This is a genomic window from Pedobacter nutrimenti (assembly GCF_032678445.1).
Taxonomy (GTDB): Bacteria; Bacteroidota; Bacteroidia; order Sphingobacteriales; family Sphingobacteriaceae; genus Pedobacter; species Pedobacter nutrimenti_A.
The window spans coordinates 1-57671 of record NZ_JAVTSQ010000022.1 but is presented as its reverse complement, the minus strand read 5'-3'; the positions used below and the strand labels follow the sequence as shown (position 1 = coordinate 57671).

The 57671-nt window shown below is 38.8% G+C and carries 55 protein-coding genes (1 of these 55 running past the window's edge); 9 read left to right on the top strand and 46 right to left on the bottom strand.

Features of this window, described 5'->3' with window-relative positions:
• The 9 genes from R2S08_RS27775 to R2S08_RS27735 all read right to left on the bottom strand — a co-directional run.
• Positions 1–529 carry the beginning of a GspE/PulE family protein gene (locus R2S08_RS27775; RefSeq protein ID WP_316838158.1) on the bottom strand. It extends 902 nt beyond the left edge of the window, so 529 of the gene's 1431 nt are visible here — the first part of the coding sequence; the start codon lies at positions 527–529; the stop codon falls past the left edge of the window.
• A gap of 10 nt (positions 530–539) precedes the next feature.
• Entirely contained in the window at positions 540–1073 is a 534-nt protein-coding gene (locus tag R2S08_RS27770; protein WP_316838157.1) for a hypothetical protein, read from the bottom strand.
• Positions 1074–1085: 12 nt separating this feature from the next.
• Positions 1086–1553, bottom strand: a complete 468-nt coding sequence (locus R2S08_RS27765) for a type II secretion system protein (RefSeq protein WP_316838156.1) — start codon at positions 1551–1553, stop codon at positions 1086–1088.
• Between the two features lie 804 nt (positions 1554–2357).
• Positions 2358–5717 (bottom strand): DUF6443 domain-containing protein, encoded by a 3360-nt coding sequence (locus tag R2S08_RS27760; protein ID WP_316838155.1) that lies wholly within the window; start codon positions 5715–5717, stop codon positions 2358–2360.
• A gap of 12 nt (positions 5718–5729) precedes the next feature.
• Positions 5730–8957, bottom strand: coding sequence for a hypothetical protein (locus R2S08_RS27755; RefSeq protein WP_316838154.1), 3228 nt, complete (start codon positions 8955–8957; stop codon positions 5730–5732).
• Positions 8958–9034: 77 nt separating this feature from the next.
• Entirely contained in the window at positions 9035–9943 is a 909-nt protein-coding gene (locus tag R2S08_RS27750; RefSeq protein WP_316838153.1) for a hypothetical protein, read from the bottom strand.
• The gene (locus R2S08_RS27745) at positions 9940–10980 is read right to left on the bottom strand and encodes a hypothetical protein (RefSeq protein WP_316838152.1); all 1041 of its coding nucleotides are present in this window, start codon (positions 10978–10980) and stop codon (positions 9940–9942) included. The genes R2S08_RS27750 and R2S08_RS27745 overlap by 4 nt, the downstream gene beginning before the upstream one ends.
• Position 10981: 1 nt before the next feature.
• Complete coding sequence (locus R2S08_RS27740) at positions 10982–11917, bottom strand: hypothetical protein (RefSeq protein WP_316838151.1); 936 nt, start codon at positions 11915–11917, stop codon at positions 10982–10984.
• Between the two features lie 397 nt (positions 11918–12314).
• Positions 12315–12941: a Uma2 family endonuclease gene (locus R2S08_RS27735; RefSeq protein ID WP_316838150.1), complete on the bottom strand. Its 627-nt coding sequence runs from the start codon at positions 12939–12941 to the stop codon at positions 12315–12317.
• A gap of 205 nt (positions 12942–13146) precedes the next feature.
• Between R2S08_RS27735 and R2S08_RS27730 the strand changes: the two genes are divergently transcribed.
• Entirely contained in the window at positions 13147–13971 is an 825-nt protein-coding gene (locus R2S08_RS27730; protein ID WP_316838149.1) for a hypothetical protein, read from the top strand.
• Between the two features lie 16 nt (positions 13972–13987).
• On the opposite strand, the gene R2S08_RS27725 is transcribed toward R2S08_RS27730, so the two are convergent.
• The 3 genes from R2S08_RS27725 to R2S08_RS27715 form a co-directional block, all read right to left on the bottom strand.
• Complete coding sequence (locus R2S08_RS27725; protein ID WP_316838148.1) at positions 13988–14431, bottom strand: DoxX family protein; 444 nt, start codon at positions 14429–14431, stop codon at positions 13988–13990.
• 70 nt (positions 14432–14501) lie between these two features.
• Entirely contained in the window at positions 14502–14720 is a 219-nt protein-coding gene (locus R2S08_RS27720; protein ID WP_133780794.1) for a hypothetical protein, read from the bottom strand.
• A gap of 159 nt (positions 14721–14879) precedes the next feature.
• A complete protein-coding gene (locus tag R2S08_RS27715; RefSeq protein ID WP_133780792.1) occupies positions 14880–15482 on the bottom strand; it encodes a DUF5025 domain-containing protein in 603 nt (200 codons plus the stop codon).
• A gap of 347 nt (positions 15483–15829) precedes the next feature.
• Here R2S08_RS27715 and R2S08_RS27710 point away from each other — a divergent pair, with 347 nt between their 5' ends.
• On the top strand, positions 15830–16123 hold the full coding sequence (locus R2S08_RS27710; protein WP_133780790.1) for a HigA family addiction module antitoxin: 294 nt from the start codon (positions 15830–15832) through the stop codon (positions 16121–16123).
• Between the two features lie 64 nt (positions 16124–16187).
• Here R2S08_RS27710 and R2S08_RS27705 read toward each other — a convergent pair whose 3' ends face one another.
• From R2S08_RS27705 to R2S08_RS27680, 6 genes are all read right to left on the bottom strand, one after another.
• Positions 16188–17195: a YhcG family protein gene (locus R2S08_RS27705; RefSeq protein WP_133780788.1), complete on the bottom strand. Its 1008-nt coding sequence runs from the start codon at positions 17193–17195 to the stop codon at positions 16188–16190.
• Positions 17192–17350, bottom strand: coding sequence for a hypothetical protein (locus R2S08_RS27700; RefSeq protein ID WP_166644059.1), 159 nt, complete (start codon positions 17348–17350; stop codon positions 17192–17194). The genes R2S08_RS27705 and R2S08_RS27700 overlap by 4 nt, the downstream gene beginning before the upstream one ends.
• Before the next feature lie 413 nt (positions 17351–17763).
• The gene (locus R2S08_RS27695; RefSeq protein ID WP_316838147.1) at positions 17764–19464 is read right to left on the bottom strand and encodes a peptide-N-glycosidase F-related protein; all 1701 of its coding nucleotides are present in this window, start codon (positions 19462–19464) and stop codon (positions 17764–17766) included.
• 377 nt (positions 19465–19841) lie between these two features.
• Positions 19842–20240, bottom strand: coding sequence for a hypothetical protein (locus R2S08_RS27690; protein WP_316838146.1), 399 nt, complete (start codon positions 20238–20240; stop codon positions 19842–19844).
• A gap of 275 nt (positions 20241–20515) precedes the next feature.
• The gene (locus R2S08_RS27685) at positions 20516–20845 is read right to left on the bottom strand and encodes a hypothetical protein (RefSeq protein WP_316838145.1); all 330 of its coding nucleotides are present in this window, start codon (positions 20843–20845) and stop codon (positions 20516–20518) included.
• A 434-nt stretch (positions 20846–21279) separates the two neighbouring features.
• A complete protein-coding gene (locus R2S08_RS27680; RefSeq protein ID WP_316838144.1) occupies positions 21280–21942 on the bottom strand; it encodes a Crp/Fnr family transcriptional regulator in 663 nt (220 codons plus the stop codon).
• A gap of 88 nt (positions 21943–22030) precedes the next feature.
• Between R2S08_RS27680 and R2S08_RS27675 the strand changes: the two genes are divergently transcribed.
• Positions 22031–22399, top strand: coding sequence for a VOC family protein (locus R2S08_RS27675; protein WP_316838143.1), 369 nt, complete (start codon positions 22031–22033; stop codon positions 22397–22399).
• Here the strand turns inward: R2S08_RS27675 and R2S08_RS27670 are convergent.
• The gene (locus tag R2S08_RS27670) at positions 22396–22692 is read right to left on the bottom strand and encodes a hypothetical protein (RefSeq protein WP_316838142.1); all 297 of its coding nucleotides are present in this window, start codon (positions 22690–22692) and stop codon (positions 22396–22398) included. The genes R2S08_RS27675 and R2S08_RS27670 overlap by 4 nt on opposite strands.
• Before the next feature lie 85 nt (positions 22693–22777).
• Here R2S08_RS27670 and R2S08_RS27665 point away from each other — a divergent pair, with 85 nt between their 5' ends.
• Positions 22778–23605, top strand: coding sequence for a KilA-N domain-containing protein (locus R2S08_RS27665; protein ID WP_316838141.1), 828 nt, complete (start codon positions 22778–22780; stop codon positions 23603–23605).
• Between the two features lie 202 nt (positions 23606–23807).
• Here R2S08_RS27665 and R2S08_RS27660 read toward each other — a convergent pair whose 3' ends face one another.
• From R2S08_RS27660 to R2S08_RS27570, 19 genes are all read right to left on the bottom strand, one after another.
• Entirely contained in the window at positions 23808–24107 is a 300-nt protein-coding gene (locus R2S08_RS27660; protein WP_316838140.1) for a hypothetical protein, read from the bottom strand.
• 616 nt (positions 24108–24723) lie between these two features.
• Positions 24724–25113, bottom strand: coding sequence for an AraC family transcriptional regulator (locus R2S08_RS27655; RefSeq protein ID WP_316838139.1), 390 nt, complete (start codon positions 25111–25113; stop codon positions 24724–24726).
• Positions 25114–25124: 11 nt separating this feature from the next.
• On the bottom strand, positions 25125–25427 hold the full coding sequence (gene tnpB / locus R2S08_RS27650; protein ID WP_316838138.1) for an IS66 family insertion sequence element accessory protein TnpB: 303 nt from the start codon (positions 25425–25427) through the stop codon (positions 25125–25127).
• A gap of 180 nt (positions 25428–25607) precedes the next feature.
• Positions 25608–25796 carry a hypothetical protein gene (locus R2S08_RS27645; RefSeq protein ID WP_133784335.1) on the bottom strand — a complete coding sequence of 63 codons (189 nt, stop codon included), beginning with the start codon at positions 25794–25796 and terminating at the stop codon, positions 25608–25610.
• Positions 25793–26212, bottom strand: coding sequence for a hypothetical protein (locus tag R2S08_RS27640; protein WP_316838137.1), 420 nt, complete (start codon positions 26210–26212; stop codon positions 25793–25795). The genes R2S08_RS27645 and R2S08_RS27640 overlap by 4 nt, the downstream gene beginning before the upstream one ends.
• Positions 26213–26432: 220 nt before the next feature.
• On the bottom strand, positions 26433–27293 hold the full coding sequence (locus R2S08_RS27635) for an alpha/beta hydrolase (protein ID WP_316838136.1): 861 nt from the start codon (positions 27291–27293) through the stop codon (positions 26433–26435).
• 12 nt (positions 27294–27305) lie between these two features.
• Positions 27306–28082, bottom strand: a complete 777-nt coding sequence (locus tag R2S08_RS27630) for a hypothetical protein (RefSeq protein WP_316838135.1) — start codon at positions 28080–28082, stop codon at positions 27306–27308.
• A 612-nt stretch (positions 28083–28694) separates the two neighbouring features.
• The gene (locus tag R2S08_RS27625; protein ID WP_316838134.1) at positions 28695–29153 is read right to left on the bottom strand and encodes a MauE/DoxX family redox-associated membrane protein; all 459 of its coding nucleotides are present in this window, start codon (positions 29151–29153) and stop codon (positions 28695–28697) included.
• Between the two features lie 17 nt (positions 29154–29170).
• Positions 29171–29842 carry a hypothetical protein gene (locus R2S08_RS27620; RefSeq protein WP_316838133.1) on the bottom strand — a complete coding sequence of 224 codons (672 nt, stop codon included), beginning with the start codon at positions 29840–29842 and terminating at the stop codon, positions 29171–29173.
• A gap of 12 nt (positions 29843–29854) precedes the next feature.
• Complete coding sequence (locus R2S08_RS27615) at positions 29855–30697, bottom strand: hypothetical protein (protein ID WP_316838132.1); 843 nt, start codon at positions 30695–30697, stop codon at positions 29855–29857.
• A 33-nt stretch (positions 30698–30730) separates the two neighbouring features.
• Positions 30731–33484, bottom strand: coding sequence for an alpha/beta hydrolase family protein (locus tag R2S08_RS27610; RefSeq protein WP_316838131.1), 2754 nt, complete (start codon positions 33482–33484; stop codon positions 30731–30733).
• 11 nt (positions 33485–33495) lie between these two features.
• Positions 33496–34956: a RagB/SusD family nutrient uptake outer membrane protein gene (locus tag R2S08_RS27605; RefSeq protein WP_316838130.1), complete on the bottom strand. Its 1461-nt coding sequence runs from the start codon at positions 34954–34956 to the stop codon at positions 33496–33498.
• Positions 34957–34982: 26 nt separating this feature from the next.
• Positions 34983–38285, bottom strand: coding sequence for a SusC/RagA family TonB-linked outer membrane protein (locus tag R2S08_RS27600; protein WP_316838129.1), 3303 nt, complete (start codon positions 38283–38285; stop codon positions 34983–34985).
• A gap of 289 nt (positions 38286–38574) precedes the next feature.
• Positions 38575–39903: a FecR family protein gene (locus R2S08_RS27595; protein WP_316838128.1), complete on the bottom strand. Its 1329-nt coding sequence runs from the start codon at positions 39901–39903 to the stop codon at positions 38575–38577.
• Positions 39904–40033: 130 nt separating this feature from the next.
• Positions 40034–40714, bottom strand: a complete 681-nt coding sequence (locus R2S08_RS27590; protein ID WP_410479543.1) for an Abi family protein — start codon at positions 40712–40714, stop codon at positions 40034–40036.
• 277 nt (positions 40715–40991) lie between these two features.
• A complete protein-coding gene (locus R2S08_RS27585) occupies positions 40992–41489 on the bottom strand; it encodes a GNAT family N-acetyltransferase (protein WP_316838127.1) in 498 nt (165 codons plus the stop codon).
• A 140-nt stretch (positions 41490–41629) separates the two neighbouring features.
• Positions 41630–42202 carry an RNA polymerase sigma-70 factor gene (locus tag R2S08_RS27580; protein ID WP_316838126.1) on the bottom strand — a complete coding sequence of 191 codons (573 nt, stop codon included), beginning with the start codon at positions 42200–42202 and terminating at the stop codon, positions 41630–41632.
• A gap of 325 nt (positions 42203–42527) precedes the next feature.
• Positions 42528–42689 (bottom strand): hypothetical protein, encoded by a 162-nt coding sequence (locus R2S08_RS27575; protein ID WP_316838125.1) that lies wholly within the window; start codon positions 42687–42689, stop codon positions 42528–42530.
• 249 nt (positions 42690–42938) lie between these two features.
• Positions 42939–43109, bottom strand: coding sequence for a PD-(D/E)XK nuclease family transposase (locus R2S08_RS27570; RefSeq protein ID WP_316838124.1), 171 nt, complete (start codon positions 43107–43109; stop codon positions 42939–42941).
• A 295-nt stretch (positions 43110–43404) separates the two neighbouring features.
• On the opposite strand from R2S08_RS27570, the gene R2S08_RS27565 reads away from it, so the two are divergent.
• Positions 43405–44358, top strand: coding sequence for a hypothetical protein (locus R2S08_RS27565; protein ID WP_316838123.1), 954 nt, complete (start codon positions 43405–43407; stop codon positions 44356–44358).
• 583 nt (positions 44359–44941) lie between these two features.
• On the opposite strand, the gene R2S08_RS28920 is transcribed toward R2S08_RS27565, so the two are convergent.
• The 3 genes from R2S08_RS28920 to R2S08_RS27555 all read right to left on the bottom strand — a co-directional run bounded on the left by R2S08_RS28920 (position 44942) and on the right by R2S08_RS27555 (position 46620).
• Positions 44942–45154 carry a DUF5808 domain-containing protein gene (locus tag R2S08_RS28920; RefSeq protein ID WP_410479542.1) on the bottom strand — a complete coding sequence of 71 codons (213 nt, stop codon included), beginning with the start codon at positions 45152–45154 and terminating at the stop codon, positions 44942–44944.
• A 287-nt stretch (positions 45155–45441) separates the two neighbouring features.
• A complete protein-coding gene (locus R2S08_RS27560) occupies positions 45442–46170 on the bottom strand; it encodes an AAA family ATPase (protein ID WP_316838122.1) in 729 nt (242 codons plus the stop codon).
• Positions 46171–46200: 30 nt separating this feature from the next.
• Complete coding sequence (locus tag R2S08_RS27555) at positions 46201–46620, bottom strand: GNAT family N-acetyltransferase (RefSeq protein ID WP_316838121.1); 420 nt, start codon at positions 46618–46620, stop codon at positions 46201–46203.
• Positions 46621–46919: 299 nt separating this feature from the next.
• Here R2S08_RS27555 and R2S08_RS27550 point away from each other — a divergent pair, with 299 nt between their 5' ends.
• Together R2S08_RS27550 and R2S08_RS27545 are read left to right on the top strand one after the other, a co-directional pair.
• Complete coding sequence (locus R2S08_RS27550) at positions 46920–47726, top strand: Rpn family recombination-promoting nuclease/putative transposase (protein WP_316838120.1); 807 nt, start codon at positions 46920–46922, stop codon at positions 47724–47726.
• A gap of 235 nt (positions 47727–47961) precedes the next feature.
• On the top strand, positions 47962–48507 hold the full coding sequence (locus R2S08_RS27545) for a hypothetical protein (protein ID WP_316838119.1): 546 nt from the start codon (positions 47962–47964) through the stop codon (positions 48505–48507).
• 257 nt (positions 48508–48764) lie between these two features.
• Here R2S08_RS27545 and R2S08_RS27540 read toward each other — a convergent pair whose 3' ends face one another.
• Positions 48765–49397, bottom strand: coding sequence for a hypothetical protein (locus R2S08_RS27540; RefSeq protein ID WP_316838118.1), 633 nt, complete (start codon positions 49395–49397; stop codon positions 48765–48767).
• Positions 49398–49564: 167 nt separating this feature from the next.
• Here R2S08_RS27540 and R2S08_RS27535 point away from each other — a divergent pair, with 167 nt between their 5' ends.
• Both R2S08_RS27535 and R2S08_RS27530 read left to right on the top strand, forming a co-directional pair.
• On the top strand, positions 49565–50674 hold the full coding sequence (locus R2S08_RS27535) for a DUF2339 domain-containing protein (protein ID WP_316838117.1): 1110 nt from the start codon (positions 49565–49567) through the stop codon (positions 50672–50674).
• Positions 50675–50699: 25 nt separating this feature from the next.
• Positions 50700–51899, top strand: a complete 1200-nt coding sequence (locus tag R2S08_RS27530) for a DUF2339 domain-containing protein (RefSeq protein WP_316838116.1) — start codon at positions 50700–50702, stop codon at positions 51897–51899.
• 119 nt (positions 51900–52018) lie between these two features.
• Here the strand turns inward: R2S08_RS27530 and R2S08_RS27525 are convergent, their stop codons facing one another.
• From R2S08_RS27525 to R2S08_RS27510, 4 genes are all read right to left on the bottom strand, one after another.
• Positions 52019–52630, bottom strand: a complete 612-nt coding sequence (locus R2S08_RS27525; protein ID WP_316838115.1) for a GIN domain-containing protein — start codon at positions 52628–52630, stop codon at positions 52019–52021.
• A 389-nt stretch (positions 52631–53019) separates the two neighbouring features.
• Complete coding sequence (locus tag R2S08_RS27520) at positions 53020–53409, bottom strand: hypothetical protein (RefSeq protein ID WP_316838114.1); 390 nt, start codon at positions 53407–53409, stop codon at positions 53020–53022.
• A 14-nt stretch (positions 53410–53423) separates the two neighbouring features.
• Positions 53424–56975, bottom strand: coding sequence for a DUF6443 domain-containing protein (locus R2S08_RS27515; RefSeq protein WP_316838113.1), 3552 nt, complete (start codon positions 56973–56975; stop codon positions 53424–53426).
• Between the two features lie 12 nt (positions 56976–56987).
• The coding region (locus R2S08_RS27510) for an RHS repeat domain-containing protein (protein WP_316838112.1) at positions 56988–57671 on the bottom strand (684 nt) is incomplete at its 5' end.

Below are 57671 nucleotides of genomic sequence, written 5' to 3'. Positions count from 1 at the left end.
CATTTCTGAAATTGATCCTTCCATCCTGGGGCAGGCGCTTTTCTGCAATATCCAGATTGGCCATAATCTTGATCTTATTGATCAGGGCCGGATACTCCGTTTTCTTCAGCACATAACGTTCCACCATCATGCCGTCTATCCGGATTCTCACCCTGCACCGCTCTTCATAAATTTCAATATGAATATCACTGCTTTTTAAATTGCGCGCTTCCCGGATCAGTTCATTCAAAAAACCATCCCCTTCTATAGCCACAACAGATTTTTGAAACTGGTGCTGTCCGTTTTCTTTGAGGTAGTGAAGGTTCAGCCATTCATTGATGGTATCTGAAGGAATTCCTTCCAGGCGGATGCGTTTTCCAAGTACAATTTCCAGTTCATCGGTCAGCATATGCTGCTCCGCGTTCTCATCGCAAAACAAGACCATACTGCCCTCATCACTGTCTTTAGGAATGATCCTGTAATGCCAGGCCTGTTCTCTCGTTACAGAAGAGATAAAAGCCATATCGAGTTCTATAGGTATCGTATTCATATTTCCCGGGTTAAATGCCATTAAATAAATAGGTTTTGTAAATCCAGGAATCCTGGCAGAGTTGTAATTGAGGCTGTACCAAATCCCAAACCAAGAGCGTGGCAAAAAAAGCGGCCTGCAGGCCAGCCAAAGGAATATGGATATGATCCAAGCCTTTGATCCTTTTCGTTACCAGTACATAAACCAATACCAGGATCAGGCTCAGCAGGTAAAACGCCACATAGTTTAGCGGAGAAAGGTAAAAGGCCAGTGTCACCAGGAACAGAATATCCCCAAGGCCAAGGTAACTGTCTACGATGTTGAAGAGTTTCTGGTGTTTAGCACTGAAATACAGCCATACCAGCAGCAACTGGACGACCAGGAAAGTAATGGCATAACCAGCATCCTGCAGGGTATTGACCCAGCCCACCTGTTTAAACTTTAAAAAGAAAAATAAAGCGCTGAGAACCGGAAAAAAGATCCAGTACACACCACGATAGCGCATATCCTGATAACATACAGAAACCAGCGCCAGTAAAGCGAGCAAATTGAGCGTTGCGATCATGATGATAAACCCTTAATCTGCAACTACTTCTTTCAGGTTTTTATCCTGATCGATCTCCCAAATGTTAAAGGTACCATCGCCATCAAAGTCGGCAACTGCAGTAGCCCTGGCCAGGAAACCAGTGTTATTGGCGCGTACAATTTCAATCCTGTAATTCGCTTTTCCATCTTTACCATCGCTAGAGAGTTTTTCCTGGATAAAGCCCAGTTCATTCAGATCCGAACTGTATTTGGATTTTTCATAGAAATAACTTTTCTCGAGCGTAGCAAGATGTTCCAGCTGCACTTTAGCTTCTGTACTCTTTGCTTTGGTGATTAAAGGAAGAAGGTTTGGAAGTGCAAGGAGCACAAGAATTCCTATAATCACCAGAACCACAAGGATTTCGGTTAAGGTATAGGCTTTTACTTTTTTGGTTAGCGCACGTTTGATTGCGCTGGATGGTTGGTTTGTTGTTGATTCTGGCGTTGTTGAGATTTTCATATCTTCCTTTAATTGTTAATTGTTAACGTTGAAAGGACAATGTTAAAGAACTTCAGTGCAGCCAGATTGCACTGAAGTTTTTTTTATCAACAAAATGAAAATATTTTTTTGAGTGGGATTAATCGTGTCAGGTAAAATTCCAAAACACACTGGTAGGATCTAATATAATGTCTTATAATAGAATATTACACTTAAGATATAAAAATTTACATCTTAAACAGTTTAAAAAAAGGATTTAAGTTTACACTTAAATCCTTTAAATCAGGAAACTCAAAACTTTAAATATGTTATTTAATAAATTAATCCAAATGGGTCGACTCCATTTTATTCACAATCGTCATCTTTCTATATTGAGAAAGATAAAATAAAAATAAAAATAGATTTATCAGGTTTATACCAACTATGGAATAATTAGATTCGAGAAATTTTATATTCAATAAGTAATTAATATTTAAAAAATACAGCCCTAAGTTTACCTTTTTAGTTACGTTCTCCAAATTTGTATAAAAAATAAATTCAAAACCCTGATTAAATTTAAATTGAAATCCATTAATAGAAATATTTATTACCTGTGGTACGCATATAAAAAGATTAAGAACAATATTTGTTTTATTTATTTTCGATAAAGAACTTAGAATCTTGTAATTATTAAAAATTGTAGTTAACACAACCGCAATAGAACAAAAGAAGGAAAACCAAGTCAAAAAACTAACAATATCATTTTGAACTAAAACTATAATCAAAAAGTATAAGCTTGCAATTCCACATATAAATAGATAAGTCGCACTTGCGACATTTAAAATTCTAGCTTTTTCCACGTTTCATAGCTTTTTTAATATTTTCGAGTTCAGTATTTATATATTTTTTTGCCCCATCAACAGCATCTAATACAGTTCGTTTAAGTTCCTTTGGATTAATAGTCATATTAACCCCATCCCCACCAGTAGTGAATTCTTCACCCAGTTTAAATTCCTTTTGTTCATTTGATTTACCGAATTGAATATCCCCTGTTACATCTACTTTTGATTTTGTTGTAATTGCATCGCTATAAAGTTGGGCTGATAATTCCACATTTACAACATTTTTAACCTCACCAGAAGCCGATGCAGATGTTACCAATCCTTTATCAGAATTAATGGCCGAAGTTATACTAGCTTCAACTTTGGCTCCTGCTTTCTTATTTTCTGCAGATGCAGAAGCTCCAGCTCTAATAACATCTTTACCTGTAGTTGTTTTCTGCGGTTTCTCCATTTGCAATCCAGTTTTGCCAACATGATTTACTATCTTCTGGTATGTTGCCGACATCTTCACAGCTAATGCCATAAATAAACCATCAAAGGTTACAGGCCAAGGTCCCATCCCGTCAGGATCAATAAACCGTATCGGATTGTTAAAAGCATAATTATATGGAGAATGTCTCCTCATCTTTTCTGCCAACGGATCCACTACATTCCATCTACCTATCTCCGGATCATAAAACCTAGCTCCGTAATCAATTTGTCCATCCTTATTAGGAGCACTAAACTCCGACTGCAACTCCTTGCCGTTGTAAAGATACTTGTTCGGACCTTCTTTTGCAACCAGCATTTTTCCAAATGGGTAATAATTGGTTTGCTGTAAAACTTCCAGAGCAGCGCTTGGGTTCTTGTAGAAACTCAACCGCACATTACCCAAATTGTCCGTCAGGTTATACTCATAACTGTAGGCAGTTCCACTTCTTCTGGCCAAGCCCTCTTCTGTATGGATAATATCAATATTGGCCCCATCATACTCTATTCCATCAACATAATCCCGGGTTGCTCCATTGCTGACTTTTCTCAGCTTAGCACCTGTGGCATCATAGGTATAGGCCATGGTTAAACCTGCTTTAGTTGCCGTAGCTGGTAAGTTCAACTGGTTATAGGTTAAAGTTACTCCTGTTCTTCCATCTACTTTGGCATTTCCATTGGCGTCATAAGTATAAAGTCCTGTAGCCAGTCCACCAGTCACTTGGTTCAACTTATTTCCTGTATAGGCATAAGTCCCTAACGCTCCGTTTCTGTTTAAACTGGCAATGTTACCCATCACATCATAGGTCAGCACTTCACTCATCACAATGCCGGTGCTGGTTCCGCTGAGTAACCTGTTCAGCTTATCATAGCCATAAGTAAAGGTATTGGGATTGGATCCGTTAGCCCCCCAGCTTTGATTGGCGATATTGCCGTTAAACTGGGCTATAGTGCCGTCCTGGTATTTCAGGTCATAACTGAATTGCGGGGAAGTATAAGCTTTTGTCCAGCCTCTTTCATTATAGACATAGGTACCTGATTGAAGGAAGTTCGTGGTATCGTTACTGTGGACTGATTTTTTCAGCAATTGCCCCAGTTCATTGTAAGACATCCTGTTCAGGGCAATCTCTGGCGCGCCATTAATCGATTCCCAGGTGGCCAGTTTTCGGCCCATATGGTCCAGGTCATAGCGAGTAGCTATAGTGGTGGTCGCTCCATTGCCAACATGGGTACGTTTGCTGGCTTTCAGCTGTCCGATGAAATCATAGGTGTTGTCTACCACATCGGTTCCATTTACATGGTTTTGGCTTTTGCTTTGGATCACCCGGCCTTCATCATCGTAGTAATTGACCGTTAACAACATCGTGGCTGTTCCAAGGGTATTCACCTTGGTTCCGGTGAGCAGGGTCTTGGTACGGGCAGCAGGCATTTGGTCTCCGGTAGGTCCATTAAAGCTGTTCCCTGCAAAAGAGTAGTTGTCATAGTAATTGATGATCTGAGCCTCTGTTGCTGCTCTTGGAAAAGCGACATTGGTATAGTCTGAGTTTGGAGCATCCGGTCTACTTTCCCAAAGGCTGTTGCTTAGCCCATCCGTGCTCACTTCAGTTTGCATGGCCGGCCTGGCCTGGGTACGGGTATATAATCCAGTAATTATCACCCTACCGAAAGCATCGTACTTGCTGTAATTCCATTTGCCTGATCCTCTTTGCAGGGAGTCCTGGCTAAGCACCACCTGGTCAAGGGTATTGTACACCATAAAGTCCCAGCCTTTTCCGGGAACCTGTTTTTCTATTAGGCGCTTGCGGCCATCATAATGGTAACCATAAATGAAGTTCTTAAAGGTGGCATCACTTTCTGTAAAGCTGTTGATGTTGGATCCGTTTTCATTCACGGCCGGAGGCAATACATAGCGCAGATTGCCCAGGTCATCATACAGGTAATACGTAGAAAGGCTTTTGGCATCGGTTTCCCATACTCTTTTCAGCACCACATGATCTTCAAAGTCTTTGTATTCATCCACAGTACCCCCGTTTCCACTCACCCAGTTCTCATCTTTGATCTTGGTTTTATACAGTTTGCCATTGGCATAGGCACCTGCCGAAGAAGCTCCAGAAGAGCTCACTGTCCATAGTTTGATGGGTTCTGCGGCAACGTTGGTACCATATTCACTCACTACAGTTCTCCCTGCAGTAGCCGTACGGCTGGCAGCAGGCTGCCAGGCATCACCAGGTGCACCCTGCTGCTCGACCCGGTTTAAAGGGCTGGCTTCAAAGACCGTGACCGAAAAAGGTTTGGTTGTGGTTTTGATTCCCGCCGTACTGGCATAAAAAGCTGCCTGTCCAGCTCCAGTGGTTAAAGCATCGGAGCGGTACGCGCCACCATTGCTCACCGCAGCATAAGGCTGGTATTTCACGGCTTCTCTGCCAAAAGCATCATAGGCTATGGGAGTAACCATATCCCGGAAGCCTGGGCTTCCCTGGACGGTTATTGTTTGAAGAGCTCTGCCCAAACCATCGATATATTGGACGGTCTGGTTGACCTCACAGGTGCTTAGGTTTTGCTGGGTATCGCCATCGGTGAGAATCCCCTTTCGCTTAAAGGTTTTGGTGAGGATGTAATTCTGATTGGCACTTACCGTATTTAAAGTATTAATCGCCGCGACACACTTTTCAAAACTCAGTCCGGTCGTGTAGATCCGTACCGTTTTACCAGATGGGATATAGAAACCTGGCTTTAAGGTGACGCTTGCTTTCCCCGTGATTTCTGTTTCGTTATTATAAATATTTACAATGTTATCCTGCACCTGCGCATGTGTATTCGAAGCCAAGAAAATTGAGGCCACTGCCGCAAAGGAATATTTGATCTGCTTTGCCATGTTCTTTGTTTTTGTTTTCATATGGAGCGCTGGTTAGGGTTTATAGTGATAGATGTTGTTCTTGATGATATTTCCATTCTGGTCCTTCACGTTCTTCAGCCGCTGGAATTCATCGTATTCGTAATAAGTGGTTTGGCCTTTAGCATCAGTTTGACTCGATATTCCAACCATTGGATTATGGATGTAAGTATGGACTTGAATAGTTGAATTATTCCTTAACGGCAACAAAAAGGTCTCGATTTCTGATTTACTTGGAACAGATCTATTAGAAAATGCTTTTACAGCTGCTGCCCCTCCTAACGCTTGTTCTACCGTGTTGTAATCTGCATTTTTAATCTCAGCAATAGGCAATTGATTATTGTAACTCCACAAATAACAAACCTTGATTCCTCCTTCATTATTTAAATTAAGTAAATTACCATAGTAGTCGTAATTGTTAAATCTGATCCGGTTTTCCAACAATTGACTACTTGTCGAAAGCTTTTGAACCAGAGATGGCTTTATTACACCGTTAAAGTTTGCATAGCTGGTAACGTCTTTTGAAATCAGTTGATCATTAGAATAGGATGATTTTTCAATAAGAACATCATTCATAAAATTACTCCGAAGTAAATCCGATCCATAACTACTATCCTGGTAATCGACGGAATATTTATTTAAAGTTTTTGATGTCTTCCCATCACTATTTTGTCTCTTTTCTTGATTCACCAATAAATTGAGCGGATTGTAACTCATCTCTGTACGAACAGTTAAGGGTGATGGCCCGTCGTAATTAGTCTCTTCAATTGCGGAAAGTTTAAATGTTCCCATTGAAATATAATAATCTAATTTCTCCGCATATGCATCAAAAGGACATTTACCGTGCGGAAAGCTTTTAGTACGCCAAACATTAGCAATACGATCTGAACGATTATTAATGCCGCCATATTCATAACTTTTTTCCTTGACTAAGGCAAAATCACTTGTGTTGGGGTTGTAACGATAAATGCCTTCATAAATTGGCTGACTAGCTTTAAACAAACTGTTATCAAAGTACTCTCTACCTCCAGGTAATGTAGGATTATAAATAGAACTTGGGTAATAGCCTGGGTTAGTATCAAAATAAGAAACGATTTTACCGTTTGGAACACCGGCTGCATCATAGCTTGTTTTAGTTACCTGATTGTAGACTATCTTTGCTCCAGAAAAATCAAAAGTACTATACGTTGCTGAACCAACATAAGTAATATAACGAGAAACGAGCGGATTACAGGTACAAGGTGAAGTATAACAAAGATAATCTACCTCCGTTGATTTATAATAATTATCCGATAGCGACTGGTCATTTCGAGTAATCATTCCATTGTCAATTCCTCCCGCATTACTAGAGTACGTATAGGTATCTTTATTTAATAATGCGCCACTATTATCGTAATTGAGTATATCTCTAATTCTTATCCCTGCCCCATAGTTGATTATACTTTCAGAATATCTTCTCTTACTGGTAACTGTTATTTTAATAGATGTAGCAGCAACGTCATCGATTATACTTCTGATCTCATATTGGTGGTCAGCTGTCAACATCATACCATAGTCCGTCACCAACTTTTTTGTAAAGTCACCCGTGTGTTCAAAAACCCATTGGGATCCGTCTGTAAGATCTTTTATCCATACCTTCTGTGCCACATCTGCCGCACTTGGATTAGTATGGGCAGAGAACTCTATACTAAAATTAACATTGTTCGTATAGGCATTTTGGGGCCAGGTAAATGTATTTGTTGCAGTACTTAATTTATTTTTTCCTATTCCAAAGTTACTCAAGTAAGTTACAGTATAAATTGAAATTTTGGATACATCTGATTTGTATCTATTTGATTCAAAATTAAATACAGTATAGCCTTTTGTGGGATATACTATCTTTTCAAGTATCCCGGCTTTAACATGTTCCGGGCTTCCACTCCTGTTTCCTGATCCAATAAGTGAACCATTGTTCTGATAGACACCTAATTCAGAAGCCATAGGCACAGTATTAGGCAATAAGTCGTTAAAGGCTGTTCCATTATAATATCCCCAATAATCCTGGCTATTAGAATTATATTCAGGTAGTGTGGTGGTATTATATTCAAAGCTATGTATTTGTTGATCGGAACTGTTATTGATGTTCTCCTTTTTAAATGCCTTTAAACGCAATCTATAAAAGTCCTTAAATGTCTTATTTGGATCCGAAACAAAATAATCATGATCCAAACTATACTTCTCCACCCGGGAATACCCAACATCATTTTTATTAAAAACAACTATGCTATCCAACATTCTACCCGCGTAGTCTTTCCTACCTGTACCCGCATAGAATTTAACTTTTCCGTTTCTGAACAAAATTTCATCAGGTACCATGTAACTTATAAAATAGCTGGATGTACTTGTTGTTGTACCCTGATCTACCCACATACCACCACCTCCTTCTTCCATTTTATATGAGTGATATTGTGTCCTTGTAAATTCATCATTGTCTACCCCACCAGAAGCCACTGTATTATACGTAAAGGAGATCGAATCCCTTCCGTCAACACTTAAGATTTTTGTTAGGTACCAAGATTGTATATTTGTTTTTAGTCCTGTTGTATTATTGTCACTGCTCATTGTCTGCTTAGCCGTGAAGAAATATTTTTTACCATCTATATCTCTAATGGTATATACGTTATCTGGCGTGATTCGGGTAATTTCAATCCTCTCATCGGGAATGGATTGGAACTTACCTAAGTCTTTTGAATATATAAATCTTCCTGCTGTGCCTGATGGTAGAGAATAGCTAAACATATCAGGATGGGCATCAAGAGAGTTGTCTGCAAAACGACCTAACAAATCAATATCTGTTGATGGAAGGGCCATAATTTGATCGGCGGTATAAGTTGTCTGAAAATATCCATCAACTTCCTCATCCGCTTTCCCTCTTACAGCTCTTGATATAACACCTCCAGAATTTAGAGACCAACCCAGCCCAACCCAAGTTGATCTTTGGTTCACTTGAACACCTGAAGCATTATAACTCAAACTAATTGGAATTTTTATTCCACCGCTATTGATTTCATAAATTGGTAAACTTATGGAGGGCGTACCAGAAACCAGCGATACAGGTACAGAGCCATATTTACTAAATTCTGCTGCCTCTGGAGCCAAAGGCATTACTGGGGTTAATTTCTGTGTCTGCCCATACCCTTCTTCTAAGAAAAAAAGATTGATTAGCAAAAACACTAAAGGAAAAAAAAGATTTTTTATCATCATAAAGTTTATTTGTGTTTGTCTTTATCGTCCTGGAAATCTTCTATTTTCCCGGACAATGAGAGAATTGAATTATTCGTTTATTTATTCTGTTTTTCTTCGCTTCGTTTAACTCGTTTTTCAAGTTCAATCAAATACAAAGTCAGCTCCTCTATCTTCTTGAGCAGCTTCCCATTCATTTCGCTTAAGTTTATCCCTTGTTCTTCCGCCTCTGCTGCAGAAGGAATCCCTGGCAAATGGCCCTTCTCTTTGATATGTTTTTCTGTGGCTTCTAAAGTAGGAAGACTGTAATCTGATTTGAATACATAGTCTGGCCAGTTCTGAGTTTCTACTTTAACCTCTTTTGCACGGATATTACCATTAACAGAAAGCTTTTCAGAGGGAAAACTTATTCCTATACCCACATTCCCATTCTCTATTGCCTTAATCGCCAAATTCGCGCCATCAGGCAGGTAGCTATTCCCAACATACAAGCTCCAATCGTTAGTCATAGGAAGAAAGGTTTTCGCCGTCAAATCCGTACCTGCCACATTTAATGGTATCCATCCGGCATTCAGATTGATCGACCTGACTTTTATATGAACGGGTAGGTCACTTGTGGTCACACCTAATACGTTAACTGCCCGAATCCTAAACCGGGGGTAAGCATATTGCGTATTGCAATCCACAGTAAAACAATAGGAGTTGGATGGATTTGATGAATATCCATTACTATTAATCCTTCCTACTTCCCTCCATATATCAGGATTATAATGTGAAATACTTGCTAGATGAGATGCAGCAGCCGCGACATTTCCTCTGGTATAGGTAATTGAAATCTCATAGTTACCAGAAGCTCCGGCATCCATGGGCTGCACGACTAAAAATTCAATATAATCCCCCACTTTAAAATTTGCGGGAAAAACCACCGTGCCACTCCAATCTATATTGCTTTGAGCAAAGCACAATTGATTAATCAGCAACAGCCCTAAGAGCATTATTTTTTTCATTTTTTATTGTTTTTAAGTTGTCGGATTTGAGCTTCCTGCTCATTAATTTGTATCGTTTGTTCTTTTACTTTAAGCTTTAGATCGGAGACATTTTTATTCATGTCGATCATATACAAAGTCAGCTCCTCGATCTTTTTCAGAAGCTTCCCATTCATATCTCCAACTTCAACCCCATCCGCTTTCACCTCTGCTGCAGAAGGAATTCCCGGCAAATGGCCTTTTTCTTTGATATGTTTTTCTGTTGCTTCTAAAGAAGGAAGTGAGTAATCTGACTTGAACACATAATCTGGCCAGTTCTGAGTTTCCACCTTAACTTCTTTCGCCCGGATATTACCATTAACAGAAAGTTTCTCCCGTGGCGTGGTGGTACCAATTCCCACATTTCCATTTAAAGCATTCTTATTAGAAGCAAGAATTACATCCCCGTTAGATTTAAAGCTCAATGGAGCAAAATAACCTCCGCCTGTGCGAACAGCATAGAACTCCAAAGAAGACTCTCCAATAGGTGTATCTGAAAAGTATCCGTCTTTACGATGACTGATATTCCAGATATGCGGTTTACCTACAGCAACCGAAGCTTTATTGCTCACGGCTAATTGTATATCCGTGTAAGCATCCGCATTTCCATCACCCGTCATTGTAATTCCTCTCCTCGCAGTCCCCAGATTGATTTCTAAAAAATCTGTTGGAGTTGTAGTTCCTATACCAATATTGCCGCTTGGAAGAACCGTCATCCTTGAAGAACTATTCGTCACTAAAGAAAAAGGATGATTACTTAGAGTTCCTAATATACCTCCGCCAGGAGCACCATAATACCCTGTGACATTAGTCCAGAAACCACTTTTAACTGTCTCTGTAGAAACGAGTATTTTTGAATTTAGATTTCCGCGCACTTCAAGTGCCTGTTGCCAACCTTCAGCATTCTCAGGATTTAAGGTTCCAATCCCAACATTTCCATTCGCTGGAAATACATTGGTTTGTGCAATAGAAAGGCTAACAGAGCACGTTAACCCTATAAGAGCGAAATATTTCAGCATATTATTTAATTTTGGATTTTAAGTCTTGAATTTCCTTGTCTTGCCTTTCCATGCTCTTTTTCATGTCAATCAAATGCAAAGTCAACTCCTCAATCTTTTTGAGCAGTTTAGCATTCATATCTTCCAGATCAATTCCATGAGTTTTTGCAGCCTCGGCAGAAGGAATCTCCGGCAGGTGCTTGTTCTTTTTCACAAAAGCTTCGATCTCAGATAAAGGCTGCAGCTTATAATCGTCATCAAAAACATAATCCGCCCAACTCCCCTGCAACTGGACTTTAACAGATTCAGCAATCATGTTTCCCGCAACAGCAAGCTTATAGCCCTTTGTATCCCGGGCTCCAATGCCCACATTACCGGCAAAATAATTAGGTGAAGCCCCATAGAAAAGAGCAGTTCCTTCTTTAGAAATCCCATTAGAATTAACATAGGGATCTCTCCCAGTTTTAAAAGTATATGTGGGGCCATTCATTTCTTGAAAAGGTAAAGGATTGGCAACCCCATCATATACTACAGGAGAGGAAGGATAAAGAGATTTATAAAAATAGGTCGTTCCACCGCCACGCAACCAAATAATGATTTTGGCCGATGAGTTGGCAGAAGATACATCTTTCCACCCTGCAATAAAATCTAATGTTATTGAAGAGTTATGATCTTGAATAATGTTTGCATCAATAAAATTAGCACCATTCCCCCAATTGCTCACATGAAAGTCAAACCTAGCAATCAATGAGCCTCGCCAATTGCTATTTGCATGCACAGACGAACGTCCTATCTCCAATTGAGAAGCAACATTGTCGTTCCAGCCACCATCAGTCCAAAGTGTTGGATAAAACTTATCAAAATCACCACCTACAGTAATGCTACCAGTAGTTTGTGCTTTTAGATTTAAAATAGTGCCCGCAACAAAGAAAAGCAGACAAAAAAGAGTGTTTTTCATAACGCCATTTAATTTTGGCGCTAAGTAAAATAAACTCAGTGCTACCCCACTGCACTAAAGAAAATGTTGATAACTTTTTCAAATGACCGTCGAAATCCAAGATTCAACACCGAAAAAGCTAATGAAAAACCAAGAAGTTCCTGTATCCCAACTTGGTAATGTAAAAGGACAGTTGAAGTTTAAGATATCATATCCTCCTCGCTATCGCCATCACGTCATCCTGAGGAGGCAGTTTTTGTTCAAACACATTGGGGTATTAATGAAGTTTGCTATCACCTCATCGTCATGCTGAATTTATTTCAGCACCTCGGAAGAGAAATTCGATCTTTCAAGTGCGGGATCCTGAACTAAATTCAGGATGACGACCGCACTTTGCAAAGAGCATAAATAAACCGAATTATTTCAATACTCCAAAAACCTCTTCCACATTCAACCTAAACCCAGGCAATATATCAGAAACAAACTCCCCGCCAACATACCGCAAACCAGCCTCATACACCCCATCCAAATTCAACACATACTTAATAAAAGATCGACCGGTTGGGCTAACGAGCCAATATTCTTTTACACCAAACTCCTGGTAAATATTAAATTTATTGATCAGTTCCTTTTTAGAATTCCCGGGAGACAATACCTCCACCACAATATCCGGAGCACCAATACACCCTTTCTCATCCAATTTAGCCTGATCACAAATCACTGCAATATCCGGCTGAAGAACCGTAAAAACTGCCTTATCCTCTAATGAATCATTAGGAAAACGGACATCAAAAGGAGCAATAAAAGCTTCACAACGATGCCCCTTCAAAAACATAAATAACGCCACATAAATCCTTCCGATTATCCTCTGATGTGTTGTGGAAGGCGAGCCCATTTTAAAGATCTTCCCCTTAATCAGTTCTAAACGATCCTCAAATTTCCAATTCAAATAATGCGCATAAGAGTAAGTTCCTGACAAATCAATATCATTAACCTGATGCACAACCGGATATTCAACGTTATATTTTTTTTCCTTCAATTTCATAAATAAATAAAAATATAAATTATTGATTTAATTCATAAATCAAAAGTAATAAAAACTAAAGAAAAAAGCACAACCGAATAAGCTTCCCCGCAAAACTCAACATCAATAAAATATAGTTTCACGACTAAACCATTCAAAATTCCAGCTAAAAATTAAATTAAAAGAATACCGAATAGTTCATTAAATTTGTTTAAACGCCACCTCGATGAAAAAAAACCAATATAAACCCGCAGGTAAAAGAGCAACTATTTTTCTTCTCAAAAAAATACTGACAACACTACCCGAACTATTGCAGGACATTGCTCCGGATGGATTTGAAAACTCCATATACCATCAGATCCTTTACGGCAACCTGGAAAAAGATTACATCAAGTACAGAACCCTGCGCATCACCCAATACAAATGGTCTGCCTTCTGGTCCAGAAAACCAGCCTATACCGCAAAACTTTCCTTTGCCGACTTCAAGAAAACCTATAAAGCCGCCAAGCCCAACCTACCCGCAGAGATCCTCTCATTAACCGCCAAGGTTATGGTGCCCATATTCTCCAAATACCATGTTATCTACGATGAAAAAGGACTTGACCACGGGCTGGTCTTTCAGAATTACTTTAATGAATATTTCCTCAAAGCAGCCAACAGACTATCCATATTTAACAATTATCGGTTCAAGGAAGAAGACCTTTTTGACCGGTACATTTATGATAAAAACATTGACCTTGCCCCTTTCTATTGCTTCGTATTCCGGAAATTCAAAGAACTTCAACTCCGTTTTTACTACGAAAGATCCTGGCCAGAATTTGACAGTTTTATAGAGTGCCTTGAACAAACCATATTAGAGCGGCAAAAAACAGAATCCATTGAAGAATACAATCCCGAAGAAGCACTGCTCAAAGAAATGAGCATAGACCAGCAAACACAAGAACTACAGTACCAAAGAAACCTCCAGTCTGCCGCAGAATGTATGGTACCCTGCGAAATGGTGAGAGCGTACGTAAGCGTACACGGAGAATATCCCGATGGCTATTTATAGAAAAACCAACAAAGCATCACGCAGACGCTTTCTCTTTCTTTCTACCCTCTATGGATAAAGCACCATCTCCTTCTATCAGGAAACAAACAAGCCCCAGAAGCACAGCACATGAAAACCAGAATTCAGAGTAAGGCGCAAAGATATTCTGAGGAAGGTTCACAAAGAAAACAGCAACCAGCAGAACCGGCAAATTAAGCAAACAAAACATTCTGGTGTGCGTACCCAATGCTATAAGAAGCCCTCCAATAATGTGCAGCACAATAATCAAATGTGCCAATAAACTGATACTTAAAGCAGCACCAAGCTGAGTATCTTCCATTAAACGCGTAAATGCATGCAGGTTTACAGCGAAAGACACACCTTTCCAAATCAAGGTAATACCTAAAGCAATTCTGATGTAATCTAACCAGGTTGGGTGATTCCGATCGCCCCAATTCTGAATCTTTTCAAATACGTTCATAGCATCTATTTTTGGTTAGATCAATATACGATTTTTTATTTGAAAAAATAAGGTAACAAACTGAAGATCTTTAGAGTAACTCACATAAATTACGATCAACAATTTTCTTATTGCCTAAGCACGCCATTGCATAAGATTCAATTCCTTCCGTTAACCGCGCTGCATTTTTGGGACTTTGCAATAAATAAAGAGTTTCCTTCCACCCCTTTTTTTCCAGTATTGAGCGCATAGTTATACCATCAATTTTCTTTGCAATTTTAATGTATTTCGAATTCCTATTCTCGTCCATATTGAGCTATTTTATCCACCCTTTGTTATCTAATAAAAGGAAAAACAAAAATAAGCAACTATAGCTGAAATAAACTAAAAATTAAATAATATTAATAATATGAAATAAAATTAGATTACCTCCAAAAAAACGAAAGAAATATCAAAAAATGGAATAGTTCTAAAACCGAACTTTAAACTCCCCGTTCTTAATCACAACAGAATCCGAAGGATTCTTAATATTATACAACACCCCGTTCAGTCTCCCCTCAACAAGAGGCACCAGACTCCCTTTAATGGTTTCATAATTGGTAATCAGCACTTGAAAAGGCTTTTTCTTTATATTAGCCGCGTATATTTTCTGATCTGTCTCCGCCGGCCCAGTTTTCTTTCTCATCGCGATATAAGTACCCGTTACATTATAATAATCGTCTTTACCCGTAATGAAAAAAGTCTTCTTGGAAATATTATAGATCTGAAACTTTAAATCAGAAGCATACCCTTCCTTAAACGCCTCTTTAGGCACCACTACATTTACCTTATACAAATTGATATTGCTGCCCTTTGGCATCCCAATACCAGTCCATTGTCCATTAAAAAGAGCTCTGTTTTTTTCCAGAGAGCTGTGCACAGTTACCGGTTTATCATTAATAAATGCGTAAAAATGCTGCGAAAAAACCTGAGCCTGCTGGTCAACCTCCGGATCTATTTTCTTGTTCTTTTCACAAGAAATTCCAATGATAGCGAAGATAACCAGAAATACAATCGTAGAAGTACATTTCATTGATGATCAGCTTGGTTGTTTCAAACTTACAGAATAATTCGGATTTGACCAAGCTATAAACAAGAAAGCACTCCAACCTTGGATGACATCCAGGAACACACCTCTAGAAAAGCAAAAATTCCTGATAAACAAGAAACACTAACTATAAAAAACACCAGTCGATTCTAGTCAAAAAAATATTCAAAAAATAAATATATTTCATTGTATTACAGTATATTAAAAATTAAATATTCAAATAAAACCATGTGGTTTTCCAGAATAAAAGATAGTACTTTTAGGAGAAAAATACAGGAACTAAATCAACAGTTCCAACAAGTTAATTTGAAAAATTATAGATTATCATTAATATGGAAATGCTACCAAACGTACATCCCGGTGAAATACTACAAGAAGAGTTCTTATCCCCATTGGGAATTACCCCCTACCGTCTGGCTAAAGAAACGGATATACCCCAAACAAGAATCTCTCAAATTATTAAAGGAAACAGACGAATTACAGCTGACACCGCAATAAGGCTAAGTCGTTTTTTCGGTAATTCAGTAAAATTTTGGCTTGGTATACAAGATGATTACGATGTAAGAATTGAATTGGCTGAAAAAAAAGAGGAATTTGATCACATTAAACAATTTGTTTTACACTGATGAACATGACCATTTTGTTAGTCCCAACAAAATGGTCAGAAATCAAATTATAATCGTAATTTATTTAAGCTCTACGATCAAGCTCAAGCCTTATCCTGTCTTGCTCTATCAATTGTTTTAATTCATCTTCTGTAGGTAAATAAGGCATATATTTAGTTGCAAAGAGCCTTGGATTATCGTTAATAACAGAATATTTCACAACAGTCTCACTTTTTTCAGTACAAAGAATAATACCTATGGTGGGGTTATCTCCTTCTGGCATCTTTAAATCATCAAACATTCTGCGGTACATATCCATTTGACCAACATGCTGGTGAGTTAGTTTTTCCGTTTTTAAATCAATTAACACAAAACATTTAAGCAAATAATTATAGAAAACCAGATCAATAAAGAAATGGTCTGTTTCAGTACCAATTCGAAACTGCCTTCCAACAAATGAGAAGCCCTTTCCTAGTTCAAGTAGAAATTGCTGCAGGTTTTCTATTAAGGCCATTTCAATTTCAGACTCATTTGCAGTTAAATGTTGCTGAATATTGAGAAATTCAAAAACATATGGATCTTTGATGAAATCTTCAGGTTGATGCTTATCCGGTTTCCCGGCCTCCATTTGATTCTCATTTTTGTGATCTGAAGATAAGAGCCTGTAGTAGTAAAAAGTATTAATGTTACGTCCTAGTGTTTGGACTGTCCACCCATGTTCTGCAGCTTCGTTTAAATAATATATTCTTGCATCCTCATTTTCAACCCTCATAATGAGTCTATTATGACTCCAAGTCAATTTGCTACACAATGTGTAGCAATTCTCATGATTACGATAGGTGAGATAAAACTGGCGGAAATTGCGCAAATTAGCATAAGAAAAACCTCTGCCAAATTCGGCTGTCAACGCCATGGAAAGTTCTTTTAGAATGCCTTCTCCATACGCAGCTCTTTCTTTTCCCTGCTGTTCTTGCTCAACAATACGCTTTCCAATCAACCAATAAGCTTCGACCATTGCGGCATTAATCGCGGTATAAGCTTTTCGTCTAGCCACGGCTAATATGCTTTTGATTTCTTCTATATAAGTAATCATAGCTTAATATTTACTTGTTTAACACCACCTTTTCCCAAACTGATCATTTTGTTGACGCCAACAAAATGATCAGAAATCACATTTTCAATATTCTTGCATTCATAACGTGCCCCCTCAAACTTTTGAAATAACACCCGGATATACTCTTTTTTCATGATTAGTCAATTAATTATTAGTTATGATTTACTATCGATACCACTACAAAAGTATGCAAACATACAATCATAATAACCATAAAAATTCATATTAATTAATATATTATCACAAAACAATAAAATAAAAACAACTCCAATATTTTGAACATAAAATTCTGCACCCTCACCGGTCTGCACCCAAGAAAATATGTTTTACTGATCAAACCTTAGAACCTGGAAGGTTCAGAGCGATCAGAAAACATATTTTCCCAATACCAGCAGCTGATCTCACAAATGAAAATAGAATTACTGAAACAAAAACAGCTCGCCGGCGATGACGACGCCAACAGACCAGCCATGAAAGAAATCATCCGTAAAATACTGGAATAAATAAGAATATCTATATACCAATATACATAGATATTCTTATCAATTTATTCCGTGATCAAATAAGCCGATACATAATACTTACTATCCGTTTTCTCAAATTCAGCCTCAGGGATGGATACTTTTAAAGTATGCTTCCCTTTAGCCAATGGACCAAGATTAACAACACGCGTAGGCACCGGACCACCCGGGCACCACGAACGACGCTCCTTGCTAATATCGCCAAAATAAATCCCATTAGGCTGAGTATTATACATCTCAAAAGGCGCACAATTTTGGCTCATCTCCAATCGGATATATTCTTTACCATCCAGATCTAAAATATGCTCCCTCCAATTATATTCCTCTCCACCATCAGCAGCCCCATGCCCCGATGAAATAAGATAAAGAACCGTTGTTTTAGTATCCTGAGGAAGTTCAAAATTTACCTGTTTACTGTTTTTTCCAGCAGATTTATCTTTGCCGTCCAAACTATAATAACTTAACAATGAAATCCCTTTTTGCGTAGAAAAATCTTTCGTTTTATCGCTGATTAAATCAACAGACACGTTAAAAGTTAATAACGAACCATCACAACCAATTACCTCCCGTTGCCCGGCACCAGTTGTACCAAACACCTCCGTCAATAAATAAACATCCTTTCCACCTTGCTTTATCGTATTAACCATTTGGTCTATCTGCGCTTCATAAGGAATATGGTCGGGCTGACGAGTAAGATACATAAACGGCGTCATGATCCTTAAAAGTTCAAATTGCTCCCCTTTTTCCAAATTATAGGCTTCACCCTTTGGCATCACAACCAAAGCTACATGGCCAATTCTATCATAGTTATCGCATCCCGATTTGATCGTAACCTTTATCTTTAATGTCTTACCAATCTTATCTATTTCGGCCGGGCTAAGCTGACGCAAATACTCGGCATTACTAATACGAGTTACACCCTTAGCCACTGGTTGAGTAACCTTTTGCGCATAACCATCATAAAAATCAACACCTTTTAAAACATTAATAGTTGATGTTTTATCTGTTAACTTAGATAAAGCCGTTGTAATCTCCTTACCCAGCTTAGTGTTTTTTTGTTTGGCTGGCAGCCGATCAAAGAATTGTTGCGCTTTAACTGCACTCAAAGCAGAACCATCAGTACTGACATACATGAGCAGCGCTTCAGCAGCATAAGGTTTGGCGATATTTTTCGATAAAAATTCCGACAATTGAACAAGTTTCAGGTTTTTCACACTATCTATCTGCGCATCAACATTTTTTGCACCAATAGCATCTCCAGCTTTTACCGACCTCTTTTTCCAACCCAGTAAACGCAATGAAGTATCCAACTTTAAATACGGCTTTTTAAAAGCCATATAATCATCATTCACCACAGATCCAGTGATGATGGACTTACGCAAATAGCCCTTCGCACTAACATTGACCACTCCTTTAGAAAGGTACAAGCTTAACGAATTAGGATCAGCCGCAGCATTTGGCGAAGTATTCGGCTTAGTAAATTGTAACGAAGCCTTAATATCTACATCAGCAGTACTTCTAAAACTAAATTTATTGTCTTTAATTACCGCGCTATCTAAAATCTCCTTTCCGTTCTTTTGATAGCTAAAATAAATTGCCCGATTGGCCGAATCATAACCCGGTAAATTAACCGATCCCTGTAACTGAAAAGGAACATCATTGTTCTTTTGCGCCATTAAACCCGTCGTGGAAATACCTGTTAATAAGAGCAATAAATATTTTTTCATATTTAAAATGTTTTGTTTGTGTGGTTCTAAAATAAGTCGATCCAACTTTCTAGTAGTGGTGGTGGTGGTGGTAATCGTAGCTAAAGATAGCTCAAGGATGATCAAAATCCGAAATTTTATATCAATACCAAGCGATTTAACCCGTCAAAATCATAAAAACAGCCGGAAATACTCCGGCCGTTTCTATTTCAACTGCTCCAAAACCAGATCAAGCTTCAAACCCGTATACTCGCAAAACTCCTCAACCGTAAGCGGCAGGTTATTCTGCTTATCCATAGACTTCTTAATAGCCATAATTAGCCGGCAAGAAGCAGTTCTACCCCTACCCGTCAACACCTGCACGTCCTTTGTATACACAAACAACCTTGCCATAACACTCACCCCTTTCCATCCCCTCTAAACATCCTGACACAACCGGCCATCAAGGTCAAACCCCGCACTGCTTTCCTAAAATCATTCCCACTCCCCACCCAGCTAAACACCTTAACCATCAAGCCAGAAGACCTCCCATCAGGCCTCCACAAACACAAAGACAACACCTCCAAATCAAAACCACACTCAAAAACCAGCTGCACACCCCGGTCATCAACCAACTCATAATAACACTCCTGCATCCCACCAGCAGCAATCCCCTTAGCCAGCAACTCCATCTCCGCCACAAACTCCAGCGCCCTAACCAAGCGGTTCACCCTAAAAAGTATTCCCTCATTCTTAAAAACCAAGCAAGCCCGGTTCCTCTTCATCAAATAAATGTTCAATCGTAAATGGTTATTCATTAATATTTAAGTTTAAAATTGATTAAAAAATAAAAACCCGCAGAACAGAGCATTACTGCCCGCTGCGGGTTTCCTGTACCCAAAATTGTGGTTGCCGTCATCCCGGACCTGATCCGGGATCCTGAAATAAATTCAGGAAGACGGACAGAGAGGTCACCACCCGGAAAAGCTAATACACCAACCAAGTCTGCGCCTAGGAAAAATATGTTTTCATGATCAAGCCTCAGAGCCTGTAAGGCTCAGCGCGATCAGAAAACATATTTTTCAAAAAAAGGTTATTGCTTACTCACTACACCCGGCCCATAAGCCACTTCAGCATCACTACTAAACCCCTGATCACTGATGTAATCCTGCAACGTAGGATACACCGACGAATCAAACACAACCTTACACGGCACCGAACCCGCAGCACCACAACTCGGCGTAGAACCCGTAGCCAGCGTCCAGTTGGCCGCATTCCTCGCACCAGCAGACGTACCCAAATTGTACGTGTAAGCAATTAAACCCGCCTTTTTACCAGACGCTGCTTTGTTAAAAGCAAAAGCCGCGGTCAACCCGCCAGCACACAGCACGACCATTAAAGCCGCTTTAAACGATTTTTTCATGTTAATGAATTTTAATGTAAAAAAATAGATGATTTATATACTCTACCCGCGTTACGTACCGCGAAGAATATTCAAGAAGAAACAAGCGGGTACCAGAAAAACTGGCACCCGCGGGTATTAACCGACAACACCAAAGCCAGGGCTAACCAAGCCAAGAACGGCAGCAGTGTTTACTTTAATTCGAAATATAAATGGGAAACCGAGATGCGTAATATTCATAACAGAGTGCTTTAATTTTGATATATCCAAAGATAAATCACCTCAAAAAAACATCAGCCGTTAAATCGCGGGATTTATCCGCTTTTTTTCATCAGTATATAATTTTGTTTTTTAATGGAGATGAAGCTATCATGAGCATATTTTTCACTAGTGTCTATTGATTTTTGTGTTCAAGAGCTCGCAAGCTCGGTTCATTGCTATTTGTAAGCGTTTGCTCATGATGGTTTCACAGGTAAAATTTTATTTTTCAGCAAAGCAGAACGGATATGCTGAAAATGATCAATAGAAAGATAAAGATGACTCGCTATATACTGATCCTGAATCAACCTCGGCAGCTTCAGCAACATTGGAAATTTGGTATAAAAATCAATCACCCTTTGTTCACCCGTTTTACCCAGCATTTCAACCACCAATAAATCCTCATCGTAAAGATCTTCCTTGGTCACCATAGCCAATTCCTGCATGCCAGGTACTTCCACATAACCCCTTTGCATTTGCTCATAAGTAATTTCCAAAACCAGGCTGTCTTTTAAAATCATCAGGTTATATATTGATTTCTTATGACTCAGAAAACCCTGTCCCGCAGCAATCCAGCCAGGTCCAATAATCTTAACCACCCGCAGAACACCCGCTTCAGTAAAGTAATACACAATGATAAAACCCCTGGCGATAAAGTAGGCACTTTCGGTGATGTCTCCTTCTTTATGGATCACATGAGTTTCCAGGCAACGCTTGGCCACCATGACATCTTTCAGGTAATTGTCAAAGGGCTCACCCAGATCTCTCACCTTTTTAAGGATTTCAAGCAATTTAGCCAGCGTATTAGGGTTCATAGGACAGATTTCCATCAGTTCCCGTTCAGATTTTTTGAGTTTCATTAATTTAACAGATTTAAGTTTTTTTTGAATTTTTTATAATTTTATATTAAAACGTTCGTCATTGATAAATAGATCAAAACCAAGACTTATGAAAGCATTCAGTTCAGCCACAGTGATCCATGTCAGCGATTTTCGTAATTCCCTGGATTATTACACCAAGATCCTCGGTTTCACTTTTGATTTCGAGTTCGGAGAATATGCAGGCCTGTTCATTGACGAAGTCTTCATTCACATCAACGGATCTGGAAACCCCGGCCGAAAAAAACCCGTAGGAAGCGCACACCTCTGCATAGACATAGACCATGTAGACGACTACTACCAACGTCTAACAGCCAACGGAGCCATCATATCCGTAACCCTCGGAGACCGTGTTTACGGAATGCGGGATTTCGCGGTAGATGATCCCGACGGAAACACCCTGGTCTTCGGACAAGCCATAGCCCCCTCCATACTTTAGAACTCCGTTACACTCAGTTCCGCCTTTCCGTTTTTATACAGCAGCATCAGGTTTTCCATGCTGATCTTTTTAACATCCTCAGGATATTGAAGGTTGAATGCCTCAATAAACCTTAATGGCGAATTAAAAGCACATCTCAGCTGAAGCCGCACCTCATTTTCCTCATGATTGCGAAGCATCACACTCACCTCAATAAGTTGATCACCATGAAGCGCGGCCTCAACACCCTCTTTACTGGTAATGAGATTAGCATGAGTCCAGAAGTACTGGACCAGGTCACTAGTTTTAATCATAAAATTTATATTTGGTTAGACATTAATAAATCAATTAATTAGTATTATTTTTAATTATAAAACAATAATTTATTTTAATACTATTATGAAAGAACAAAAACAAAGCATTCCAGTTAAGGGAATAGACGTTTCCATTTTACAAAAAGATCAGTTAGACTATATCTCTTTAAGTAGTATAGCCTTTTATAAAGACAGAGAAAGAACAGACTATATCATACAAAACTGGTTAAGAAACCGCAGCACTATTGATTTTGTAGGCCTATGGGAATTACTTCATAACTCAAATTTTAATTCCATCGAATTCGATGGAATTAAAATGATCTCCGGTACAAATAGTTTTTCTTTAACCCCAAAAAGATGGATAGAAAGAACCAATGCTATTGGGCTCATTGCAAAAGCAGGAAGATATGGTGGAACCTTTGCTCACAAGGATATAGCCTTTGAATTTGCAAGTTGGATTAGTCCTGAATTTAAGCTTTATCTTATCAAAGAATTCCAACGCCTAAAAGATGAAGAAAACAGCAACAAAAATCTGAACTGGAATCTCCAACGCACATTGGCCAAAATTAATTACAAAATACATACCGATGCAATAAAAGAAACGCTCATTCCTTTAACAATTAACAAACAGCAAAAGAACCATATCTACGCTGATGAAGCCGATTTATTAAATGTAGCCATGTTTGGCCAGACAGCTAAACAATGGAGAGATAGTCATTCATCAAACAAAGGTAATATACGAGACATTGCCACAATAGAACAACTGGTTGTTCTATCCAATTTAGAGAGCATAAACGCTGTATTTATTAAACAAGGACTTTCTCAAATAGAACGCTTAGAGCGATTAAATGAAATCGCCATCATTCAGATGCGCTCACTTCTTACAAACCCCACCGTTAAGCAGCTCTCATAATAGTATTAAAATATGTCAAAGAACTATCGCTTAGAAATTCAAGAATTATTTCCAAATAATTCCATTTCTAAGCATTTTTTTGATTTTAACGAAGCTTTAAAAACCGCTGGTAAGCGGCAGTAATTTTTTGTACATCTTGCAGGCTAGACATCCCGCTATCCACCCCCAGCCCCCTCAATGGGGACAATATGGCGCCTTACCTTTATGGTGTGTTAGTTTCCTCCAACCTCTTCTCCTTTCGTTTCTTCTTTTCAAAAAACTTAATACTAGACAGTGCCTTTCTACCTATCTCTTCTTTACTTAACAATCTCAAAAACTCATCAACAGACAGTTCAAAATGCTCCAGCAAACGCATCCCCATTAAAAAGCTCAGTTCCTTTTCATTGCGGATGATGTCAGTTAAAGTGCCTCCACTTATTTTAAGCACCTCTGCAATGTCTTTTCTATACTGCCCCTTTTGCTGTATCAAGTAATCGATGGCTTCGCCAATGGTTTTGTTCATAGTTTAATGTTTTTTATAAATAGCGTTTGTTACGTTTTTTAATAATTGTTTGTGAGAAAGAAATTTCATCCTGAACTTTCAATTTGAACTATCGACAAATTGTCGACAGTTCAATTTTGCAACCCATATTTTCAAAGCGTTACAAATTGTAACACTTTCATTTAGGCCAGGTAGTTTGCACTAATTTATTTTGCCACCCGTATCACTTCAACTGAGGTACAAATTGTACCCTGGTTGATTCCTGTTTTATCTTAATCCCTCTCTGGGCTGCGCCCATCTCTCCCTTTAAAAAGGGCGAGAGGTTGCAGGGAGCATAACCTTTATGGCGCCTTACCTAGCACACTCGTTATAGTACACTAGCTACTTCTCCTCTTGGCCCTTCAGGAGGGGTGCCCAACGGGCGGGGTGGTCTATCGCACTTGCCCTTTCTCCACCTGTGGAGAGAGGTGTCATGGAATGACGGAGAGAGGCCCACAGGGCAGAGAAGAGAATTATTATGAACCCTCACCGGTCTGCACCCAAGAAAATATGATTTCATGATCAAGCCTTAGAACCTAGAAGGTTCAGCGCGATCAGAAAACATATTTTCCCACTTCCCCTTTTGCACCCTGTAAATTCACGTCTTAAACCCCTTTCTATAAACCTTCGCAGTCTGGCCATTCCTCTGTTTAAACCACCTGCTGAAATATGGCAAATCGCTAAACCCCAGCAACTCCGAAATCTCTTTTATAGTATGCTTCGTATACTGCAACAAATACAAAGCCTCCCGGTAAATCCTGTCCTGCAGCAACTCATACACAGACCTACCCAAATAAGCCTTCGCAAATCTGTTCAAAGCATGGATGCTGGTATCCATTTTAACCGCATACACAGAAATATCCCGGTTGAGTCTAAAATCCTTTTCAATCAAAGACTGCAATACCCTTAACCGCTGAAAGTCTGGCGTGTAATAGCCTGAGTCTACCAGCCTAAATCCTTTAGTAGATGATTTCGTTTTTGTTAGCATACGTCCCTACGTCATTGAATCTTCCCATCTATTTGCGCTATTCTCAGCTTACACCTCAATCTTTCGCCTCTCTCTCCGGGAAGTTCATGAATCGTTAGTCCCGTTTCAGTCCAGAACAACACTTTGATATGAAGCTTACCTTTAATATAAAAAATGAAAGCATCACCGAATTTCGGAGCTTGCTTACTTTGCTTTAATACAATAGCACTTAAACCATCAAAGCTTTTCCGGTTATCTACAGGCTCCGGACAAAGAAAATATCTTTGCGCACCTGTAAGCGGATATACGTCCATTTTATCTATATAAATCATCATTCTGAGTTTTTTTTATGTATTGTGTATTGGCTAGACATCTCGCTGTCTCAATTGGAGGAGAATTAAGAAGAGGAAGTATAACCCAAACTCTGAACCCTCCCCGGTCTGCACCCAAGAAAATATGATTTCATGATCAAGCCTCAGAATCTGTAAGATTCAGCTAGATCATAAAACATATTTTCACCCCTTAGGCACCCAGGTACAAGTCACATCAAGGAGCTTATTCTCGATCAAATAGATCAGGATACTCACCGCTATTTCCTCATCTATATCTAAAGCCACTGCAACCTCTGGTAGCGTAAATGGTTTCCCATCCACATGATCAAGGAAAGCTTTGACCAATTCTTCGGGGATAAAATTTTCTTTCATAAACTGCGTTTTAAAATTTTACGGCATACCAGATTCAGCTCCAGGGAGATTTCTTCTAAAGGCTGGTAATTAATAAATTGCAATATGCGATGTAAACCCGCTTTGATTTGCAACAGAACAGACTGGTGTACATTCAACTCCATACCGGATTTCTCAGGCACTGGACCATATTCTTTAAGTAAGGCGAAGGTTCTGAACAGCAAGGACGAAATAAACTTTTTAATGACCGATTGTTTATACTCCAGGTCTTCTTCCTGAGATAAGATCAGCTCAAAGAGATAACCAGATAAGCCTCGGTAAGCAAGTTCAACTCTGGCATTCACCGCAGCAGGAATGTCAAGAGAGTGGTTTTCCAGATCATCCAGGAGCTCAACGAAGAGTTGTATGTTGTATTTTAATCCTTGTTTGTTTTTCATAATTTATATGTTATGCTATAACCACCTCGCTGTCCCCCTTTGGAGGGGGTTGGGGGAGGAATATTATAAATCTCAATGTTAGGCCTCCCCCTGCCCCCTCCAAAGGGGGATAGTATGACGCCTAACCTTTATAACGCCCTACCTTTCACACTCGCTACACTCACTTGCCCTTTCTCCACATGTGGAGAAAGGTGGCACGGAGTGCCGGATAGAGGCTTTTTCAAAACCCTTCCCTCTTCATAAACCCCAGCATCGGATCTAGCCACTCACTCACAGGCAATCGCTGCGTAAACCCATGATTCCCTTTCGGAAACAAATGCAGTTCCGCATCTACCTTGTTCTTCTGTAATGCCTGGTAAAATACAATGCTGTTGTTCACATCTACGATACTGTCATCACCACATTGGGTCAAATACGTTGGAGGAGTTTCCTTAGTTACCTGAAGTTCATTAGAGAACAAATCCACCTTTTCCTTCGAAGGCTCCATGCCCAATAAGTTAATCTTAGAACCCATATGGGTGAGCAGATCATTCATACTGATCACCGGATAAACCAGGATTATAAAGTCTGGCCGGAGGCTGATACTTTCTTTGTTCGGAATATAGCTCTTGGAAAAATGAGTACCCAAAGTACTTGCCAAATGTCCTCCTGCACTATACCCAATTACACCGACCTTAGCAGGATTAAGATTCCAGTTCACCGCATTAGACCGGATCACCTTCATAGCTTGCTGCGCATCCATTAATGGTCCATAGCTTTTGTCCCGCATAGTCTCCTTTTTCGGCAATCGGTATTTGAGTACAAAGGCGGCGATTCCTTTTTCAGCAAAAGCTTTGCCTATAGCGATGCCTTCTTCTTCAAAGGCAATGAAGCCATAGGCTCCTCCGGGGATCACCAGGACCGCTGTTCCTGTCGCTTTTTCTTTGATTGGTAGATATAGGGTCAAAGTCGGTTCTTCTTCTTTGGATAGTTTGACCGTACTTCCTGGAATAGTGTCCGGGTAAAGCGGCAGCACTTGTTGTGCTACCGCAGTATACCCTACCATTAAAAAGAGCATTAGAGTTAATATTTTGAGTTTCATAAATAATTCGTTCTAAAAGTTCAATTGGTATTTGTAGAGGTAGTGATCATAGAGTGCATATAGTGATTGTTCATCTACCCTAAAATCGGCAAGTTTCTTTCCATTGAAATTTGGCAGATAGAAGCTAAACTGATATTTTCCATTTGAAACAGCATAAACATCAATGATGGAAAAATCACCTAATAAACTATATTTTTCATTATCAGCTTTTAATCCTGAAACAATAAACAAGAATTTATTATTAGCCGCAGTTTGTTTATTTACATAAATCGGTGGTGATGATAAAGTAGCTTGGTTTGAAGATCTAATATAGGAAACCTTTATTTTAGCCTGGGTATTCGTATCAATAGTTTTTCCAGCATAGGTCAATCTCAGGTTTGTATCACTGCACAGAAATTGATTCCTGTAATAGTAGATATAAAACAGGTGTTTCGAATCAGGCGTTTTCACAAGATTGCCATCTGTACAAAAAATGCCGTCCACCTGTTTTTTTAATATCGTGTTTCCCGCCTTAAAGCCCGTGGAATCTGATCTATACTTTACAAGCACATTGTTGCCCCTCATAACAACCCTGAATACGAAGGACTGCTTATCAATGTGTACCGCCTTATTGAAAAAGGGAGGATGAGATATGTTAAGTTCATTACCATTAAATAAACTGCCGCTAAACAATGCGGGCTGGTTCCCGTCCAAAACAAATACAGAGGAGTCCTCTACGATGGAAAAAGATCCTTTCAGTAAGGATGCCTGTTTTGAAAAGTGAAGTTGCAATCTTACAGAATCTTTCATATCTGATTTGATATCTAATATTGAATCAGGGATAAAGAAATTACCCAAGTAGATTTTATCCTTATTAGATCCAGCAAAATAATAGTCAGATTTTTTCAAATCCAAAATAGGTCCTGGTATGATTTTATGCGGTGGTAAAAGTCGTACGAAACTATTAGAACGATTCCTCAGGTAATCTGAGGAAACAAATAGTATGAGGATGACGATCACACTGGCAACAAAGCATACTCCAATTGACAATAGCCTTTTATAAATCATTTAAAGAAATAATTAAACTAAGCCCGGAGAATATCCGGACTTAGTTGAGGTAAATTAAAATGGTGTTCTTAACGCAACCGAACAAGTCGGTGTAGTAGTTGCCTCAAACTTATACACAAGATACCTAGAAGCCGTCGCAGTACATTGTGGACCGGTACCAGTTTCAGAACAATTCGGCTCGTTTGTTGGAAATGGCATATTTGTACATACGCCACCAAGATATATTGATACTGGTCCCGGATCCACTGTTTTGGATTTAAACCCAAATGCTGCTGTAAGGGCGAGTAATACAACCCCACTAAAAAAAATACTTCTTAAATTCATGTTATTTTGGTTAGATTAAATTGCCTACGATTAAAGGGTTTCGGCTTTCCCTCTTACTGCAGATAAGTCCTTTATATTAATTGGATAAATCAAAATTGCTATTCCAGCCAGCAATACAAATATTACATTAAAAACAAGATGCTGATTCCAGCTCATGTATTGTAGTAAGCCTCCACATGAACAAGGTACATAAGGGCTAAAGTTTAATATCCCTACGATGTAAGCTGTAAACATCACCATTAAACAAAAGGAAGAATATAGTGCTATCATTTGAGATCGTTTGATAAACAATAAACCTGTAATAATCAATTCAAGAGCAGGCACTGTAATTGCCATAAGATCGGCAAGAGAGCTTAGTATAGGTGACTTACCCAGTTCCACCATAAATTTTTCAAAATCAAGCACTTTACTCAATGACGCATAAATAAACAATAGGATAAAAAGAGCGGAAATCACTTCTACTATCACAGTTTTTGTTTTAAAATTCATATTGCATTGTTTTAATATCAATAATTAGTAGCCCTGAATATAATCTCCGCACCTGCAGTACCAGCAAATACGAGGGTAATGTTCCTGAACCTCGGTATATTCCAACTCGGCACTGTAAACGAAGTAATTAAATCACCTGTAGTTGCATTTCTGAATTCAAGAACCTTATCTCCTTCAGAAGCTGTAGAAGAAACGTCTTTAAATGCGGATATAGCTTTATATCCCAGGTTATCAATAAAGGAGCCGTTTGCTCTGCCTTGCAGGTTTACACTGATCGGAACACCATCCTTAACCAAGTTGATCACCCTTGCACCAAAGACATTATTCGTGTGGAAAGGAATGTTCCCTTCCTTAAAAAACACAGTTTCTACTGACGTAGGTGTTCCGGTAAGGAACAACGAGTAAACTTCGCCGTTTACAAAATTCTTCGTCTGGTTATAGTAGACCAAATCGGGAGTAACAGTTGATGATAATTTCAACACCTGGCTTCCAGTTAAAACACCATAAGCAGCATACGCATTATTTGGAATGGTTGCCTTATTGGTTCCAAACTGCAGTTCACTGCCTCCAACAACTGCATTAATGATCTGAATACTCGCTAAAGGAGTTAATCTAATATCTTGCTTTTTGCAAGAACCGAGTATCATTGTCCATAAGGCAATGCTTACTGTGAATGATTTCAGCTTCATACTATTCATCATTTATGGATTAACGACAGTTTCAGGCCACGTTATCTCGTTTTTTTGCATTTTCTCTAATGTTTCTACGAGCTCTTTGTTATTATTGGAGAGTTTTATGGCTTTTTCTTCCCATTCTATAGCCTTTTCTTTATATCCCGCTTTATAAAGTAAGTTGGCATAGGTATCATAACACGCAACATCATTTTGGTTATACTTCTCCAAAGTATATTTCATCACCTGGATTGAAAACTCAAGCACTTTAGGGTCATCTACATGTTCAAAAACTCCATACCATGATAAATTATTAATTTGATATCTAGGATGTTTTAACCCTTGTTGAAAGTACAGTACATAATATTTAGCAAAGCTCGACCAGTTATCTTTCACTAACAAATGATAAATCATTCTTTGCCCCCATACAATTTCCTGACCTAGAGCGCCAAATTTGGCCGAAACCTTCTTTTCTAAAGTATCCCAATCTGGTCTGTCCATTTTTTCAAAATCTCCTTGAGGTAAGTATTGTTTATTAATAAAATCCATAACCTTATTTTGGGCTTGGTAATCCCCTAAGACAGAATTTATCTTTTCAGGTTCTTTCATAAAAAGCTTAAAAGCTTTACTGTTGCTATCACCTAAGAATTCGCCAATAAAGGATAAGTTCTCCTTAATAAATAACTCCTCTCTTTTCAATTTGAAAAGGTGATTATTAATATAATCTTGTGCCAGAGAGTCAGCAAGTTTGATGTTTCCCTTTACTTTAGCTTCCTTTACCTGGGAAGGCACCGCTGAATAATCAGTTTTTTTTTGAGCAAAAGCCAGGCTTGTCAGACTTAAAAAAGCCAAACCTACTAGTAATTTTTCCATGTATTATTGTTTTAGTTTTCCTTACCTAATTATTTATTTCATTGTGATAGTTATAGGTTTTCTATTCATCATAGCTTCCACTTTTTGCCGTTCTTCAGCGGTTAGTAAACTAGGACCAGGAGTTCTTCCTTTGGTATCTAATTCCAAACCGGCTTTCCAGCTTCTGTTACTAGCACTTACGCCATCTAACATCCAGAGTGGAGCAGGCTTATCTTTTAAATAGTGATCAAAGAACTGCATCATTCGTACACTAAAATCCTCGGCTTCTTTTCCGTCAACACCGTGATTACCTTCAGAATACACCAACATCCAGACCCTCTTTCCCATTCTTCTCAGTCCGTTAAAAAATTCCATTATATTTGGATAAGGACAAACACTATCTTTTTTAGTGTGCATTAATAATAAGGGAGTTGTTACCTTATCCACTTGAAAAATTGATGAGTTTTTAATATAAACTTCTGGTTTTTCCCAAAGACTAGCCCCCAGTCTGATTTGACCTTGCTCATGAAGAATTTGTTCACTAGATCCCATTCCTGCTTCAGTCAGACTTCCATAGCTACTTACAAAATCAGCAAGTCCAGAAGAGCTTTGGGCAGCAGCAAAAAGATTCGTATGAGTTACTAAATAGTTAGTTTGAGCTCCCCCAAAACTACATCCTTGTAACCCTAATTTTTTGGCATCCACAAATGACAAGGTCGAAACATAATTAGCGGCAGAAACTATCGCGTCATAAGTACCCTGCATCGGGTCACCAATCTTATAGTAAATATCTGGGGTAAACACCAAATATCCACGACTTACATAAGTGGGAATATCAATTGCACAACCCCCACATAGAACTTCTGGTTTCATATATGCATTTAGACCAACTGATTTACGTTCATAGTAATAAAAAATAACTGGGTACTTGCTATTAGGATCAAAATTCTCTGGTTTATATAAAATACCTTGAAGTCTTCTCCCATCAAGTGACTTCCAATTATGTAATTCTGTAGTATACCAATTGTATTTCTTCTGAGGCTGTAAATCACTTAACCTGGTAAAATTTCTAAAATTCCTTGTACTAAAATAATTTGGAGCATCAGTCGCACTCATTCGCCTAACAATGTACATCTCCACATTTTTCGCTTTAATAGGAGAGAAATCACTACCAACAAATACTCTCGAATTATTTGTTTCATATAAATATGATCCCATATGTAAAAGCTCAGGATCTCCCGCTTTATCCAATTGCTTTTCAAAAAAACCATTGTATTTATTTTCATTATTAAATGCAGTTAGATATACCTTTCCTTTTTCATCCACTATGCTTTCGGAATTTGAACCGATTGTATAATTGAAAATGATTTGGTTCTTCTTGCCGTAACCATTTGTAATATTAACAGCCTTTTCTATATTCAAAGGGTCTAGTTTCCAGATATCATAACGATCATAGACTAACACAGATTGATCATTTTTCAGCCATACTAGACGGGATACAATCCCTCTAGCACGTTCCTTATCCCAACCAGGTCTATCGTCTTGATCAAGATCAATCCACGAAACCATTAGCCCTTTCGTCAAGTTTCTAATGATTCCGGTTGTTATTTCATAGCTAAAATAATCCTGCTTTATTTTATCAAAGTATAAAATGTACTTTCCACATGGAGATAGTTTGACCAAGAGCTCCCCAACATTATCCAAAAAATCTAACGTTTTTTTTCTTCCGCTTTCCATGGAGACCAAACTCCATGTCAGTTTACCTGCAAAAAAACTCAATGGACCTCCAGACGTTGAATTTTGCACTAAAGCTAATTTAGCATTCTCAGATTTCGAAAATTGAAACAATTCTCTATCTTGCTGCTGTAAACGTATCAAAAGATGATTCTCGACATCAATTATCGCAAGATATTTTTGATCAATAGTTGCTCTTTCCTGCTCTGTTTGCAATTGTGTATCCGTATAACTCCAGATTTCTACAACTCCATTTTTTTGTTTTAGGATCTTTCCTTTTCCGATCAAGGAGGTGAATATAAACCTCCCATCTTCACTAAAAGAATCAAGATAACCTAAAGTAAGCCCAGGCTCGATACCTGACAAGTTTTTACCAGAGATGAAAACAGGGCTATCAGACCCAAATTTATAATACCAAACTGAATCTCCTGTCCTAAATGCCAATTGTCTATGCTTAACATCCAAAATTAAGTTTTCTGGTTTGTAGCCTTCCCATATTTTAGAACTTCTATCGGTATTTATATCTGTGATATTGATAGATCGTTTCTGATCATTGCCCCGTACAGATTTGAATAAAATTAAGACATCCTTATCAAAATTCCAGCTATCCACATTAATAAAAGATTTATCTTCTCTAGTTTTCAAGTTCTTTAATACAAAGTTCATCGGACCGCTAGCAGAGGGATACCACAGATATTCCACTCCTTTGATCTCGCGAAGATTGCACCAACGGGTATTTGGAATATAACTAACTTGACTGGTTCCGAGCGTAAGTATGCCCAGACTATCATTCTTGTTGATAAACAAGAAATATCTATCACTAAATTTACTTTCAAAATCCTTCAGTCCTCCTCTAAATTCCTTTTTCCATTTGCCATCCGTGGATTGAACCACCAGGGTTTTACTTCCTATTGGTATATTATTAATATTGTAGAATACATACTTTCCATTCTTGCAAATTGTGGGTTCTCCTAAGGAAGACCATTCTTTATAAGTAATGGAATCTATTACAGGTTTCTGTGCAAATAAGAAGTTCGCGCAGAAAACCATCATCATCGTTGAAAAAATTCTCATCGTTCTTGATCTTAATATCCTGGCGTTTGCGTCAAATTTGGATTGCTCTGTAATTCGTAAGACGAAATCGGGTAATACTGCTGAGAACTTCTCCACGCTGCTCCATTGCCTTTCTTAGGTGTAACTTTAACCATTACTTCATCTACTTTGTTAGTCCGCTTCAGATCTAACCAGCGATGTCCCCATTCCGTAAAAAATTCAACCCGTCTTTCCCTCATAATAAGGTTGATCAAATCCTCCTTGTTGACAGTTGGATTAACATCTTTAATCAATAGTAATCCCGCCCTGTTCCTGATCCGATCGATATCAGAAATCGCGTCGGCTACATTACCTAGCATGGCCCTGGACTCAGCCCGGATCAAAAATAATTCAGCAAGACGAATTACAGTACTATATTCCGTAACTGGAGCATCTGTTAGTGATGATGACTTAATCTTATATTTATATGGATAATAGTAAGTTGTGCCATTCGCATTAACACTGCCTACCCAACTGTTTTTCCGTTGATCTCCGGTCTCAAAATCGTTAATCAGTTCATTGCTTAGACTAACAGGATTATAACTAGAAGGTCCTTCTACCGGGATTATAAACGTCTGAGCCTCCTGTGTATTAAAACCAATTCCAGTAGGTTGCAATTGCCATATCGCTTCACGGTTATTTTTTAAAAATACATTTTCTAAGGCTTCCAATTGAAAAGATGTGTGATTTGACAAAATCATTGTGGCTGCTACTTCGGCATCTGCCCATCTCCCCATAAAAAGATAAGTTCTTGCTAGAAGAGCAGTTGCGGCCCATTTGTTTGGCCTTACCCGTTCTTCAGATCCGGGGGAATATTCTGTGATCCCATCTCCTTTCAAATACCCATTACCCAACAAGGTTTGTGCTGCTTTCAAATCCGCTACAATCCGATCATATACTAAAGCTTTGGCAGATCTCTTAATCACCGCATTAATCGTATAATCTGTACTTAATACTATAGGTACATCACCATATAAATTCACCAAGTAGAAATAATAGAAGGCACGCATAAAATAAGCCTCCCCCAGCAAATGTTGTTTTACTGCAGGACTCAGTCCTGCAGACGAATCAAGCCCCTCTAAAGCCTCATTTACAACATACAAATCTTGGTAGGCAGCGCCCCAAAAATCATTATTTACATTTGATGAGTTAAGACCATTTTGATAATATACTGCTAAAGCTTGATTCCCAGCCTCTGAATAATAATCAAATTCATCTGCAGATAGGCCTGTAATACAAGACAGACCAGAAAGCGATTGGGGATATACAGGATTGCCATTACTTAAATTTACGTATAAAGAAGTTATTGCACCAATAGCCGTCGCATCGTTATTATAGACATTCTTTGAGTTGAGGCTTGTTGTTGGGCCACCGACCTCAACGAGTTTTTTACAACTGCCAAAGACAAGTATGGAAAGTATTAAAGTCGAAACGGAAATTATTCTAGGATTCATTTTTTGTTTTTTTAGATTAAAAAAAATTATAAACCAACTTTTAAACCTATAGTAATTACTCTTAAAGGTGGTAGCGTAGTTGAGCTTTTAGTTTCAGGATCTAGTCCTTGATAATTAGTAAGAGTCCACAAATTTTGGCCCTGTATAAATATGTTACAATTTTGTAAGCGGGCACTTTTACTCCATCCCTCAGGTAACTGCCAAGAAAGGGATACATTCTTTAAGCGTACATAAGAGGCATCGGTCCAAGCTGCATCACTTTCATACACTCTTCCCAAAGCTTGGGATACATCAGATCTATTTGTTGTAAATCTTTGTATTGAAGATACATCTCCAGGACTTTGCCATCTATCCATCAAAGATGCTAACTGGTTTCCGCCTCCTTTACCCGCACCTGGAGTCAGGTTAGTTCCAAATCCCTGATTTTGGGCGATCTGTTTGACAAAAGAGAATAAAAAATCTACTTGAAAGCCTTTATAGAAGAATGAGTTCGAAAAGCCCCCATAAAACCTAGGTGCGAGATCAATTAGAATCGTTTTATCTAGGACATTGTCCGGTGTGGTCGTCGGTTTTCCGTTCCTATCCTCAAATTGATAAATTCCAGCTACAGGATCCACACCTAAAAAATGATAGACATACAATGCACTTACTGGCTGTCCAATTACTTTAGTTGACGAAAATCTTTGGTCTGGGGAATAATTTAATACTGATTTAAATTTCGTGAAATTGATGCTACTTGTCCACTTAAGACCTTTATCTTGTAGATTAATACTTGTAATTGTGAAATCCCATCCTGAGTTCGTTATCTTATCTGTTAAGTTTTTTGCAATTGTATAAAAACCACTTGTAATTGGAAGAGCGTAACCACTTAACTGATTGGAAGAATGATTTACATAATAATTAGCATTAAGTAGAATTCTGTCTTTTAGAAATCCCAGATCTAACCCAAACTGCAGTTTTCTTGTTTCTTCCCATTCCAGATATGGATTGGTTAAACGATTTGGTTGATAAGTTACCACTCCTTGATAAGCTATATCTTGCTGAACAGGATCATATAAACTCAAAAATCTATAATCGGGGATTTGATCGCTACCAGTTACGCCATAACTTGCTTTAATCTTTCCAAAACTTAAAAGACTCAAATGATCTTTAGTTAGGAATTCATTGGAAAAGATCCAGGCACCGCCCAAAGCTGCAAAATTATGAAACTGGGTTTTGGGCCCAAAACGCGAACTTCCATCTCTTCGCCCTGTTAAATTTAGTATATATTTATCTTGCCAGTTATAGTTAATACAACTAAATATAGCATTGTACTTATAAGTGGAATTGATTGAAGAATTTGCACTTACAGTCGTAGCAGAGAGTATATCGTCCATTACAAGGTCATTGCTAAAACCAAACGCTGATATTCCAGATCCTAGACTGGTTTTTTTAGAAATGGTTGTACCCAAAAGAACTTCTAATTTCCCCTTACCGATATTTCTATTATATGTCAATTGGGGTTCAATAGACCATGAATTGATATCATTATTTGTAAAAATGGTACTTCTACGGCTGTAAGAAAGGGTTTCTGGTGGACGAGATTGAAGAAAATATTTATTATTTCCATTAGATCTTAGACTGTTGTAACCAAAAACACTCTTGATTTCCAGACCCGGTACAATTTCATAACTCAAATTTAAGTTGCTTATCAAATTACTTGTTTTATTCAAAAAGCTATTGAACATATATCCTATTGGATTTGCAATGAACGTGCTCCTTTCTGATTGGTCGGGTGCCCAATTTATGCTGCCATCAGGCCCATATAATACTGGTGCAATAGGAGCTAATTGCATAGCATAACTAGTTAGATCTAGATTTGGTAATTGATTGTTGTCAAATAAATAATTCCCAGAAAACCCAATTTTAAATCTTTGATTGGCAGACGTATTATTTATATTAAAATGTATTGATGTTTTGTTATCAGCATAATCACCCGGAAAAACACTAGTTTCTCGATGATGACCTGCACTTACTAAAAATACAGTTCGATCATTCCCTCCTGAAACTGATGCATTAAAATCTTGAAATATCGCCGTTCCTCCAATCAGTTCTTTTTGCCAGTCCGTATAACGGGAGGTATCCCAGTTGCCATTGACATCACTATCTACATATGGACCCGGATCAGGGGCACCAATACCATCATTTTTCAATGCTTCCCTTCTCATTTCAAGGTATTGCTCTGAATTCATCAGATTCAGCTTCCGCGGTACCCTTGCCCAGCCCGATTGAAGGTTCATATTCACTTTGGTATCTCCTGCGTTTCCTTTTTTGGTAGTAATGAGTATCGCCCCATTAGCCGCCCTTGAACCATAAATCGCTGTGGCATCCGCATCTTTCAATACATCGATACTTTCAATATCAGAGGGATTAATAAAACTTAATGGATTTCCTACTGATGAACCAGTGTCTCCCGAACCACCTGATCCTCCAACAATTGAATTACCTCCTGGTAATAGCTGCGATATAAAAGGAACCCCATCAATCACATACAAAGGATCATTTCCATTAAAAATACTATTCTGTCCCTGTATCCTTACCTTCACCCCCGTCCCTGCAAACCCAGTAGCCTGCTCAATAAACAATCCCGGTACTCTACCCTGCAAAGCCAGCAACGGATTATTCACTGGTTGCTTTTCAATCACATCTGCCTTAATCGTCGTCACATTTCCCGTACTCAGCCTCTGAGTAGTCGTTCCATAAGCAATGACTTGAACTTCATCCAGCTTCGACAAACTCTGCTCCAGCACCACATTCCCCATATTCGCCGAAGCACTTACTTCCTTTGGCAAATAGCCAATAAAACTCACCACCAGCACAGCACCTTCTTCTACACCTCTCAGAAAAAACCTTCCATCCTTATCTGTACTCACGCCCTTCCCTGTTTTCTTTACCTTCACACTCGCGCCGGGGAGCGGACGATTCTCCGAATCCACCACACGCCCATTAGCGTCAATGCTAGCCCAGCGCTTAGCCAGGCGGCCCAGAAAGGTAGGTTCCTTCTCTTTTATAAGTATGGTTGTTTCATCTATTTCATAGCTTAGGGGTTGATTTTTCAATAGGGTTTCCATCACTTCTTTCAATTCTGCTCCTTTGAAATCTACATTGATGGTTTTGGTTTTATCCAGGATCTGGTCGGAATACAAGATCTTATATCCTGTCTGTTTGATGATCTCTTTAAAGACCAGGCCATAGGTCGCATCCTTCTTCGCATAAGTAAACTTCTGCGCAAAAGTGGCGGCACTAACCTGCAGCAGGCAGGTGGTCATGATAATTATGATCAGTTTCATAATTAATAATAGTTTTGGCGGCAACCACAAGCGCGGCATGCCTAGGTTAAAAGCAGTAAAATTCATACTTTCGTGTTGTTTGGGTTAATACGTTAAATGATCTCAGAATTTGTTTTTTGGGTTAACTCAGATACACTGCCATGGAGGTGCTCGAATCCCTTCATGGCTTTTTATCTTCTAAACCTGGTCGTATTAACTTCCTTTGCCTTTAATCTTTTTCATTTTTTTTGTCGGTTAATATTAGTTGATATGGTTATTTAAGGGCTGGTTAGGCCCGGATTTGATGATTCTATTCTACTTTCACAGTATTGCCATCTATCGTGAATTTTATTTTACTGGTTTTTTGCAGCATTCTTAACACGCTGGATACGTTATCGGCACGTGATACGACGCCACTAAAAGTGGTGTTGTTTTTATCGGTACTGGTGTATATAATGGTGACGTTATACCACCGCGCCACCCTGCGAAGGATACTAGGTAAGGGTTCACTTTCAAAAATGAACTGCCCGTTCTTCCAGTCCACAGCAAGCGCAGGATCTACTTGTTTTACCACTATTTTACCATTAACCAGCACAGATTGTTCATTAGGTTTGAGCACCAGGCCAAACCTCTCTCCTCCCCGAGGAGAGATCCCCCTTGCGGGGAGAGAGGAGTTTGAGTTACCAGCACTTCCATTAACCCTCTCTGCCCCGTGGGCATCTCTCCCTGAAAGGGCGAGAGGTTGCAGGGTGCTTACCTGCACGGAGCCTTCTAGCAAAGTTGTTTTAGTACCCGGTTCATCGGCATAACTGTTAATATTAAAATGTGTACCCAGTACAGTAACCTCCTGATTTTTGGATTTCACCACAAAAGGTTGGAGTTTATTCTTAAATATTTCAAAGTAGGCTTCGCCACTAAGTTCAACTACCCGCTGCCCACGCCCATTAAAGGAAACAGGATAAATCAATTTAGAAGCGGCGTTAAGCCATACTTTGGATCCGTCAGGGAGCCGGATCTGATACTGCCCCCCACGGGGCGTCTCGATTGTGTTAAGAGCATTCGAATATTTTACCCCATCGCTGCTAGCCCCATCGCTACCTCTCGCCCCTTCGGGGAGAGATCCCCCTTGTGGGGAGAGAGGGGCCTTCGCGGTATATATTACCTGCCCATCGGCAGTTTTTGTAATCTCTACCCCCGCTTCCTTAGCAAGCTCACCATTAGCCGCATCGGTTAGGGATACGCGTTTACCATTCGATAAAACCAAGTAGGCCTTGTTGCCTCCGGGTTTGATGTCGTTAACCAGGTCTCTCGTCGCTGCGCTTCCCTCGAGATGACGAAGTGTGTTAGTATAGCGGCTATAAAACAACAAGCCCAAGCCAACAACCAAAAGAACAGCTGCTGCCGCAGCGATACGTGACCATAAGCGTGTTGCTCTACTTGCAGAAAAACTTCCGATTTCAGCTTCGATAGCACCACGCATTTCACGGCTGGCTGTCTCAATATCAAACTGAGAAGGAAGCTTGGTCTTACCATCCAAATACTTAAGAAAATAAGTGTCTACCAATTGCTTTTCTTCCGAACTGCAGTTGCCGTCGATATACTTTGCAATGAGTTGTTCTGCTTCTGATCTGGTCATCATATCTTAAGAATTTAATCCCCTTTAAATACATGTCCGTTCAACTTTACAAAAATCCCGAGATTTTTTATTTTTTTTTCAATACAGCTGATTTACATCTTTTAGCGGCAGGATAAATATATTCGTAAACTTGCTATAAGGCGTCAATTTCACTACAGACAGTTAAAATATGATCCAATCCGTAAAGAAGAGATCCCTCGTCTATCTGCATCCATTGAAAAAGTTGTAATATTAAATTATAATGCTGTCTCGCATAGGCAGTGTTTCTAATAGGTTGTCCTGGGAGAAAGCATATTGGTTCATGATGAGCCATTCTATTCCTAATGTCATTGAGATGTGCCAATTGATTAAAAATATAAATATTGTTGTATTGAATTGCCGGGCTAGAAGCTGGTTTTGACGGAAATATACCCAGAAGAATTCTACTTGTTGCATTAAATTGATTTTGGGCAAACATATACCGCCAAAATCCGAACCCCAGCTCTGCAACCAATTTAAAATGAGTATAGTGGTGAAGTTTTCCAATCGCTTCGTTAATATTCTGCTTTGTTAATCTGCAACGGTTATTATCAAAAATCCCCCCTGCAACAGCGCCATTTCTCAGCCAGTCATTTCCTAAAAAAGCAACACATTTTTTATCAATGGCATTGCGCAATGCTACTTCAAAACAGCTTATTACTGTAAAGAGTTCTTGGGATAGCTGTAAATTTTTTCTGTAAAGCGTCATAGTTTTCCTAGTATTTCCTGCACAAGCGGTTAAATAGCGGTCCATTCTTGCATTGGTCATGACAGTTACGAAATCCGAATACCTCATTAATTTAGACTTGTTATTTTAAAAGATTAGATTTATATTTGTGTTATCTTATTCCCGTTAGTCCCTGAAGCAATTCAAACTAGCGGGTTTCGTTTTTTATAGAGTAAAATGTTTTCTTCCTCTACTCTTTCTACTTCCTACAATGCTATGTAAAGTATATTTCATTATCATTAAGCAACTCATTTACAATAAAAACTCATCATCAAAAGATATAAACTATAAATACAGCTGATTTACATCTTTTTAGTAGCGGTAAGTTTATTCAACCATGCCCTTATCATAGCGCTTTTTCATAACAATAGAAATCTCCTTTTCTGAATGTAACCATTCCTCTTTTTCTGTAACCATTATTTTCATACAAACTGAGAGCAGAAGGGTTCCCGGAAAATGCATCTAACCTTATAGATGTATACCTATTGTTAATCGCAAACTGCTCTGAAAATTTGAGCAATTCTTTTGCAATTCCCCGTCGTTGAAATTTAGGGCGTACACACAACCTGTGCATCACCAAAGGACTTTCATGATCTAATTCCCATTCAACACTTGAATATTCCGCAGATTGATTCCCATCCAGAACCACAATTCCAGCCAATTCCAGGTCTTCAAAAACCCCAAACATTGCTTCTGCATGTATATCATCGAATAAGACCTTATAATTTGGATAAACGTCGTCCCACTGATCTATTTCATTATTTTTCATCTCAGAAATAACCTCTTTAATTAAGCACATTACTTCATTAATATCTTGAGGGTTTATTTTTAATATATTTTTCATTTATATCGAGCTTATGCGATTTGCAGACTAAAGTATTTAAAAGTTTAAAATTAGAACAAAATGTACCCAACCTAATTTATGCGACACTGTCGCATAAATTTGATAAGCTAGAAAAAACTGCCTCATACGGGTTAGATTTTTCAATACAACCAAAATACCACGATCAAACTCAAGCCAACCTTTAGCCTTAGGGTCTTAACCGCATTACTCATTAGGTTCCGAACCGTCTTTTCCGACAGATTCATTTCAGCAGCAATTTCTTCTGTAGATTTAAATTCAAATCTGCTCATCCTGAAAATACGGGCCATCTTTTCCGGAAGTGCATTTACATGCTGCTCTACCTCTGCCATCAGTTCCTTATCCAGAATATAAAGATCCGTAGCCGCAATACCTTCCTGCATAACGTTTAAAAAATCCTCAGCATATTCCGTTCTTACCTTACGGTGAGCAACCAGCTTCAAAAACTTATACCGAACCGCCGTATACAGATACGGCGATAAGGAAGATGAAAAGACAACAGTTTCTCTTTTTTCCCAAAGTGAAATAAACAGCTCCTGTACCATATCCTTCGCATCATTCTCCTCTCCATTGGTAATCCGAAAAGCATAAACATACAGCAACGCGTTATAACGGCTATAAATCTCATTAAACGCAGCTTTATCCCCCTCCTTAAGCAAAGCAGTTAATTCAACATCAGAAAGTTTATTGTACATCCTCATCGTTACATATTGCTATGGCAAAGCCGGTTACTTCATAAACGCACAGATAGGGTTAGTTTAAAAGTAGCAAAAACTTTTGGCAATAGTAAATAATTAAAACGAATATATGGTTACTATTTTTTCACATAACAAAAAATATTATTCAACAACTATAGTTTAAAGCAAAATTTTGCGTAAAAAATGCGATAGACATAGAGAAAACCCGGAAGAAAATCCGGGTATAATCGCCCAGCAGATGGGATTTTATAGCAAAGCCAACTTTCTTTAAGCCGGCTTTACTAAAACAGATGTTAAATTTAGGTTTTGCCCTTATTTAAAGCTAAGCTGGTACAGAAGTAAGCGGCTTAGCACAAGAATCCACCCGAATTGCCCATTGGTAATTGTCGGGATCATGGATACAAACAGGTTTAAAATCACCTTCGGCAAATTGGAGCGACGCAGCCAGGAGTAATAAGAGAACAATAATTCTTTTTGAGATCATCAGATTTAATTTTAATATCCACAGATAGATTAATTATATCAGCAAAGTTGAGCAATAGAAAAATCACAGACGCCGTTATTTTCCGGTATTTAGCGTCTATTTTTCTGGAACATAAAAAAACTTCCCCAAATTCAGAAGGGTGTTTATTAACTACATAACTATCATCAGGAAACTGACTAGGGAAGTATTTTACCAGGCACAGATTGGTGGTTAACAAGAACTACCTAATATGGAGAATTCATGTAAATGTTAGAAGAAGAAAAATCTTCTAGCATTATTGTAGGTAAGATCTACAATCCGCTTTCTCCCCTTGAAAACTTCATTTAAGAAGGCAATCAGCAAGTCCCGGTTTTGGTCGACACTGAAAATTCTCTTAAAGGACAGATCAAGAAGTGGATCAACATACTTCGTATTACTCATAATTTACACTTGATTTTTTAAAAATGACTTCAAGTGTAACGATAGTTTTTCCAAATAAAAAATTTCATAAAAATCTGTAAATCAATATTTTGCAGTCTATTTAAAATAAAAATATGGCACTAGAAAATATTATAGAAATTCGATCCATTCCCCGGTCTGCACCCTAACTAAACTGCGTAATAATAAACGAGAGCTGAAAATCCAAATTCAACAAACAATTCTCCATAATAAATATTTTTTCTATTTTTTTTGTATTTGTTTTTTATTTAGAAATATCGCATCTACATTAGCATAAATGAGAGCAGCAGAAAAACGAACTAACTCGCCAGAGCAGAAAAACGGCAAAAAACCAAGAAAAAAAAGTGACGAGCTTTTAAAAGGAGCCTTCCAAGACAACTTTCTAGATTTTCTCCGCTTCGTCTACCCAGATGCCCAGAAAGTATTAGATTTTGACAAAGGCATAGAATTTCTTGACAAGGAACTCTTTTCCATAATCCCTAATAGAGAAAGGAAAAGAGATAAACGCGTGGCAGACCTTTTGGCGAGAGTTTACTTAAAAAATGGCACTGAGAAGTGGATCCTCCTCAATGTAGAAATCGAGGGTGGTGACGACACTCAGTTTGCATACCGCCTATTACAATACAATTACAGGATTAGAGATAAATATAATGTCTCTGTAGCTACTATTGCTGTCTTTACCGGCGATAAAAATCAAAAAAGACAAACCAACTATCGAGATGAGCTATTAGGAACAGTGCTTTCATTCAGATACACCAGCTATCACGTTTTTGATCATCATCAGAGCGCACTCCTCAAAAACAAGAATCCATTTGCATTGATTGCACTGGCTTGCCAAAAAGCATTATTAGAAGGTAAAATTCCAGAAGACGACCTTAATACCCAAAGACTGGATATTGTAAAAGCATTACTCACCCAGAATTATGATCCAGACAGAGTAAGGAGCTTCATTCTGTTTATTAAAAATTTCATATTTATTAAAGATCAAGATATTAATCGTAAATTTGATGAGCAATTAGAAACAATCATGGAAGGAACAAACGATAGAGAACCGGTAGGCGTCATAGAAGTACTAAGAATGCAGGCAATACGGGACGCAAAGATGGAAGAAAGAACCAAAGCTCTTGAAGAAAAGAAAGAAATAGCAAGGAATTTTAAACAAAATGGAATTAGTTTAGATATTATTGCAAAGTCCACAAAACTTCCCTTAAAGCTCATTAAATCCTTATAGCTTCATAAGAAATATACCTCCCATCCGGTCTGCACCCAAGAAAATATGATTTACTGTGCGAACCTTAGAACCTGTTAAGGTTCAGAGAGCTCAGAAAACATATTTTCAAACTAAACTAACATCAGCTTGAACCCTGATTAGGAAAGTAATTATCTTATATTTGAACTAATAGATAAAAAAAAGCAGCTTATGGCTACTATAAGGAAAACCACAGCAAGCCAAGGTAGTGATGGAACTATCGCTACACTAGAAGGCAATAGAAGTCACGCTAACGACCCCTACGTTGTAAAAAAAGTAGAACAAGCAAAAGCGTTTATTAATAAGGTCGGCTTGCCTAAGACTACAAAATAATCGAATTAAAAATTATATCAAAAATGCCCTTGAACAAATTCAAGGGCATTTTTATTTATAGAATCAAAATTTTGGTCGGCAGCAACAAATTTTTTCCCCTTCACCTCCCAATCCGGTCTGCACCCAAGAAAATATGATTTACTGTGCGAACCTTAGAACCTGTTAAGGTTCAGAGAGCTCAGAAAACATATTTTCAAACTAAACTTATTGACATCAGCTTGAACCCTGTTTATCAAATATATCCAAAAATATAAAGAGGAATAATTATGACAAGTACAGGAAATAAGATGATAAAAACAAAAAGCAAATATGATTTCCTGTGTGCCCAATTGAAATCTTGACCAATACCTATTCTCTTCTCCACATACAATGAAGGATCATCGGGGTTATAATAAAACAAGCCTAGCTTATAAAATTTAGAGTTTTGTTTTTTGATAGCGCTCATGAATAAATATAAAAAATTAGCCTGACATTGGCAATTAAGCAACAAAAATTTTTCCCTTTCACCCCCCAATCCGATCTGCACCCAAGAAAATATGATTTACTGCGCGAACCTTAGAACCTGTTAAGGTTCAGAGAGCTCAGAAAACATATTTTCAAACTAAACTTCGTAACATCAGCTTGAACCCTTAGTGGAGTCTTGTTGGGATAAATGGTACCCTTATCCCAACAAAACCCCACTAAAATATACGCCAGGCACGAACGCCCCCAGTAGAACGTATAAAATACCAGCTATTGATTCAATAGAATTTCCATCATTTCTTTATGGTTATTCAAAAAGTACTTCGTCACCATGTAATGTTCAGTTTCCTCATATTTAACGCTCCTGATACCCGAATCATCAAGCTGATAAATCTTAGCATTAGGATACGCCAGTAAAATAGGAGAATGCGTAGCAATAATAAACTGAGAGTTTCTATGAACAAGATTATTAATTGCCGTTAAAGCCGCCAATTGTCTGCTCGGTGATAAAGCAGCCTCGGGCTCATCAAAAATATAAAGCCCGCCCCCACTAAGCTTATTGGTTAATGTAGCCATAAAAGACTCTCCATGAGAACATTCATGCAAAGAACGGACACCATACCCTTTGGTATAATCAACTTCATCCATATAAGTAGCCACGTTATAAAAACTTTCTGCCCGCAAAAAATACGAGTCATTCGGCTTTTTAAAACTCCTTACTGTTGCCAAATATTTAGATAACGGCGATGCGTTATCATGGGTTTGAAAATTAACGTTTTTCGTTCCACCCTCTATTCCAAAACCAAGGCTTAGGGCTATTCCTTCAACCAGTGTTGATTTACCTGCTCCGTTCTCTCCGACAATAAAAGTAACATCCGGATGAAAGTCCATAGAAAGTAAAGTACTGATCGCCGGTATATTAAACGGATATTCATCAAACGAGGGAACAAGTTCACGTTTGAAATTTATGCTTTGCAAATAAGGCTTAGCATTCGTCATATTCTGGATTATTTAAATGATTTTTGAATTTTAAAACGCTTTCAGGAAAGCCATACCACGAGATTTTGGCCAGACCTCTTTAAAATCATAGATTTCATACAATTTGAAGGCCTCACCATCAGCAATTAGACTTATATAGCAGGAAACTGGTAAATGTTCGTCAATAAAGTCCTTTAGTTTTTGCATAATGAGCTTACCCAGTCCCTTTTTCTGATGATCAGGAAGGACACAAATATCCACAACCTGGCAATGACAGGCACCATCACCAATAATCCTCCCCATCCCTACAGGCTGGTTATTATTTTCGGTATCAATTATGACAACACAGCAAACAGAGTTTTTCAACCCGGTCACTGCAGCTTCCATTGTTTTAGAGCTTAATCCACTTGACACTCTAAGATGAATGTAGGTTTCGGGAGTTACGGTTTCGTAAACAGCTTGATATTTCATATGACCATAAAGTTATACTAATATTTTTAGTATTCATAATTTAATAGAAGGTCTTTGATAAACAGAATTCTTGTTTTCTACCATCTGACTCTATATGCTTACCAGAAAATAGGCTATTATATATGCCAACCCACAATAAAAATAAACCAACAGGACCGATTTTGTTATTGTTCATAATCAACCAATTTCACCAGGACAAAACCGTCATTTGTTTAACTTACCAGATAGTTTCTGCAAAGATCGACAGTTATTTTTTATTAGAATTTCCCATCTCTACATTGGTGCAATTCAGATAAAATATGACAGAAAAATTTAATGGACCCGAACAGGGCAGCATGTATGACAAAGTCTTTAAAGAAAATATGGAAGGCACCTTACCAGACATTATTAAAGACGTGCTCCATCTCCATATCGTTAAAAGCGAAGAGATCGCAGATGATGTTCAGCACACCAAAGAACGCAAACCTGATCTTTTAAAAAGAGTTGAAGACGACCAGGGAAAAGTCTTTATACTTCACATTGAATACCAGCGCGACAACGAGAAAAATATGGCTTTCCGCATGGCAGAATACAGCATCATGCTGCAAAGAAAATATGGATTGCCAGTGACACAGTTTGTGATTTACATTGGTGCAGGGAAACCCAATATGCCCATGCGGATCAGGAACAAATACCTCCATTTCTGGTATAACCTGCTTACATTTTCGGAGATCGATTACCAGGTATTTCTAAACTCAGATAAAATAGAACAAAAGATGCTGGCTATCCTCGGTGATCTCCAGATTGAGGATACAGAAATGATCTTACAACAGATCGTTCACGAAATAGAAAACAAAGGTATTGGAGAATTAGAACAAGGAAGATATTTAAAACAATTGCGCGTTTTGATGCAATTGCGTAATTTAGAAAAAACATCAATCAAAAATATGGCACTAACAGGAAAAATATTTGTAGAAGAAAAGGACATCTTGTACATCAGAGGTGAAATTAATGGCGAGCACAAAAAAGCCTTAGATGTTGCGCAGGAATTGAAGAACGAAGGATGTTCTTCATCATTTATAGCCAAAATCACCAAACTTTCGATCCAGGAAATCGAAGCTATTTAGTACCCTCCCCCCAGTTCTTCCAATTCTTGGAAGAACGCGCGCCAAACATTCCAATTTTCTGCGCATAACCACAAAATACAATATTAAAACCTACATTATAGGGACAATCACCTACACAATTGATGAAATCGCTAAAACAAAAACGTTTCACCCATTTTGCCCCTATTAGACCAACAGCTGGGTAACCATCAACGAAGAATACCAGCGCGACAACGAGAAAAATATGGCTTTCCGCATGGCAGAATACAGCATCATGCTGCAAAGAAAATATGGACTGCCAGTGACCCAGTTTGTCATTTACATTGGTGCAGGAAAACCTAATATGCCCATGCGGATCAGGAACAAATACCTCCATTTCTGGTATAACCTGCTTACATTTTCGGAGATCGATTACCAGGTATTTCTAAACTCAGATAAAATAGAACAAAAGATGCTGGCTATCCTCGGTGATCTCCAGATTAAGGATACAGAAATGATCTTACAACAGATCGTTCACGAAATAGAAAACAAAGGCATTGGAGAATTAGAACAAGGAAGATATTTAAAACAATTGCGCGTTTTGATGCAATTGCGTAATTTAGAAAAAACATCAATCAAAAATATGGCACTAACAGGAAAAATATTTGTAGAAGAAAAGGACATCTTATACATCAGAGGTGAAATCAAAGGAGAGCACAAAAAGGCCTTAGAAATGGGTCTTAAAATGAAAATGAATGGTGAGCCTCTTTCCAAAATCATAGAATATACTGAGCTCTCAGTTCAGGAAATCGAAGCTCTTTAGTACCCCTCCCCCTAGTTCTTCCAATTCTTGGAAGAACGCGCGCCAAACAATCCAATTTTCTGCACATAACCGCAAAATACGATATTCAAACCTACATTATAGGGCAAGTCACCTACCGAATTGATGTAATCACTAAAACAGGAATAGCGGACATCAGTTAGATAACTCCAAACAAGGCATCATTTAAAAGTTTCTTTCTGTATTCACGAACTAAGTTTTTTAAGCCAAAACCCGCGTTATAATTCATTTGTTTTTAATTATTTAAGCAATTCTGGATCCATAGTATTGGAATAATAATCGTAAATATTCATTCCATTAGGATCATCGCTATTGGCTATACGTGTTCCCTTTTTAACAACGATGAAATTAGACTCAAAGAATTTCTTACCGTCGTTTGCAATCTGGTTCCGCTGATAAAAAATAATCCACGCCTGGAGAGCAGGTACATCCCAGAGGAACGATTCCCCATCTCCTCTTGCTGCGACTTTTTGAAATTTTGGATATTTTGCTTTAAGGTCATTTATAATTTCCCTGCTTTCATCCTGGTTCACAGAGCTATATTTAAAACCCAGATAACTAGCTTCGCCGTTAATATAAATCAGCAATTTATTGTGGGCTTCAGAATTTGGATAAGTATAGGAACTGATCTTTATCCCATCAATAGAGTAATTATTCGGCTCATCGTCGATATATCCCCTTAGACCAAAAAAAATATCCCTACCGGATTTCAATTGTTTATCCCCTTTAAACAGTTTTGATACATCCTGATCAAATTTTAAAGACAACAGATCAGTTTTGGACTGACAGCCAAGAAAGAATGGAACTAAAGCAAAAATCCAAAGGATTCTTATACTTACTCTTAAGGTCGAATTTAATCTAGGTATTGCCATCTTGAACGTATTTTTAGCATTTATTTAACAAATCCAAGTTATAAAAAGTTCTCTGATAAATGAGCCCAATATATATAGACTACTGTAAATCAAGCACCATCAGTCCTGCACATTTCACCAATATATTTATATATTTAAGACCATAATGCTCAAAAAAAGAAAATAGGATGAATAATTCCGAAAAATTAGATCTGCTTTTACTGAAACTGGAAAATCTACAGGTAAGACAAGCAGACTTCGACGCTGAGATCAAAGCGCTACAATCAGAGATCAGGTCAATTCAATTCCCATCAACAGAACCTGATGCACCTCTGGCCGCTCCAAGTATTCCTCAACCGCGACCACAAAAGCCACCAGTATTTACGCCAGCAAAAAGGCCGGTGCCCCCTTCTTTTCCAAACCAGTTTAGCCGGAAAGCAATGGATAAATCTGACCTGGAGAAGTTTGTTGGTGAAAATCTGATCAGTAAAATCGGTATTCTAATCCTGATTATCGGAGTGGGTATCGGAGCAAAATATGCCATTGACCATGATATGATCAGTCCTTTAACCCGTATCATTCTGGGCTACCTGGTTGGTGGCTGTCTGTTTGGTTTTGCGGTTAAACTTAAAGCCAAATACGAGAATTTTTCTGCAGTGCTCATTAGTGGTGCTATTGCCATATTGTATTTCATCACCTTTGCCGCCTACGATTCTTATGCGCTGATTCCTCAGGCCCTGACGTTTATACTCATGGTGATATTTACCGTTTTTGCGGTCATTACGGCTACAAAATACAACAAACAAGTGATTGCACATATAGGTTTAGTGGGTGCCTATGGTGTTCCCTTTTTACTCAGTGATGGTTCCGGGAAGGTCGTCGTGCTGTTCAGCTATATGGCTATCATCAATATTGGTATCCTGATCATAAGTTTCAAACGGTACTGGAAACCCATGCTGTATGTTTCCTTTGGACTTACCTGGTTGATCTTTCTGGGTTGGGCCATTTTTAAAACCGATGCAGCAAACTATTTAAGCCTGGGGCTGATCTTCTCTACCATCTTCTCTTTCACTTTCTACCTCAGCAGCCTGGCCTATAAAGTCAAAAAAGAGGAGTCTTTTGGCCTATCAGATGTGCTCATCATTCTGCTCAATTCTTTTGTTTACTATGGCATCGGTTATTTTATCCTCAACATTGATATTACAGGTGCAAAATTACTTGGTCTGTTTACCCTCTGCAATGCAGTTATTCATTTGGTGGTAAGCCTGATTCTTTATAAAAAAAAACCTCGCCGATAAGAAATTGTTCTACCTCATTTTGGCTATGGTCATCACCTTTATCACTGTTGCGATACCGGTACAATTGAATGGTGGATATGTGACCATTCTCTGGACGATGGAAGCCGCTCTGCTGTTATATCTGGGCCTGGTAAAAAACATTGCGATCTATGAAAAACTCGCTCTGCCATTGGTCATCCTGTCCGCTTTGAGTATCCTGGAAGATTGGATCTGCTATCACGGGGCCAATTCTCCGACCGAAGAAATAATCAAGCCCATACTCAACGTAGACTTCCTGACGGCCTGTATTTCCATTGCCGCATTTGCATGGATGTACCGCGTGAGCAGAAAGACAAATGACAACCCGGATAAATCCGTTTGGGTTGAAAACACCCTGGCTTACCTCATTCCTACTGTCTTATTAGCAGTTTGCTATATGACTTTTAGAATGGAGATCAGTAAATATTTCGATGGAATGCTAGCAAAAACGATGGTCACCATTAAGCCGACAGTAGCTACAGACCACCCTGGTTATGCGGTTAACCATGACTATACATTATTGAAAACCGCATGGATCTATATATATACCTTATTCTTTGCCGCAATACTCATTATGGTTAATCTTAAAAAGATCAGGATGGAGAAACTGGCTACAGTTTGCATGATGATTAGTCTGGTTACCATCCTGGCTTTCCTGACCGCAGGACTTTATAATTTAACCGAACTGCGTAACAGCTATCAGTCGCAGCTTGATCAATACTTCCCCAGCGGGCCTATGAATATCGGCATCCGCTATATTTCTCTTGCGTTCTTTGCCTTGCTCCTGTTTCAGTGTTACTATTTGGACCGGTCGGGTCTCTTAAAGAAGAACATCAAAAACGGATTCGATTATGTATTGCACATTTCTCTATTATGGATCCTGAGTAGCGAACTCATTAATATCATTTCTCTGATAGGATTAGAGAATAGTGATAAGCTTGGGCTCAGCATTCTTTGGGGTGTATATTCGTTATTTTTAATCATCCTGGGCTTTGCGAAAAAGAAAAAGCACCTGAGGATTGGCGCCATTGCTTTGTTTGCTGTTACCTTGGCTAAACTGTTTTTATATGACCTGGGAGACCTGGGTACCATTGCAAAAACGGTTGTTTTTGTGTCCTTAGGAGGCTTGCTATTGATCATTTCCTTTTTGTACAACAAATACAAACACCTGATCACTGATGATTCGGAGATGGAGAAATTAGTTTGATGTTCCCGTTTCAGCGCTGCATTTCATTTTCATGCACAGGTCTCGGGGCATAAAACACTGAGCCCGGCCATCTTTACAGACGCCGGGCTCAGATTTTGACAAATATTTTAAGCCGTTGATTATTTGGAAGTGCTGTTCGAAACACCTGCTATTTTGATGGCAAAAACCGGACTGGAAGAATCTGTTTTTAATGCTGCAAAATGGGCTACATTCAGATTCGAATCGTTATCCTTTTCTGATAAATGGTGGTCGGTGGATCCACTTAGTTTCAAGGTAGAAGCATCTTTAACTACAGTATATACATCCTGTGCAACAACATTCACATCTACCTTTGCTTTGTCCTGTACAAAAACCTGAAGTAAAGACAAGTTGAAACGACCTGTTGATTTTACCACAGCGTTTTCAGAAGCTTCAATTCTTTTCAGATCTTTTACTGTTAAAAATACAGTGGCTCTTTCATTACCTGTGGCATTGATCAGCAGTTTATTGCCCTCTCTTTTAAAAGATACTTTAGTCTCCGACTGCTCAGTTTCTACACGAACGTTTTCCTTGGTTCCCTGGCACAGGTAAACCAGTACATTACCTTTTACTTTGATCATGTTATAACCTGAGGCTACAACGGATGATGATGGGTTTTTATCACCTTCTTTTGCGAAGGTGGTAAAAGCAGATGAGGTTAAAACGATAGCGGTGAATGCTGTTGCGAATAAGGTTTTGATAGCGGTTTTCATATCTTTATGTTTTAAGTTTTTTAATTCTCTTTGTACATAAGACACGCTCAATATCAAAACGTTGCAGCGGTTTTAGCCCTATTAGACCAACAGCAGTGTAACCATCGACAAACAGTCAGTTATTCACGACCAGCTACCGCAATAACAATGAATAGTCGTTACAGTAAACCAAATTACTTTTTAACTATACGGTATAGTAAATCGGGTTCAAATTCTTCTTTGCCATTTGCAACTGTTAATAGTATAACATCATTTTTGATTAACGGTACATCAATGGCACTAATAAAAGAATAATTATCTACTAGGTTTTTGTACCAAAGCAATAGGCTGCATATTTTGCTATGCAGCCTGTATTAAATATTCAATAATAAAATTAATTATAGAATGCTCTATTCAAACTTTCCCTTCTCTTGTAGAACCTTTAAGCTATATACCTTCTTTTCTATAATTTTAGGACTTTGCCACTCTGGACTTTGACCTTCATTTGTGCTTTTAGTAATGATAATGCTATCACCTTTGATATCTGCAGTAAGAATTTCAGAGGTATCGTCATATTTGCCCATAAATAACCTAAAACTAGATGAATCGGTTAGATAATCATAGGTCAGATCACTTCCAGGCAACCCTACTCCTAAATCACTAAAGACCTCCACATAGAGTTTACTACATGGTAATTTACTCTCATTTCTGCAAATATCGATCGTTCTTAAATGTTTCTTCTGACTGTTCCGACAGCCAGATAGTATAAAAATTAATATACAATAATAAATGACTTTCATAATTTCCTTAATTATTAACGTCGAAGAGTTTTACTCGCATCTACCATACCTTTCGTATTCCATCTAAAGTCGATCACTCTATCTCCATTAGGCGACACATTCCATATCATTTGGTTTAGGCGATTAAAAGCACTACCTATTCGAAGTCCACCAACATCTTTAGCTATTTCACCTAAACCGGCCCAAGTCCATTGCTCTCGTTGGGATACACCAGCAAACACACCTGTATAGCCAGCATGGTAATTTCCAAAATCTGCAGCGTTTAATTTACCATTTTCTCCATAGCCGAACAATGTATGAGATTCAACTTTATTCGTCATAATTTTATTTTGATCAAATTCCCACGCTACTCCAAATATTGTGTTTTTATTAGCTTTTAGATCCCATTCCTGCCCTGGCAGGACCTTGGCAATCCATTCATCCTGGGTTAAATTAGAGGCGACTTCGGCATCTCTTTCCATAATATTACTTGCAATTTCACTAACATCAATTGTGCCACCAAGCTCACCGATTTTTTTACCACCAGCAGCAGTATTAGTTTTAGAATCATAATCCTTCTTATAGTCTTTAGATGAATTAGCTCCTTGATGAACATAAACTCCGTTGTCACCATCGTTATAATTTCCAAGTACTTTTCCAAACTCATCAAGATGCACCGATTCGGGGCCCATTCCATCAGGATCGATAAACCTAATCGGATTATTAAAAGAATAATTATAAGGACTATGCCTCCTCATCTGCTCCGCCAGCGGATCCACCACATTCCATCTTCCTATCATCGGATCATAGAACCTTGCTCCATAATCTAATTGATCTAAACTCAATTCCGTCTGCTTTTCTTTATCATTATATCTGTACAAGTTATTCGGACTCGGCGTTTTTGCATTGCCTGGGTTCATCTCTAATCCAAAGGCGTAGTAGTCCTGTACCTGTGAAATCTCACCATTCTGTTTCACCATTGCCCTGGTATTACCCAAATGATCTTTTATCATGTATTCATAGGTATAGCTGGAACCTGGGATTGCCCTGCCTTCTTCGGTCTGAATGAATTCTATAGTATTATTGCTATATTCTATACCACCTATGTAATCCCGGATACTGCTTCCATAAACCTTTCTCAGCTTCTGGCCTGTGGCATCATAAGTGTAGTTCAGGGTTTCTCCTGTACTGGTCTTAGTGATGGTTTTAGGCAGGTTCAACATATTGTATGCTATTGTAATTCCTTTACGGCTGTCTGATTTCTGGTTCCCATTCTCATCATACTGGTAGTTGCTGCTTTGGACAGCGGTACCCGCATCTGTTATTCCCATCAACTGGTTCCCTTTTACAGTTCCGTTGGTATAATTATAGGCAAAATTATTGAAATATGCCGTAGAGCCATTGGTTCTTTTTAAGGTATTGATGTTACCCATCACATCATAACTCAGTTCTTCATTGAACTTATCTACTGCACCTGATGTCGCGTAACCCGCTTTGGTTAACCTGTTTAGATTATCATAATCATAGAAATAATTTTGTGTGTTTTCAGTCAGTCCAAGACCGGCAGGAACTTTGGTTTTCCAATTCATTCCGCTGATGTTTCCATTAAAGGCATTGGTCCGGTCCGCATAGGTCAGCTCCATTCCAAATATGGTTTTGGCATCCACGGTGTTGGGATCATTGACCTTGGTCATCCAGCCTCTTGGATTATAAGCATAGGTATTGCTTTGGGTAAAATTGCTGCCATCTGTGCTGTGTACAGATTTCTTCAGCAACTGCCCAACTTCATTGTAGTCCAATTTATTCAATACGACCTCCGCTGCTCCATTGATGGCTTCAAAGGAAGCCAGTTTCCTACCCATATGGTCGTATTCATAGCGGTTGGCAATGGTGGTTACTGCCGTACCCGCATGATGAACACGGTTGCTGGCTGTGAGTTCTCCTGCAAAATTGTAGGTATTTTCTATTTCATCGTAATTGTTCGCATTAACGGCTCCGCCAAGGTAATGCTGTTTATATATCTTCACCACTCTGGCTTCTTCATCGTAATAGTTCACCGTCCACAGGAAATCGTTTGTGGTGTTCAGTACTTTTACTTTACTGGCCGTGAGCAGGGTTTTGAGTTTCTTACTGTAACTGTCACTTTGGTTATTTGGAATTCCCGGAATACTGTAGTCGTCATAGTAATTGATCAGCTGGGGGTCTGTTCCATTTTGTGGAAAAGCCACATTCGTATAATCCGCTGCTGACCTGCTTTCCCAGAGTATAGTTTGCCCGTCCACCAGGCCTTGTAATGCAGCCCGGGAAAGTGTGGTGGTATTGGTATAGATTCCTGAACTTACGACCCGACCAAAAGCATCATATTTACTGTATACCCATTGTTTGTTCTTGCTCAGCAGACTATCCTGAGTAAGCACCACCTGATCGAGTTTGTTGTAGACCATCCGCTCCCACTCTTTGCCCGGGATCTTTTTCTCACTAAGCCGCTTTCTACCGTCATAACGATACCCGTAGATAAAGCTCTTAAATACAGCATCACTCTCTGTAAAACTACTGATCGGGCTTTGACCATTCTCGTTGACGGCCGGAGGCAGTACATAACGAAGGTTACCCAGGTCATCATACACATAATAGGTCGACAGGGATTTGGTATCGGTTTCCCAAATCCGTTTGAGCACCACATGGTCTTCAAAATCTTTGTATTCATCAGTGGTACCGCCTTTAAGATTGCCCTCCACCCAGTTCTCATCCTTTGTCGTCGTTTTGTATAACTTCCCGGCCGCATAGGTGCCTGATGTGGCTCCGTTTGCAGTCACCGTCCACAGTTTCACTTCTGCAGCATTGGTACCATAGCCCATCACCACAGTCCTGCCGGCTAAGTTGGTCCGGCTGGCAGCAGGCTGCCAGATGTCTCCTGGGGCACCTTGCTCCAGCACCCGGTTTAAAGGACTGGCTTCAAAGAGGGTTTGACTATAGGGGCTTGGGATGGTCGCATAGTTTTGCCCGGTCTGAGCATAAAATGTCTTTTGGGCACTGTTGCTATAGCCACTAGCTCCAGCAAGCGCGTCAGACCTGTAGCTTCCGGCGGTACCGCTGGTACTATAAGGAAGGTATTTAGTCGCTTCCCTGCCAAAAGCATCGTAAGCCATAGGCTGCACAACATCCTTAAAGCTCGGACTGCCTTGAGTAGTCACCGTTTGAAGCGGACGTCCAAGTCCGTCAAAATACTGGATGCTTTGATTTACATCACAAATATTGCGCTGGGCATCTAAATTTGCGTCAGCTACATTGGGAACTTTAAAAACCCGGGTACTGATGTAATTCTGGTTTGCGCTGGGTACACCGGCAAATGTCGCACAGTTCTTAAAACTGATCCCGGTGATGTAAATTCTTACGTTTTTACCGGATGGAATATAAAAACCAGGTTGTAACGTGACGCTTGCTTTCCCCGTGATTTCTGTTTCGTTGTTATAAACATTTACAATGTTGTCCTGCACTTGGGCTTGAGTATTCGAGGCCAGAAAAAGCGAGGCCAGGGCTACAAAGGAATATTTGATCCGCTTTGCCATGTTTGATTTTGTTTTCATATGGAGCGCTGGTTAGAGTTTATAGTGATAGATGTTGTTCTTGATGATGTTTCCATTCTGATCCTTCACGTTCTTCAGCCGCTGGAATTCATCGTATTCGTAATAAGTGGTCTGGCCCTTGGCATCGGTCTGACTTACTAACCCTACTAACGGATCATAAACAAAAGTCGAGATCTGCGCATCTGGAAGGGAACTACGAAGATTAGCAAGAAAACTATTAATCTCTGCAGTTGTAGGACTAGGTTTAATACTGAATGCAGTAATGGCTGCCCCGCCACCTAGTGCAGAAACCACGGAACTATAATCTGCATTTTTTATTTCCGCTATTGGGTATTGACCATTATAGCTCCATATATAATTAATTTTAGCACCTTTTTCTTGTGCAAGGCTCAAAGGATTTCCTTTGTTGTCATAAGCTTCGTAGCGAATACGTGTTTCATCGGTATTTGATACTGTATTGAGTACATCTACACTTCCGGGTACATAGATATTCGAAAATGGTTGAATGAAATTTCTGCGTTCTAAACTTATTTTGCCATTTTTCACGATCGTTTGTTCAACTACAGGACTAATTATATTTCTGGTAATCATGCCCTGATAGATTCCATTCGGATCACGTCCCAAACTGGCCATTTCATGTGGATACTTATAATTAACCTCTCTGGTCAGCCCATCGCTGGTTGAAATTGTTTCCTT

What these genes read in the sequence shown, in the direction of transcription:
- R2S08_RS27680 (WP_316838144.1), bottom strand. Translation starts at nt 21,942, where the DNA reads ATGAAACTCAAAAAATCTGAACGGGAACTGATGGAAATCTGTCCTATG.
- R2S08_RS27760 (WP_316838155.1), bottom strand. Translation starts at nt 5,717, where the DNA reads ATGAAAACAAAAACAAAGAACATGGCAAAGCAGATCAAATATTCCTTT.
- R2S08_RS27625 (WP_316838134.1), bottom strand. Translation starts at nt 29,153, where the DNA reads ATGAATTTTAAAACAAAAACTGTGATAGTAGAAGTGATTTCCGCTCTT.
- R2S08_RS27565 (WP_316838123.1), top strand. Translation starts at nt 43,405, where the DNA reads ATGAGAGCAGCAGAAAAACGAACTAACTCGCCAGAGCAGAAAAACGGC.
- R2S08_RS27685 (WP_316838145.1), bottom strand. Translation starts at nt 20,845, where the DNA reads ATGAAAAAATCGTTTAAAGCGGCTTTAATGGTCGTGCTGTGTGCTGGC.
- R2S08_RS27670 (WP_316838142.1), bottom strand. Translation starts at nt 22,692, where the DNA reads ATGATTAAAACTAGTGACCTGGTCCAGTACTTCTGGACTCATGCTAAT.
- R2S08_RS27705 (WP_133780788.1), bottom strand. Translation starts at nt 17,195, where the DNA reads ATGATTACTTATATAGAAGAAATCAAAAGCATATTAGCCGTGGCTAGA.
- R2S08_RS27710 (WP_133780790.1), top strand. Translation starts at nt 15,830, where the DNA reads ATGGAAATGCTACCAAACGTACATCCCGGTGAAATACTACAAGAAGAG.
- R2S08_RS27525 (WP_316838115.1), bottom strand. Translation starts at nt 52,630, where the DNA reads ATGAAAACCGCTATCAAAACCTTATTCGCAACAGCATTCACCGCTATC.
- R2S08_RS27745 (WP_316838152.1), bottom strand. Translation starts at nt 10,980, where the DNA reads ATGCTGAAATATTTCGCTCTTATAGGGTTAACGTGCTCTGTTAGCCTT.
- R2S08_RS27720 (WP_133780794.1), bottom strand. Translation starts at nt 14,720, where the DNA reads ATGGACGAGAATAGGAATTCGAAATACATTAAAATTGCAAAGAAAATT.
- R2S08_RS27585 (WP_316838127.1), bottom strand. Translation starts at nt 41,489, where the DNA reads ATGAAAAATATATTAAAAATAAACCCTCAAGATATTAATGAAGTAATG.
- R2S08_RS27535 (WP_316838117.1), top strand. Translation starts at nt 49,565, where the DNA reads ATGAATAATTCCGAAAAATTAGATCTGCTTTTACTGAAACTGGAAAAT.
- R2S08_RS28920 (WP_410479542.1), bottom strand. Translation starts at nt 45,154, where the DNA reads ATGAGCGCTATCAAAAAACAAAACTCTAAATTTTATAAGCTAGGCTTG.
- R2S08_RS27725 (WP_316838148.1), bottom strand. Translation starts at nt 14,431, where the DNA reads ATGAACGTATTTGAAAAGATTCAGAATTGGGGCGATCGGAATCACCCA.
- R2S08_RS27605 (WP_316838130.1), bottom strand. Translation starts at nt 34,956, where the DNA reads ATGAATCCTAGAATAATTTCCGTTTCGACTTTAATACTTTCCATACTT.
- R2S08_RS27730 (WP_316838149.1), top strand. Translation starts at nt 13,147, where the DNA reads ATGAAAAAAAACCAATATAAACCCGCAGGTAAAAGAGCAACTATTTTT.
- R2S08_RS27765 (WP_316838156.1), bottom strand. Translation starts at nt 1,553, where the DNA reads ATGAAAATCTCAACAACGCCAGAATCAACAACAAACCAACCATCCAGC.
- R2S08_RS27520 (WP_316838114.1), bottom strand. Translation starts at nt 53,409, where the DNA reads ATGAAAGTCATTTATTATTGTATATTAATTTTTATACTATCTGGCTGT.
- R2S08_RS27515 (WP_316838113.1), bottom strand. Translation starts at nt 56,975, where the DNA reads ATGAAAACAAAATCAAACATGGCAAAGCGGATCAAATATTCCTTTGTA.
- R2S08_RS27630 (WP_316838135.1), bottom strand. Translation starts at nt 28,082, where the DNA reads ATGAAAGATTCTGTAAGATTGCAACTTCACTTTTCAAAACAGGCATCC.
- R2S08_RS27575 (WP_316838125.1), bottom strand. Translation starts at nt 42,689, where the DNA reads ATGATCTCAAAAAGAATTATTGTTCTCTTATTACTCCTGGCTGCGTCG.
- R2S08_RS27655 (WP_316838139.1), bottom strand. Translation starts at nt 25,113, where the DNA reads ATGCTAACAAAAACGAAATCATCTACTAAAGGATTTAGGCTGGTAGAC.
- R2S08_RS27695 (WP_316838147.1), bottom strand. Translation starts at nt 19,464, where the DNA reads ATGAAAAAATATTTATTGCTCTTATTAACAGGTATTTCCACGACGGGT.
- R2S08_RS27700 (WP_166644059.1), bottom strand. Translation starts at nt 17,350, where the DNA reads ATGAAAAAAGAGTATATCCGGGTGTTATTTCAAAAGTTTGAGGGGGCA.
- R2S08_RS27665 (WP_316838141.1), top strand. Translation starts at nt 22,778, where the DNA reads ATGAAAGAACAAAAACAAAGCATTCCAGTTAAGGGAATAGACGTTTCC.
- R2S08_RS27620 (WP_316838133.1), bottom strand. Translation starts at nt 29,842, where the DNA reads ATGAAGCTGAAATCATTCACAGTAAGCATTGCCTTATGGACAATGATA.
- R2S08_RS27615 (WP_316838132.1), bottom strand. Translation starts at nt 30,697, where the DNA reads ATGGAAAAATTACTAGTAGGTTTGGCTTTTTTAAGTCTGACAAGCCTG.
- R2S08_RS27640 (WP_316838137.1), bottom strand. Translation starts at nt 26,212, where the DNA reads ATGAAAAACAAACAAGGATTAAAATACAACATACAACTCTTCGTTGAG.
- R2S08_RS27595 (WP_316838128.1), bottom strand. Translation starts at nt 39,903, where the DNA reads ATGATGACCAGATCAGAAGCAGAACAACTCATTGCAAAGTATATCGAC.
- R2S08_RS27540 (WP_316838118.1), bottom strand. Translation starts at nt 49,397, where the DNA reads ATGGCAATACCTAGATTAAATTCGACCTTAAGAGTAAGTATAAGAATC.
- R2S08_RS27660 (WP_316838140.1), bottom strand. Translation starts at nt 24,107, where the DNA reads ATGAACAAAACCATTGGCGAAGCCATCGATTACTTGATACAGCAAAAG.
- R2S08_RS27570 (WP_316838124.1), bottom strand. Translation starts at nt 43,109, where the DNA reads ATGAGTAATACGAAGTATGTTGATCCACTTCTTGATCTGTCCTTTAAG.
- R2S08_RS27690 (WP_316838146.1), bottom strand. Translation starts at nt 20,240, where the DNA reads ATGAATAACCATTTACGATTGAACATTTATTTGATGAAGAGGAACCGG.
- R2S08_RS27735 (WP_316838150.1), bottom strand. Translation starts at nt 12,941, where the DNA reads ATGAAATTGAAGGAAAAAAAATATAACGTTGAATATCCGGTTGTGCAT.
- R2S08_RS27600 (WP_316838129.1), bottom strand. Translation starts at nt 38,285, where the DNA reads ATGAAACTGATCATAATTATCATGACCACCTGCCTGCTGCAGGTTAGT.
- R2S08_RS27675 (WP_316838143.1), top strand. Translation starts at nt 22,031, where the DNA reads ATGAAAGCATTCAGTTCAGCCACAGTGATCCATGTCAGCGATTTTCGT.
- R2S08_RS27715 (WP_133780792.1), bottom strand. Translation starts at nt 15,482, where the DNA reads ATGAAATGTACTTCTACGATTGTATTTCTGGTTATCTTCGCTATCATT.
- R2S08_RS27750 (WP_316838153.1), bottom strand. Translation starts at nt 9,943, where the DNA reads ATGAAAAAAATAATGCTCTTAGGGCTGTTGCTGATTAATCAATTGTGC.
- R2S08_RS27580 (WP_316838126.1), bottom strand. Translation starts at nt 42,202, where the DNA reads ATGTACAATAAACTTTCTGATGTTGAATTAACTGCTTTGCTTAAGGAG.
- R2S08_RS27560 (WP_316838122.1), bottom strand. Translation starts at nt 46,170, where the DNA reads ATGACGAATGCTAAGCCTTATTTGCAAAGCATAAATTTCAAACGTGAA.
- R2S08_RS27530 (WP_316838116.1), top strand. Translation starts at nt 50,700, where the DNA reads ATGGTCATCACCTTTATCACTGTTGCGATACCGGTACAATTGAATGGT.
- R2S08_RS27610 (WP_316838131.1), bottom strand. Translation starts at nt 33,484, where the DNA reads ATGAGAATTTTTTCAACGATGATGATGGTTTTCTGCGCGAACTTCTTA.
- R2S08_RS27755 (WP_316838154.1), bottom strand. Translation starts at nt 8,957, where the DNA reads ATGATGATAAAAAATCTTTTTTTTCCTTTAGTGTTTTTGCTAATCAAT.
- tnpB (WP_316838138.1), bottom strand. Translation starts at nt 25,427, where the DNA reads ATGATGATTTATATAGATAAAATGGACGTATATCCGCTTACAGGTGCG.
- R2S08_RS27740 (WP_316838151.1), bottom strand. Translation starts at nt 11,917, where the DNA reads ATGAAAAACACTCTTTTTTGTCTGCTTTTCTTTGTTGCGGGCACTATT.
- R2S08_RS27550 (WP_316838120.1), top strand. Translation starts at nt 46,920, where the DNA reads ATGACAGAAAAATTTAATGGACCCGAACAGGGCAGCATGTATGACAAA.
- R2S08_RS27645 (WP_133784335.1), bottom strand. Translation starts at nt 25,796, where the DNA reads ATGAAAGAAAATTTTATCCCCGAAGAATTGGTCAAAGCTTTCCTTGAT.
- R2S08_RS27635 (WP_316838136.1), bottom strand. Translation starts at nt 27,293, where the DNA reads ATGAAACTCAAAATATTAACTCTAATGCTCTTTTTAATGGTAGGGTAT.
- R2S08_RS27545 (WP_316838119.1), top strand. Translation starts at nt 47,962, where the DNA reads ATGGCAGAATACAGCATCATGCTGCAAAGAAAATATGGACTGCCAGTG.
- R2S08_RS27555 (WP_316838121.1), bottom strand. Translation starts at nt 46,620, where the DNA reads ATGAAATATCAAGCTGTTTACGAAACCGTAACTCCCGAAACCTACATT.
- R2S08_RS27770 (WP_316838157.1), bottom strand. Translation starts at nt 1,073, where the DNA reads ATGATCGCAACGCTCAATTTGCTCGCTTTACTGGCGCTGGTTTCTGTA.
- R2S08_RS27590 (WP_410479543.1), bottom strand. Translation starts at nt 40,714, where the DNA reads ATGAGGTATTCGGATTTCGTAACTGTCATGACCAATGCAAGAATGGAC.